The organism is Paenibacillus sp. FSL R5-0345, assembly GCF_000758585.1.
Classification (GTDB): domain Bacteria; phylum Bacillota; class Bacilli; order Paenibacillales; family Paenibacillaceae; genus Paenibacillus_AQ.
In genome coordinates, this window is sequence record NZ_CP009281.1 from 3052717 (window position 1) to 3109395 (window position 56679).

Below are 56679 nucleotides of genomic sequence, written 5' to 3' on the forward strand. Positions count from 1 at the left end.
CGTTTGAAGAAATAAATGAACTTCAGTCTCAATCCTTAAGGGATCAGCTTACACCTGAAGAGCTATTATTACTTGAGCAAAAGACAGAAGGCTGGGTAGCGGGTTTGATTCTAGCTTTTCTCTCCTTCTCAGAGAAACTAGATCGCACAGCGTATATGAATACTTTTTCAGGGAACTCACGCAATATTTTCGATTATTTATTGGATGAAGTCCTCTCTAGGCAGTCGACCGAAGTACAAAATTTCTTACTAGTAACGTCTATATTGAATTCCTTTAGTCCTTCTCTAGCAGCGGCTGTGATGGATCAATCGGGTGCGGAGAAGCAATTACAGGAAGTTGAAGAAGCACGTCTTTTCATCGTACCGCTTGACGACACTAGATCGTGGTTCCGTTATCATCATCTATTCGCGGAAATGTTAAAAACTAGACTATCCAAAAAAATGAGTTCAGCAGAGATTGTAAACTTACATAGAAGAGCAGCAATTTGGTACGACCAGGAAGGATTAGCATTAGAAGCTATACAACATGCGTTTGAAGCAAAGGAATATGTGCTTTCAGCATCCTGTATGGACAGACATTTCAATTCGATTATTAAAAATGGCGATGAATCTATATTGCTAGATTTATTGGATATGTTGCCTATCAAGAATATGATCGTGCATCCTGATCTTTTCTATTTTCAAGCAGGGTCGATGGCAGTCTCCGGACGAACAGATGATGCCAAACGCTTTTTACACAAGGTAGAGCGTTTCATGGAAGAGGAATTCTTTATTCCTGATAAAGAACAAGCTGTAGTTCAAATGCGATTGGATCTTTATCGTGCTTCCATTGCCTTTTATCAGGGGGACGTCGATACGTTTGTTGAACTGTTGGATCAGAACAGAGAAGGCATAGAGCGATTTTCTTCTATAGTAAAAGTAGTAAATATGGGGGAAGCTCTTTTATTTCGTGGCCCGATAGGATTCGGTGGAAGATTGAAGAAAATGGCGTATTTATCAGCTAAAGTCTCAACGTCTGAGGAAAGAAGAGCATTGATTCATTTTGCGTTACAAGGGCATGGATTTATATTTTTGTCGGATCTATTTTATGAATGGAACCGTCTTGATGATGCAAGCGTCCAAGTGGAAAAAGCGCTTGTTATGTGTAATTCCTCGGAACAAGTGAGCGTGTGGGTGCCTGGGGTTATTTTACAATCGAAAATATTAACAGCTTTGGGTCACATTGAAGAAGCAGCAGTGGTTTTACGAATGGCTATAAAAGATCTGAAACAACATCTTTCCCCTCGCTGGGAAAGATTGCTAGAGGCTGCACATATTCGAATTTTACTCTCGCAAGGACTTGTAAATAGTGGAGATGAATGGCTTGCGAAAAGTCATATTAGCACAACAGATAAGCCTAATGTCACTAGGGAATATGAACAAATCACACTCGCACGTATACTGATGGCGCGTCAAGCGTTCAACGAAGCGATCCCTTGGCTTAATAAGCTGTTAAGTGAGGCTAGGCGAACGGATCGAATGGGCAGTCAGATCGAGATTTTGTTGCTGCTTGCTGTGTCTTATGAAATTCTAAGTAAGAATAGTCAGGCATTTGAGGCGTTAGAACAGGCCCTTAAGCTTGCTGAGCCGGAGGGTTATATCCGTATTTTTCTTGACGAAGGTGTGCCACTTACCCGATTGCTGCAACGCTATTTATCGGAGCGGAGCACAACTTCTGATGTTGATTATGTTCATCAATTGCTACAGTCATATCAGCTCGAGCCGTTATATAATTTTACTTCTAAGGCTATGAGAACGTCGGATTCTTCTATAGCGTTTCATTTTACAAAAAGAGAGTTAGAGCTCATGTTTTTCATAGTCGAAGGTCTTTCTAATGATGAAATTGCAAGCCGGTTATTCCTTTCTCCAGGCACGGTCAAGAGATACATTCACAATATTTATCAGAAATTAGACGTTAAAAATCGTGTACAAGCCGTTTCTAAGATCAGAGAACATCAATTGCTATAGTTTAATAAATAATTACTATAAGTGTTTATTACCAATCATTTACTTTGAGTCGTGATACTATGGAAGATAGAAGGTGAAGAAGCAGCGAGGAGGAATCGTACATGCAATTAAAGGGATGGTCTGAGGACGAAATATCCTATGAGTTAAGTAATGATTATTCTATACGTAAGGCTGAAACTGATGAATGGGGAATTTACTGTTCCATTTATTATAATATCCAATATATTGGTTTTTTTAGAGAGGAAGGGTTTGATTCTACCCAAAGAAATGCTTTCTGGATCTTTAAAGGTGAGTCGAAAATAGGTGGTGTAAGGATGGATCCTAATCGGATTTATCATTTATTTGTTATTCCACCGTTTAACGATACATTTATGGTGCTGAAACTACTAAAAAAGCTTTTGATATATTGGTCAGATCGAACTAAGCCGATAAAAACCTTTGAGGTTCTACCGGATCAAGTGAATTTATTTGCGCGGGCAGGGTTTTGGCCTGATGAGTTCAGATGTCGCTGGATGCAGCGTCCTACAGATCATTTCGAGGTGGAATGGAACGAAGAATTTAGGATTGAAAGTCCACAGATCGAAGATGATGAGATGGGGGCTAAACGATTTGTTCTTGAAGAACAAATTGCCGAATGCAACTATGCTAGCTTTGCAGGAAGTTTAGAAGCAACCAGAAGAAAGAAATTCTCCTATGAAGATTTTGTACCTAGTGAAGAACCTAATTATACAAATGAAGCATTACTTACGGCGTCAACTCTTGTGTATGATCAGAGATCGGGACAGTTAATTGCAAATTGTCTCTTGGGATTACAAGGAGATTACGCTGCAGTTTACAGCATTGGGGTAATACCCGATTTTAGAGGTAAAGGGTTAGCGACACTCATGTTGAAAAGAGGACTTCATCTCCTTAAAGATAAGTATCCACTCCTAAGATTATATGTCATGGAAGGGAATGACGCAGAGTCTGTTTATACCAATCTAGGATTTGTTCCAGGTGTGCAAGAGATACAGAGTATGTATATTCCTGTGAATGATTAAAATATCCCAGTATTAGTGGATTTTTGCTTCGATGCGTACTTATGTACTTTGTGAGTATCCAAAATATATACTTTCTGCTACGTTAAAAAAAGGGCTGCCGAATGGCAGCCTTCTTCATCCTATCTAGGCATGTGAGGTTATGGGAAACATGAAATGTTTAGGTAGTTCTTTTAAAAGTGGACGCATAAATAACGTATCCTCACTCTGGGGAATTAATTCTGTCTCCAAGTGATCTATTGCACAATCTGGTGTGAAATAAAAATGGATAACCTCAGTTTCAGGAGATATAATGCTATGCAATATGGCGTTGATATCTATACTTGTAGTGCTTAAGATATCAAAAATATGAAGCTGCTGATCCTCATGTCTAAAGATCACTACAACGTCAGCCTCTTCGATATAATAAAAGGAATCATGGAAAGGGAGGATAAAATAAAACAGCAGCTGATGTTTATTCTCTATCACACTGAGTATAGAGGAAACAGGTATTCTTTCTTCTGCGAATTGTTTTAACAAGGTAAAATCATCGGAGTTATTCATAGATAAGCGACGCATAGAGTGGGTTTTAGACGTTTGATTTCTAAAATAAGCAGCCTTTATCGAAAAGCTACTTTCTTGCATACGTTCAAATCCGAATTTAGGATAAAAGTCCAAGGCGCTGTCATTTGCAAATAAGTAAATGAAGTCATATTCATGCTCGTATTTAGCAATAATATGATCTATTAATTTTCTGGATAGTCCTTGCATGCGATAGTCAGGGTGTGTCATTACGGTGCCGATTTGAATGGCTTGATATTCTGTTTGATTTAAAACAATTGTCATTATATTTATGGACGCATTTGCTATCACCTGATCCTGATCAATAAAGGAATAACAAATATATTTGTCATTCCAGCCCCTATGTTCAATCCAAGGTGTAAAATCGATTCCAAAGATCATTTTGGCTAGAGTATTGAAGCTTTCTCTATATTTTTGGTTATGTTTATAATCACTGATCAATGGGTAATCGCTCATAAGTTAACCTCTTTTACAATGTATTTTTTCATAGTTATGTTTATTGGTTATATTTTACTACACTGTTATAAAGTAATGTTTATTTAAAATAAACATTACCGATATTATTTGGAGGCTAGAGTATGAGAGAAATAGATTACAGTAATTATTATTGGAAAGACGAGAAAATTAGATTGCGATCTATTCAAGAAGGGGATTGGGAAGGTTATTACACGAATCGTTTCGACACTCCAGCGAGGCGACTCTTACAGTGTGCTGTTGAATTACCGCCCACAATTGCCGAAGCCAAAAATTTTGCAGAGACTTATGCTGAATTCTCATCTAATAGACTAATGTTTACGATCGAAGATTTGCATGGCGAGAATGTAGGAGGAGTAAATCTTAACAGCATTGACGAGAAAAATGGTACGTTCAGTATTGGCGTGCAAGTGGAAAAAGATCATCGAGGTAAAGGATATGGAACGAGAGCTATAACGATCCTCTTAAAGTATGCTTTTTTCGAACGACGACTAAATAAATTCAATGAATGTGCGCTGGAAGGCAATGAAGGTTCTATAGCGATGTTAAAGAAAGTCGGCTGCGTTCAAGAGGGCGTGCGGCGGAAGGTCATTTACACGAATGGACGATATTATGATTTGATTTTATTTGGATTAACGAAGGATGAGTTTATGGAGAGGAACGGCATGGAATAGAGAGTTTAGACTCTAGTATTGTCTATAGGTAAAGTTAACATATAGACAATGAACTTGGCCAGATGATGTCTGTCTCGATCAAATGCTTAAGCTTTCGGACTCAGACGGCGTTATTTCTGCATTATTAGCTATTTGAACGTTATTTCGGACTCCAGTACAGCTATTCTATAAGAATAGCTGTATTTTTTTTGTTTTTTATGCCAATAGCGTCTGTAGGGTCCGTTGACAATCCAAATGTGGGGAAATGGAGCGCATAGTTAAAAATTCTGTACTTTCATCATATGAAAAATTCACAATAGAAAATCAAAAATATCAGCTCTATCTAGTAACTTCCATAGCAACCATCATTCATCGCTACTAAAATTCTATACCAATCGGAAAAAGTGAACCCACTACCACATTTCAGGTTGTGAAAGTTGGAAAATAGTGCTTATACTAGAGTTATAGCAGGTAAGATTAGCCAATATCAATACAACATGAGGAGGGTTAATATGGCGTTTATGATTGCTCAACGGGCTTTTATCAAGGTGTATCTTATCACAATGGTAGAACAACACCGCGGTTATGGATATCAAATGCTTGAGGATTTACGTCGAGATTTCAAGGCACATGGATATTCCCCCCCACAAAGCGAAATCTATCGTGCCCTGCATGAGCTGGTACAGCAAGGAATTTTATATCGTACTAAACAGCTAAAAGGGAATGATCCGAAGGTGGATTTTCAAGAAATCGTCTTATATCATTTTACTTCTGATGGAGAAGAGAAAGCTAAGCTATATAAGAAGCAGGTGAAGACAGATCTTGATCGCTGTCTAGGTATTTTGAACAAGGCGGTTGCGGATAACTTCTAGAACTGGAACTATAGTTATATTTTCAGGATGCTCTTACCCTGTTATAATGGTTACTGCCGGATCATTGCAGTAAATACTTGGAGGTAACAAATGATGGATGAACATATGAAACGTCGATTGGACAAACAACGCAAGCTCTTCAGCCAACTTGGCATCACTCTTGATGCTCTAACCATACATGAAAAAGAATTCAGTATGAAGCTTCGTGGTTACGATGCGGAAGAAGTAGATACTTTTCTAGATAGCGTAATCAAAGATTATGAGCGTTTTTATGCGACAATCGCTGATCTGATGGATAAATGGCAAGAGCAACAACTGGAGATGCGCGAATTAAAGTCAGAAACCAAAGCTACTGAAGTCATTCAAGTTCCTGTACTTCGAGGCATCGATCCAAAGGAATTAGAAGAAGTCATTTTAAGATTGGAAACCAATGTCCGTCAGCTTAAAGATAAGCTTCCCCAAATCGAAAGCTATTTATAAGTCATGAATTTTGATCACAGGTGCTCCGCTTGACATTTATAAATTTATCATTGACGAGTTAGCAGTTCATGATTTATGATATGTTCATAAATGATCATTTATATTTCAGTGGCGTGTTACCGTTAAGGGCATGAGCCAAGAATTGTCTTCATCTTCACGAGACATTTCTTGGCTTTTTTTGTTCCTAATTGACGATAATATGGGAAAGGAGTGATGAGCTTGTCGCGGGAGATCGAGCAATTTCAAGTACAGCGTGTGATTGGGAACAACGTTGTAATGGTTCAGGGAAGCAAGAACGGCAAGGAATATGTCATCATTGGCAAAGGCATTGGTTTTGCTGTGAAAGGTTCAGGGGTGATTGAAGGGAACGATCCTCGTATTGAGAAATTGTTTCGTCTAGAAGACCGCGAAGCCTGGAGCCAGTATCAAATATTGCTGGAAGACATAGATCCCAAAGTGATGAGAATAACTGATGAAATAATTGCTGATATCCAAAGTCAATTTCCTGACAAATTAAACGACAAGATTTATCTGGCACTCCCGAGCCATATTCAGTTCACCATTTACCGTCTGCGCAACGGGATGGATATTATTAATCCTTTTTTACAAGAAACTAAGATGTCTTTTCCGAAGGAATTTGATATCGCTTACAAGGCATCAGAGAAAATCAATGCTGAATTTCAGGTGCAAATTCCCGAAGACGAGGTTGGATTCCTTACTTATCATGTGTACTCCGCGGTTAGTAATGTATCGGTGGGTCAGTTAGTAAAAGCATCCAATATTGTGAGTGAACTTTTAGACATGATTCAGCAAGAACGTAATATAACTTTTGAACATGGAAGTATGAACCATATTCGGTTAATGATCCATTTACGGTTTTCGCTGGAACGTATTTTGAAAGGATCACTAATAGATAATCCTTTTGTGAAACATATTAAGAAGGAATATAAAGAGGAATACAAGTTATCTCAAAAGCTCGGGAAAGTGATGCAAAGATCACTTGGAGTAGAAATTCCAGAAGAAGAGCTATGTTTCCTGGCGATGCATCTACATCGATTATTTCAAACCTTAGTGAAACAAAATTAACATCTTTAGAGGAGTGGAGCATATGTTTTCCAAATGGAAATCAAAAAAAGAAGAGAAACCTACTGGACATACAATTGAAATCATGGCACCAATCAGCGGAGAAGCCGTTTCATTATCAGAAGTTCCTGAAGAAACCTTTGCTGGTGGTCATATGGGGAGCGGTATTGCAATCAGACCTTCCGAAGGGATCTTAAAAGCTCCTTTTGATGGCACGGTTGCTCATATCGTGAAATCAAGTCATGCAGTTATTTTGGAACATTCCTCCGGTGTGCAATTGTTGTTACATATCGGAATCGATACTGTCAGCCTTAAGGGCAACGGATTTGTCAGTCATATTTCCTCTGGAGATCAAGTGAAGGCAGGTCAAACCCTAATCGAATTTGATCTGGATGTAATTCGCGCAGCAGGTTGTGACACAATTTCGCCTGTAATCGTGACTAGTACGGAAGAAACACCACCTAAAGTGAACGGACATTATGGTCAGGTTACAGCTGGACAGGATCTGGTTCTTACAGTGGCTTCAAAGTAATAAGCGAATAAAGCATTTCTACTATTGAATCGAAAGGATGATTTTGTTATGTTGGCTTTTCTACAAAAACTAGGTAAGTCGCTTATGCTTCCAGTTGCTACTATGCCCGCGGCAGCTATTCTTCAAGGGTTTGGTTTGCTTAACTATGAAAAAGATTTGCATCTAGGAGCCACGGTAGGGGGATTCTTGAACCAATATTTTGCTCCATTCCTAAATGCCGGTGCAAATGCAATCTTCGGAAATCTTGCTTTGATCTTTGCGGTAGGGGTCGCAATTGGATTCGCTAAGGATGCCGTTGCTGCCTTGTCAGCAGTAATTGCATACATGGTGTTAACTAAGATTCTGGCTGTTGTACCTCTTCAGTTCTCCTTCATCAATGATGATGTAGTATTGAATATGGGTGTGCTCGGAGGTATATTTGCCGGTGCATGGGCAGCATTCCTATATAAGAAATATCACAATATCAAGATGCCAGATTGGCTTGGGTTCTTTGCAGGTAAACGATTTGTTCCGATCATTACGGCAGCATCCACGATGGTCCTTGCAGTATTAATTGGGATGATCTGGAGCCCTATACAAGATGTAATTAGTGATTTCGGAAACTGGGTTGTGTCCTTGGGAGCAGTTGGAGCTTTCATCTTCGGTACAGCTAACCGCTTATTGATTCCGATCGGACTTCACCACGTACTGAATACGATTGCTTGGTTCCAAATTGGTGACTTTACAAATGCAGCAGGCGAATTGGTACACGGTGACTTATACCGCTTCTTCGCTGGAGATAAAACGGCTGGGATGTTTATGACTGGATTCTTCCCAATCATGATGTTTGCGCTTCCAGGTGCAGCTCTTGCATTTATTCATACCGCTAAACCAGAAAAACGTAAAATGGTTGCTTCCATCTTTATCGGTTCTGCCATTGCTTCTTTCTTAACAGGGATTACAGAACCACTTGAGTTCTCCTTTATGTTCTTGGCACCACTATTGTACTTGGTGCATGCTTTGTTAACAGGTTTCTCCATGGCTTTAATGTACATTCTAGATGTTAAGCTTGGTTTCGGTTTCTCTGCAGGTTTGATCGATTACCTAGTGAACATGAAGCTATCCACCAATGCATGGGTTCTTATCCCTGTAGGTCTTGCCTTCTTCGTTCTGTACTATGTGTTGTTCCGTTTTATCATCACGAAGTTCAAGCTTAAGACGCCTGGTCGAGAAGATGATGATGATGCGCTTGCACCAACTGGCGGTAACGCAACAGGTTCAGCTGTTTCTTCCAAGGCTGCTCAAATTCTTGAGCACATTGGTGGACCTTCAAATATCGAGAATATCGATGCTTGTATTACACGCCTTCGTCTGATCGTTAAAGACGAGAAAGCAGTTAAAGATTCCGCGCTGAAGCAACTCGGTGCTTCTGGGGTCATGAGACTTGGTCAAGGTGCTGTACAAATTGTATTTGGTCCGAAATCGGAGCAATACAAAGAGGAAATCGAGAAGTTACTATAACTTAACGTACTCCGTTTAAAATTATTAGCAAGGGCTAGTCCGCATACTAGCCCTTGTTTTTTTGTGTATAGAGGGATAAAATGTTGCAATATACACAATACCTAGTATAATACTTGGTATAAACATACAAAGGAGTCGGTACATATGTCAGTCGACGATTATCTGGACCTTTTAAATTATGCCAAAGCAATTAACGATGGACAGTGGCAGGCTGACATCATAGAGAGTTTAAAGAATCTAAACACTGTATCGGAAGAACCCCAGGTTCAAGAAGAAAGTGTGATAGAATTATGGTCGCAGTTTGATTCCGTTAACATATTGATCATGAAGTTGTTTGAGAAGCTGCGCAAGAATGAAGATTCAGATGAAGTGTTACATTGGAATGAGCAGCTGCTGGAGCTTAAGCTGGAGCGGAGTATTTTGTCTAAGAAAATCCTTAACCGGTATATTCGAATTCGATAATTGAGATCACAATAAATAGGTAAGACTAATAATGAAGACAGTAACCTTGTTAATTAGGGGCTGTCTTTTTGCTTGTCTTGAGATAGGTTATGATAATTATGAAGAATTCTGATACAAAAATGCACTGACAGTCGTCTTACTTATAGCTGCAGCTGATAAGGAGGATTTACACGATGGAAATTCCGGAATCTGAAATTTTTAAAGCAATATTTTACGAACATTATCCTGTTGTCCGACGTAAGCTTGCCGCTTTGGTACGCGATGAATCGGCAGCGGATGATTTGGCTCAAGAAGTTTTTCTAAGATTGTACCGTAATCCACCAGATGATCCAGCAGCGCTGGGTGCCTGGCTTCATAGAGTCCTTACCCGTATTGGATATGATTATCTGGACAAAAAAGCGAGGGAACGGCGACTGCAGAATAAACAAGAGCAGCTATATGATGCTAGTGAATCTCCGCCTTCAGGTGAAGAAATCATTCTAAGTAAGCTAGATCAGGAGGATGTACATGTCTGGCTGAATGAATTGCCTGAAAGAGACAGACAGGCGCTTCTCCTACGCTACTCAGGGTACAGCTACGTGGAAATCGCGGGAGAGCTTGGAGTAAGGCCTCCAGTAGTAGGAACCTTGCTCCACCGAGCGACAGAGAAATTAAGACAGAATGCAACGAAGGCGATACCCCAGACAAAGTAGACATTACTCAAAGTGCAGCTACGAAGTAATCTTTTTAATTCAGGAGGTACACTAATGAATAACTATTCAGGAAAGCAAGATAAAGATAAGCAAAGTACAGATGAAGCCTGGGCGAAGCTGCAGAGCAAGTTAGAGAAAGAGCCTTATAATCCTCAATGGGCAAAATGGAGTCAAAATACAGAGACTAATACTGAGGATCCTATTTACTTTAGTCAGCCAGCAAATGTAGAGAGTGTTAACTCAGAGCCAGCACCAACAGTAGAGCAGGACTTACTTGTAGCTACCCATGATAAGCAAGTAAAACGCCCGCGTCGACTGCGTATGAACCGTCGTCGGAAGTTGGGAGCAGTTTTAGCAAGTGTGGCTGTTTTTGCTGTAATACTCGCGACTCCGATAGGAAATACAGCAATGGCATCCATTCTGAATCAGTTCCGTATGGAACAGGTTACGGTTGTACACGAGAATGATCTTCGAAATATTTTCACACAAGTAGCTGAAGACGGTGAGCTTAATCGATCAATTAATCAATTCGGTGAGTTTACCAACACTAACGGTGCTTATATTGGTGAGCTGCCTGCGGATCAACTGAAAGCTACCGTAGGCTATCCAGCGAAAATCGCTGCTTTAGGGGAAGGGCGTAATACAGTTACGGTGGGTGCTTCACAGGATATCACGCTTAATCTGAAAGTTGACGAAGTGAACAAAGCCTTGAAAAAAATCGGGGCAGAACATCTGCTGCCTGAATCGATTGACGGTAAACCAATTACACTTCATATTCCGGAAATTGTGAATTACAATCTCTCATCTGATGAAACGCATTGGGCAAGTCTGTCGCAGATGAATGCGCCTGTACTTAACGTTGATCCTTCTATTAAAGTGGAAGAAGCTTTGGAAGCTGTAGTGAATTTCCCACTGTTGCCGGATTACTTGAAGACTAGCTTAATGCAGAGCAGGGTCTTATCCGGGGAAATCCCAATGCCGTTAATCGCTGGAGAAAATACGGAGCAAATAACTGTGGGTGATACTTTAGTTATTGTTGATAATTATGAATACAGCCGCGGTCCTGTATATCAAGCTACATGGATTCAGGATGGGCAGCTATTCAATTTGTCAGGTGAGATCTATTCGAGTAAAGAGAAGCTTATGACCAAGGTTCAGGAGTTGATTGAATCATGAGTACTGCAGCAATTGAAGCTAAGTCCCTAACCAAGGAATTTGATAACGGGCGCGGTTGTCGAGATGTAAGTATTAGTGTAGGGAAAGGGGAAGCCTTTGGCTTCCTCGGCCCTAATGGTGCAGGTAAAAGCACCTTTGTGAAAATGCTAGTAGGACTTATTCATCCATCAAGCGGTAGTGGGAGCCTATTCGGGCATAAGATTGGTTCCTTGGGAGCAAAAGCACTTATCGGCTATTTGCCAGAATTGTATCGTTATCAGGAATGGCTGACGGGTGAGGAGGTTGTGAGGCTGCATGCAAGATTATGCGGAATGCAACGGTCTGTAGCAGATAAGAGGATTCCACAACTACTGGATGAGGTTGGAATTGGTAAGCGTGGACGAGATCGAGTAAAGCATTATTCTAAGGGAATGCAGCAAAGATTGGGGTTGGCTTGTGCACTTATAAATGAACCGGCTATTGTTTTTTTGGATGAGCCCTCATCGGCACTAGATCCAATTGGACGTCAGGAAGTCCGGCGTATATTACAGAACCTAAAAGAAAAAGGAGTTACGATATTTCTAAACTCTCATTTGTTAGAGGATGTTGAAGTACTTTGTGACCGAATGGCGTTACTGAATAATGGGGTTATTCTCCGGCATGGCAAAGTGTCCGAGATGCTGAACAAGCGTATGAGCTGGCATTTTAAAGTAGGCGGCTATGCGCCTATTTTATTGTCATGGCTAAATGAGAACACAGGCTTGCAGATTCGGGTGTCTTCCCATACCGAAGAAAAGTTGATAAACGGGTTAGAAAATCTGCAATCTCTGCAATCGATAGACAGAAGTACGGTTTGGTTGGAGGCAGAGCTGGAAAGTGAAGAGCAGGTGGGGTGGTTAAATACATTAATTGTAGAACAAGGGATGACCTTATATGAAGTTTCACGCAAGAAAGAACGTCTGGAAGAGTGGTTTATGGATGCTGTATCCGGACTAAGCCACAGAGGTGAACAGGAATGAGAATTATAATGGGGATGACCTGGAAGGAATTGCTGCGTAAAAGAGTAATGGTGCTGACATTACTAATGACCGTGGTCTTTCTTATTGGGTTTTGGTTTATTGCGGGTACAATCGGACAAAGTACTATGTCTCAAGGATCGAGTATTCCTACTGGAGAAGAACTCCTTATGCGTTTTACTAATGGTTTATTTATTTTATCGTTTGGATTTTTTTTCGGGGCCTTTGTAATTGCTTTTTTAGCAATATTTAGTTCATTCTCCGCCATTTCAGGTGAGGCAGAGCAGGGTGTGATGCAAGCCTTGCTTCCAAGACCCATTCCACGCTGGAAATGGTATGCCGGTCGCTGGCTTGGTTATGTAACATTGGGGATAGGGTATGCGCTTATTTTATTTATTTCTATATTGCTAATTACTCAAGTCCATGCCGCAATTCCGAGAGATGGATTAGCGCTATTCAAATCTTTCCTGCTCTTTGCCTCTATCGTACCGTTGCTGATAACTATTTCTATGCTGGGTTCAGGATTCTTTTCGGCACTTGGGAATGGGGTATTTATGACTATGCTTTATGGTGCTGGATGGCTAGGAGGAATGATTGACAAGGTAAGCAGTTCTTTACTATCTGAGCCTGCAGCGCTTAGCACTTTAAATAATATGACAGGTATAATGTCGTTACTAATGCCTGTAGATGGATTACAGCGTAGAATGACTGCTGAATTATTTAGCATTAACGAAATGAGCGGGATGTTTAATGGTTCCAGTAGTTCATTTGGGTTAGTAAATTTCGCCTCAGTCCCATCCAATACATTTATCGTATATGCGATCTTCTATACGCTACTGGCATTCTTAATCGGATTGTATCGTTTTCAACGGAAGGATTTATAGCAGTTCAATAATACATTGAAGAACTTAAAATGCCCTTTTTGTTGCCGAATTTACGGAACAAAAAGGGCTCTTCAAGTTAGTGGAGACCGATTAATTTGTAACACCAAGCTCAATCCAGTCTGTAGACCAATTTCCAATTTCACCAAGTATAGGAGCCAACGCGGTACCTTTTGGAGTAAGGGAGTACTCAATGCGTACGGGCATTTCTGGATATACGGTTCGCTCAATAATACCTTCGATTTCCATTTCTTTTAATCGGTCAGATAACACTTTACCACTTAGATTAGACAGACAGCTTTCAATTTCGCCAAAACGACGTGGACCTGGCATAAGCACGAAAACGATCAGCGCGACCCAACGTTTACTTAGCAAGTCTACCGCTTTTTCAAAGCGAGGACACATGTTGAAATCATTCATAATATCACCTCAACATTCATTATATCATAAACTTACATAAAGTAATTATAAATATTTAAAGATATATTATAACTTGACGAAGTTATATTACAATGATAAACTTACTTACAAATAGTTACTTATATTTTAACTAATATTCGATCCTTATGTATAGCTACAGCTATACTAGATGAACATTGAGGAAGGTGTTACACATGACAAAACCAGATATTATTTCAATCCTACAAAATAAAATTACTCGTATTCCTTTAGCAAACAGTACAAATATATTGGTTGGACCGATTACTTTACCTGTGAATTTAGACGGAGAGACTGTTACTTTTAAATGGTACAACTGGTTGAACACTACAGATGCAGAGCTTCTTAAAGGGGACAGCAATGAAGCAACCGCCGCTTTGATTTCCAAGTTACCATCCATGAGCCTTGCAGATGGACAACAATCCAGTGTGTTAGTATATGGTGATTTCGAGGATTCCGATGAAGCATTAATTCGGATGCACAGCATTTGCCATACCGGAGATATTTTTGGAAGTAAACGTTGTGATTGTGGCTTTCAGTTACATCAGTCCATGAAAATGATCGTAGAGCATGGCTCAGGTGCGTTATTTTATCTGGCTAACCATGAAGGCAGAGGCATTGGACTGTTCAGTAAATCTTTAGCGTATCTTTTACAAGAAGAAGGATACGATACAGTTGAGGCTAATTTGGAGTTGGGTTTTGTTGATGATTCTAGAAATTATGAAGAAGCGATTAGTGTTCTACAACATCTACGTCATAAACCAGTCACACTAATTACGAACAATCCGAAGAAACTGGAAGCTCTTAAGGCAGCTGGAATGAACGCTGTGAAAAGAGTAGCGCTATGGGGAGATGTATCTTCGTTTAATGAGAAATACTTGCGTACCAAAGTGGCTCGTTCAGGACATTTAGAGGCAGTAAAAGATACAAATCCAATCGCAGGAAGACTGGCTAAGTAAAAATCGAGGTAGTGCTTTTGGACTTCTTCTATTATAATGGGTTACTGGAACCCAACTTTAAGCTTAGTGAGGTACAATATGACTGCTATTCAAGTACAAGACTTACGTAAAACATTTAAAGTGCAAAAAAACCGCGAAGGTCTCAAAGGGGCCTTCGCTGATTTGTTTAAAAGGGAGTATACGGAAGTAACTGCGGTGAAGGATATATCCTTTTCCATTCCCGAAGGTGAGATTTGTGGTTATATCGGTGAGAACGGTGCTGGAAAATCAACTACGATCAAGATGCTCACGGGTATTCTCGTACCCACTTCAGGAAATCTTTCGGTGGGTGGTTATGTTCCTTATTTGGAGCGCGAGAAATTCGTGAAGAATATCGGTGTGGTGTTTGGGCAACGCAGCCAGCTATGGTGGGACATTGGGGTCATTGAATCCTTCCAGCTGCTGCGCAAGGTATACCGGGTATCTGAACAAGACTTCAAGAAACGGCTTGATGAATTGGTCGAACGCTTGCAGCTGCAAGAACTACTGAATCGTCCCGTTCGTAAGCTTAGTCTCGGTCAGCGGATGCGTTGTGAATTAGTAGCAGCATTGCTTCATAATCCGTCGATTGTATTTCTGGATGAACCGACCATTGGCTTAGATATTGTGGTGAAATCAGAGATCCGTGAATTTCTTAAAGATATGAACCGTGAGCATGGGACAACCATCCTGCTGACTACACATGATTTGCAAGACATTGAAGCCCTTTGTTCCCGGGTGATTATGCTTGATGATGGCCGTATCATTTATGACGGAGGACTGGAAGACCTGAAGCAACGTTGGGGAACCGGACGTGAAGTTCAATTTCAATTCGGGAATGCAACGAAACGGCAACTGCTTGAGCTTTGGACTGAAGGGATGCCGGTTACTTGGTCTGCAGAGAACGATCTTGGAGCATCGGTTTGGATACCGCTGGATATAAATGTTTCCGATGTTTTGGGACGGGTAGTAGGGAAAGCTGACATTACTGATATCAAAATTATTGAGACGAATACGGACGATATTGTTCGCAGTATTTATCAATCCGGGTCTGCGGATAAACCAGAGAAACAAGCTGCCGCTCTGAAGGATGAAAGAGAGGCTTTACATGTCTGATAAGCTTAATGCTGCAACAGCTATGTCTTCTTCCTCAGGAGGTTCGTCTTCAGGTGGTCCTCCAGAGAATAGTCGGAGATTACTATTTGGGGCGTACATGGATTTTATACGCATCCGGTTCCTTACCATGCTTGCTTATCGGATTAACTACTACTCAGGTATTCTTATCTATTCCTTGAATATCGGGGTTAACTATTTCACATGGATGGCCATCTATGGGAATGGGGATTCACTTGGTGGCTTTACCGCAACGCAAATGACGTCTTATGTTGCTGTTTCTTGGATGGCACGTGCGTTTTATTTTAATAATCTAGATCGTGAGATTTCTACGGATATACGAGACGGAAGCATCGCTATTCAGTTTATAAGGCCTTATAACTATGTCTTAGTCAAAATGATGCAAGGACTCGGAGAGGGCATGTTCCGCTTCCTCTTGTTTATGATTCCCGGTATGGCTATAGCGATGTTGTTGTTCCCGGTTCAATTACCGACAGCACCATCTGCTTGGGCGGGTTTTCTTGTAATGCTCTTTTTCAGCTTTTTGATTAATTCACAGATCAATATTATTACGGGGCTCTCGGCCTTCTTTGTTGAGAATAATGAGGGCATGATGCGAATGAAGCGGGTAATTGTTGATCTGTTCTCCGGTCTGATCGTGCCGATCAGTCTGTTTCCTGACTGGCTATCTTCTATACTTAAGGTGCTGCCGTTTCAGGCGATTACTTACTTGCCGGGCTCAGTGTTTACGGGACGAGTGCAAGGGGTTGGGATTTGGAATGTACTGGGGATCCAGATCGTTTGGTTCCTGGCCTTACTGATTCCAATTGTCTGGTTATATCATGCGGCGCGGCAGCGTCTCTTCGTGCAGGGAGGTTGAGGAAACGTGTATTACCTTGGATTATTAATTGAATACATCAAGAACTATATGAAGTCCCGGCTCACCTATCGTGCAGACTTTTGGGTAGAGGTCATATCAGATTTACTTTTCCAGGCCACCAACTTTATCTTTATTCTGGTGATTTTCATGCATACGGATAGCCTAGGCGGTTGGAATCAGAACGAAGTAGTGTTCGTGTATGGATTCTTTATGGTGCCTTTTGGGGTGTTTAGTTGTTTTGTGAATCTATGGGGATTTAGTGAGCGTTACATCGTTAAAGGTGAGATGGACCGTATTCTGACACGCCCAGCGCATAATTTATTCCAGATCTTTTTGGAAAATGTTGATCCACCAGCACTAATGGGCTCTTTCATAGGTATTATTATTATGGCTATTAGTGGCAGTAATCTGGGTCTTCCCTTTGAATGGTGGACGATACCAGCTCTGATCATTCTTACGTTAAGTGCCGTCGCCATCTATACTGGGATTTATACAACATTGACTTCATTGTCTTTCTATTCGGATGCTCCTACGGGCATTCTTCCGTTAATGTATAACATTCAGACTTATGGCCGTTATCCGGTAACGATCTACAATCGGGCTATTCAGGTACTACTCACGTGGATCATACCGTTTGCATTCGTCGGAGTCTATCCGGCAGCGCTCTTCCTACAGCGAGAAGAGATGACAAACCTTGCTCTCTTGACGCCAGTTGTAGGTGCGATATTCCTTGGAATTGGTCTGTTAGCTTGGAGTTATGGCGTTAGAAGATATAAGGGAGCCGGATCTTAAGTTAAGCTAGTGTCTTGTTATGTTGGAAAGGCTACCTTCGGGTAGTCTTTTTTTCACTCCTAATTCATCAATATGCTAAAATCATTAATGAATACAATAGGGAGGAATCATTAATGAATGTGATAGATACTTTACCAGAACCCGAAAAATTAAAAAAACTTTTGAAAATTCTTTCTTCTCTAAATATTGTCCTATGCACAGAGGAATGGCTTCGCTATCATAGGTTTGTTTCTGAATTCGATAAGAATGTTTCCTTAGCATCGATTGATAATGGATCAGGTGATGATTTGTTTATTATTTTTGCACCTCAAGGAACGATAATTAAAGGATTTGATCATGAGTCAGAAATAAGTCCATATGCGCGCGACGAACATGAAGTTTGGCCAGGAATCTATGAAGAAGTCCCAACCTCACTATTGTCATTTCTTGAAGATGAGGCGATAAATAAGGATGATGTTACTTTTTGCATTTGGCGTGAAAATAATGACTTGACGTGGCAGAAGGGGAAGGTAGAGATTCAAGCGGGGGCAGAAGATGGCTCGGACTTTTTGCTAGGGACTATTTTCGTCACAGCTGAAGATTTTGTGGAATTTGCTGAAGGTTATTTTGAAATCACGCTCCCCTTAGAGATTATTGCAAAGGTTTATGAGGGGGCAGCCATTACGAAAGAGATGATCGAAGCGTTAAATCCTGATGGTGACGTAGAGAAAATCCTTCGGGAGTTAGCGGAGATAGACTCATAGGTGCCTATTGATTTTGAGCATAAGGTGGTGCGAAATGAAACTTTACATGGAAAAGCTGAATGCTGATGCTGCTAGGAATATATTAAGCTGGCGATATGAACAACCTTATGATTTTTACAACAATGAACAAACGCCTGAAGCCATAAGTGAAATGCTTGCTGAATCATATTTTTCCATATTTGATGATAATAAAGAGTTAGTAGGGTTCTTCTGTACAGGAAGCTCAGCGCAGGTTCCAAATAAGTCATATACATATTCTCAGGGGTTTATAGACATTGGATTAGGGATGAGACCAGAATTTACAGGGCAGGGAAATGGGACTCTATTTTTCACAGCTGTTCTAAGTAAAATGGATTCAATGTTCGGGAAAAGCTCAAAACGTCTGACAGTGGCAAAGTTTAATGAAAGAGCGATACGTTTGTATGAGAAATTGGGATTTAGCCGGGAAACTGAATTTTTAAAAGGAAGTACTGTATTTATTGTTATGGTTAAGGTTAAAGCTTGATACCGGACCATTCTATTCTATTTGGGATAACAATTGTCGATTACTGGAAGGTGAAGAATGTTCAATAAATGAAGGGCTGCCGATAGGCAGTCCTTCATTTATTGAACGGAAGTATTTTTTAATGTGGAGCGAAAATAGGAAATAAAAACAGAATACTTTCTCTTTTTCAAAATTTTATTTACATATATCATTTTACTAAAGATACAAGTGAGAGGGATAAAACTTTACTTTACATAATTCAAGCGATCTTAATAACTCTCAAAACAATTTTGTGAGTGTGTGTTAGGTTCAAAAGTAGGGACACTTGGAGTGGAAATGTTAAAATGATACTTTTCAAAGAGGGGAGTTTGTTATATGTTTGGAATTATGGCTATTTCCGGCCTGTCTTTTTTTCTAGTGGCGATGTTTACGCCGCTGTTGATCAGGACGCTACACAGGCTGGGGCTAACGCAGCCGATTCGCTCCGAGCTACCAGCAGATCATCAGGCCAAACGTGGTACACCGCTTATGGCAGGGCTGGTCCTGCTTATCGGGATAGCGATCTCGTTACAGTTTCATCCCGGACCTCTAATGTTACTCTTATGCGTCACGTTTTTGTTGTTCAGCTCAGTCGGATTTCTGGATGATTTCAAAAAGGCTTTTTGGCAAAATCCGTCCGGCATCACCGGTCGCACAAAGCTAGTGTTGCAATTTATTTTTACTGGATCCATTTTGTACGTGTTGTTCCATTCGTTCGGCCTGACGAGCGATATTGGGTTATTTCAAGGGCACTATTTGCAATTGCCTTTGTATCTTTATGTCGGAATCATTTTGCTGTTTGTGGTGGGCTCCGCAAATGCCATCAATTTTACCGACGGTCTTGATGGGCTACTGATCAATGTGGCCATTCCGACGTATTTTTTCTTTTTTATGATTTCGGACAAACCTGAAGTGCAGACATTTTCCCTTGTCATGATCGGCTGTCTGCTTGGGCTTTTCCTTTATAATATTTATCCGGCAAGAGCTTTTATGGGCGATACAGGATCACTGGCGATCGGTGGCTCCCTTTCCATTTTAGCTGTCATTGAGAAGGTCGAGCTCTTGATTCCGATTTTGTTTTTCGTCTATTTTGCAGAGCAGTTGTCGGTCATATTACAAGTTTGGTACTATAAACGAACTAAGCTGCGGCTGTTCCGAATGGCTCCGATTCATTACCATTTCAGCTTAAAATACGGATGGAGCGAAAACAAAATCGTGATGATTTTCGGTTTTATTTCGTGGGTATCCGTACTGCTTTGCTGGTTAATTTGGAAATTTCTCATGCACTAAATAGCTTTTGTATTTACAAATCTATAAAAGTAGATATAATGAAACGCATGGAACCTTTAATGATATTTAAAGCTTTATCTAACGAGACACGTAGTCAAATTATGATGTGGTTAAAAACTCCAGAGGAATTCTTTGATGAAAAGCCTTATTTACAACAAGGCCTGAGTTTTCGAATTGGTATATGCGTGGGAGATATTCAAGCTAAAGCGGGACTTGCACAGTCTGTTATCTCGAGTTACTTGTTGACTATGCAAAAAGCTGGTTTGTTGGAATCTGAGCGAATTGGGAAGTGGACGTATTATCGTCGGAATGAGAAGACAATTCAAGAGTTTTCCGAGTATATTAAACAGAAACTATAAATGAGAGGAGGGAAGACTTTTTTTGATAATACATATCTACAAATCTGTATATGTGAATATAAATGGAGGATTGTTTTAAAAATGAAAAAGATTAACCCGTTGCTTATCATTATTCTGGCTTTAGGTGTATTTGGTATTATCACTACGGAAATGGGGATTATAGGTGTTCTACCACAGATAACTCATAAATTTAATATAACGACTTCACAGACTGGATGGCTTGTAAGTATATTTGCTTTGGTCGTTGCCATTTCTGGTCCATTTCTAACATTACTGGCTTCTGGTATTAATCGTAAAGTTATTCTATTAACGGCTGTACTTATTTTTGCGATTTCAAACATTGTGTATGCTTATACGACCATGTTTGAAGTAATGCTTATTTTCCGTATTATTCCTGCTATATTTCATCCCGTCTTTTTTTCAGTTGCTCTTGTGACCGCTGCTCAACTTGTCCCACCAGACAAGAGTACTAAGGCAGTTACAAAGGTTTTCGCCGGAATCACAGTCGGGTTTGCTTTCGGTGTGCCTTTGACTTCTTATCTCGCGGACAAAATATCGTTAGAAGTTGGTTTTCTGTTTGGTGCTGTTGTAAGTATAATTGCCTTTTTAGGGATACTCGCTTGGCTTCCTTCCATGCCTGTTAAAGAAAAAATGTCTTATGGCAAGCAGCTTGGTATATTACGTAAACCCCTATTATGGTTAAATATAGTGACAGTTATTTTTATATTTGCAGCGATGTTTTCTGTATATAGTTACTTTGCTGAGTATCTTGGTCAAGTAACACATATGAATGGGTCATGGATTAGTATCATGTTAATGACCTTTGGTATAGTCATGATTTTTGGGAATTTTTTATTTGGGGGCCTTTTACATAAAAGCATTCCAAAGACCGTCATCATGTTTCCTCTGCTATATGCGGTAACTTACTTCTACGTTTATTTTCTAGGATCTTATTTCATTCCAATGATTATTATCATAATTATTTGGGGGGTAGTGCATTCCGGCGGACTCATTATCAGTCAAGCATGGTTAACGAGCGAGACGAAAGAAGCTCCCGAATTTGGTAACAGCTTGTTTATTTCATTCTCCAATCTTGGAATTACAATAGGTACTTCTATCGGTGGTTGGTTTATTTCTCGCTCAGGTATACATGAACTCATTTGGATTGGGATTATTTTTTCCCTGCTTGCTTTCTTATCGATCATAATCAAAATAAAAATTTCCAACTTAAACGTAGCAGAAGCTAAGCTGGGTGATTAACGGAGATTATAATTTTAATAAAACAGCGACAGCCATGTATCTTATTTTTCTGGTACATAGTTGTCGTTGTTTTCTATATTAAGTAATACAAACTTGTGTTTTTCACGGTTTTGCTTTATTTTAATTAGACCCCATGAAGCTATTACATATGTTTAAGAAAGAGGTTTATTTATGAGTAAAATGTATCTTATGAAAATCTGCATGGCCATCATCCTCCTACTAGGAACCGTTACCGGTTGCACTATTGTAGAGCAGTCTGCTTCAGATCCTGTTCCAGCAATAACTACGAGTCCTGAGCTTAAATCTGATGCTACCGCAAAGAATACAGTAGAGGACAATAGACGTTTACTAGATGCTAAGGTAACACGGGTAGTTGATGGTGACACCATGAAGCTGACGATCGACGGTAAAAAAGAAACTATTCGATTGTTACTAGTTGATACTCCTGAATCCGTTAATCCGAATATTCCTGAGCCACAACCATTTTCGATAGAAGCCTCTGATTATGCCAAAAAGATGCTTACCAATAAAGATGTGCAAATTGAACTGGATGTAACAGAACGAGATAAATATGGTCGTCTACTCTGTTATCTCTATATCGATGGCAAAATGTTTAATGAGCTTCTGCTAGAGCAGGGTTATGCACGTGTGGCATATGTATTTGCACCTAATACGAAATACGTAGATCAATTTAGAGCTATTCAGGATAAAGCAAGAGAGCAGGGAATCGGCATCTGGAGTATTGAAAATTACGCGCAAAACAATGGTTTTCATGTTCCAAAAACGAAATAAACATCTAGTAATCAAGATTCATAGAGCTACCATGAGGTAGCTTTTTTTATATTAGGTAGAACATGCACGTAATGGATGTATTTGACAAGGTGATTCTTTAAATGTGATACTCTAGTAGTTGGTATTAGTATCAGGTTACAATTCGAGGAGGATTGCCCTTATGAAATACTTCATTATTACAGGAGCTTCAAGAGGAATTGGAGAGTCAATAGCAGAACAACTAGTCTCTCCTGATCACTATCTGTTTTGTATCTCACGTGAAAGAAATGAGAGTTTAGTAAGCAAAAGTAGTAATATAACCTATTATGAATTTGATTTGAATCACATTCATCTGATTGAATCTCTGATGGGGAGTATTTTCAATTCTATTAACGTGTCAAAAGCGGAGGGAATCTACCTTATTAATAACGCTTCAATGATTTCTCCTGTCTCATTTATTGATACAGCAAGGGTTGATGAAATAACGGGAAATATAAATGTGAATTTATTAGCTCCTATTATACTAACCTCAATGTTTATAAAGCATACGAATGGTCATCTAATCGACAAAAGGATCTTAAATATATCATCCTCTTCTGCTAAGAATCATCATCCTGGCATGAGTCTGTATTCAGCAGCAAAAGCTGGGTTAGATGTTTTTTCACAATGTGTGGGACTAGAACAAAATCACTCCAAAACACCAGTTGGAATTGTATCGATCTGGCCAGGAATGATTGATACCAATCTGCAAAGAGAGGCTAGAAGCCAGGATAAATCAACATTTCCATCAGCAGAGATATTTGAGGTAGTTAAGGAAACTGGGATGCTCACAACAGCACAGGAAACAGCACAACAAATCATTGAGTTTTTGTTTAAACCTAATTTTGAACACGGTGCAATTGTGGATATTTATGATTATTCAAAACTTCAACAGCATTTAAGTATATCAACAGACTAAAATAACTACTTTCCGGAGTGTATTATGCGAGATATAGATTACAGCAATTATTATTGGCAGGATGATGATCGGATCTGGACTTACTGAAGATGAATTTCTGGAAAAGAACAAAAAAATATAAGCATTAAGGAGAGGGTGCTGTTTAATGAGTAATTATATTATGGAGCTAAGAAAACATGTGGGTACCAGGCCGCTTATTATGGCAGGAGCCTGTGTTTTGTTGTGTAGCGAACAGCAATTACTCTTACAACGTAGAACGGACAACGGTTGCTGGGGATTGCCAGGTGGCTCAATGGAGCTTGGGGAGACTTTGGAAGAGGTTGCCAAAAGGGAACTTTTTGAGGAGACAGGTTTACAGGCCAGAGGACTTGAATTGTTTGACATGTTCTCTGGACAAGAACTTTATTACAAATATCCAAACGGTGATGAAGTATATAATGTAGTAGCCGCTTATCTAAGTACGGAATTTGACGGTGTGCTTAAAGAAGATGGAATTGAAGTACAAGAAGTCCGTTTTTTTAATTATGGAAAATTGCCTAGCGAGTTGTCACCTCCTGATGTTCCAGTCATTAAGAGATTTATGGATCATTTTATGAAGTAAGACCACATCTCACTTAAAGTGTCACCTTTCCCAGCGGTCAATAATACGATGAATTATGAACCATGACATTAGCCCGGAAAGGTGTGCGATTATGAACGGAACAATCCTCAATTTCTTTGCTGGCGGCAATACGGCTCACGGCTTTTACAATCTCTATGAGTCGTCATTGCAAAGTTTAACACGTCTGTTTGTATTAAAAGGAGGTCCCGGAACGGGGCAGACCAAACTAATTAGAGAAATCGGAGAGCAGTTGAATCAACAAGGCTATGAGATTTGGTTCATCCACACTGCATCAGATAACGATTCACTAGACGGTGTCGTTATTCCCAAATTAAATGTAGGAATCTTTGATGGAGCTGCTCCGCGTGTAATTAACCCTGATCTTCCTGAAGAGACTATCGTGTTCGTAGATTTAGAGCAAGCGGTTGATCTGTTTCAGTTAAGCCAGCACAAGTTGGAAATCGATAAATTAGTTGCTGCAATCAGCCAAGAGCATGATTTTGCTTACGCTGGTTTTGCTGAAGCCCTTCGCATTCATGACGAATGGGAAGCGATATATATCGCGACAATGAATTTTCAAGCAGCTGATGAGCTGACACAAGAGTATATTAAGCTTTTGTATGATGATCAGAAATCTGAACATTCCAGCCGGATAGATCATCGTTTTTTAGGGGCGGCGACGCCTAAGGGGGCAGTGGATTTTGTTCCTAATCTAACCGCAGGATTAAAAAGATATTTGGTTAAAGGACGTGCGGGCTCCGGAAAATCAACACTGTTGAAAAAAATAGCGGCTGAAGGCATCAAGCGTGGCTACGATGTTGAAATTTACCACTGTGGCTTCGATCCAAATAGCCTTGATATGATTATTGTGCGTGAGCTTGGATTTGCTATTTTTGATAGCACGGCTCCACATGAGTATTATCCAGATCGTGTCACTGATGAGATTGTCGATATGTATTCGCGTTGTATACAACCTGGTACAGATGAAGCATTCTCCGAAGCTATAGCCGGCATTAAAGAACGGTACTCCAGCACCATGAAACAGTCCACACAGCATCTGACAGACGCAAAGGTATTCCTTGATGCGTTAAAGCAAATTTATGCTTCTACCGTGAACATTAATCGATTAGATCAGATTAGATCGCAGATCGTACAGGAAATTAACGAGATTGTTGAAAGTCCACTGGAGGTATAAAGCTTCATTAAAGATCGTTCTCTTAGAGGGCGGTCTTTTTTATGAGAAAAGAAATTGGTATGGTACATACGCACCCATGCGGTCATTTCCACTGGATCGGTATCCAAGTATGCTCTCTCTAGGACAACGATAAGGGAGAGAGAAACTTATGAATGATCAGAAAGAACTGTTTAGAACAGGACTTAAAGATTCCGTCGCAATCGTTGCAGGATTTATTCCTGCGTGCTTTACGTTTGGATTGGTCGGTAAGGGGTTAGGTCTCGGTAGTCTGGAGGTATTCTTATTGTCAGCGCTAGTATTTGCGGGGGCTAGTCAATTTATAGGTGTAAAAATGCTTGCCGCAGGAGCAGCCGCTCCAGTAATTTTACTGCTTACGCTGATCATTAACCTAAGATATTTGTTTATCAGCTTATCCTTTGGAGGGCAGTTAAATCGTAATATTAGCTATCTTGCGCGAACCTGGATTGGCTTTAGTTTAACAGAAGAGGTATACGCAGTTAGTATGCTCACTCGAAAGAAAGCAAACCCTAAATCAGTGAATGAAAAATCTAACCAACCCCTAGAACTTCCTTATTTGCTGGGCTTACAAATCCCTCCCTATGTCGCTAACCTGCTAGCTACGGCTTCAGGGATAACCCTTGCTTCCTATATTCCAGCTTTTTATTTACCGGCGCTAAATACTTCATTATACGCCTTGCTGATTGCACTTGTTGTACCTCAATTGAAAGGCAGCTTACGGAATATGGCTATATGGATATCAGCTGCAGGATCATCATGGCTGCTGCACCCCTTGCTGGGAAACTCTTCGATCCTTGTAGCTATGATAATCGGCATGGCAGTGGGCTCCTTGTTTAGAGTGCGAGTTCAAGCGGAGAAAGGGGTATCCCTATGACTATCTTAATCATTGTGGGTATGGCTGTTATTACATTTTTATTTCGTTTTGTGCCTTTGCTACTTACAAATCATTCGAATGGACCCTCCAAAGTTCAAGCGATGCTAGAGTATTTGCCTATAGCGGTTCTTAGTGCGCTAACGGTACCTGGAATCATTCAGGTAGACCCAGATGTTAATCTTGTGGGTATCGCATCAGGGACTGTCGCTGTTATACTGGTATTAATTAGAAAAATTCCGCTGCTCCTCGTGATTCTAGGCTCTGTTTCCGCAGCACTACTCGTAAAAATGCTTACCCTTTATTTTTGAACAAAAGTCGGAACAGAAGGGGAGGACCTCTTATGAAGCATGATTTGCTGATCACAATCGATAAAGAACGACAGATTCCGTTTAGCCGTCAAATTTACGAGCAAGTTCGAAATGCTATCCATTCAGGAGCTTTAAGCGGGGGTGACCCCCTGCCTCCGTCTAGAACTTTAGCTAACCAGCTTGGCGTATCCAGAAGCGTGGTCCTTCAATCCTATGAGCTGCTACAGGCAGAAGGGTATCTGGAGATGAGAAAAGGAGCGGGAACGTTTATTGCGGAGTTGACGTTGGAGGAGAAAGTGACAAAGGTTTATGAGAGCCCTTACAATTTTGTAACGAAGGGACATGATTTCCTTGCACTTAACCCACCGTCTACTAGAGAAGTGGATCATTTGAATCCGGTGTTTTGCGATTTTCGACATGGTGTTCCTGCTTGGGACGCGTTTCCTATGGATCAATGGCAAAAGGCCCTAATGAATGCTTGCCGCCGTGCTTCTCCGGATACGTTAGGTTATGGCCCTGCGGAGGGTTCACTGGGATTGCGTCGAGAGATCGCACGTTTATTACGTTCCACACGGTCTATGCCCGTTGTTCCGGAACAAATCGTGATTACGTCTGGGGCTACGCAAGCGCTCGATATTTTATCGAGGATATTCTTGTTTAAAGGTGATCATGTCATTGTTGAAGATCCATCACATAGCGTTGTACGTGAAATTTTTTCTTTTGCTGGGGTAGAGGTCTTACCTGTTAAGGTAGATCAAGATGGCATCTGCGTAGAACAATTCCAAACAAACAGTGATAACGATCAAGATGGTAATCTTAAAAAAACGCCAAAGCTAGTCTATGTTACTCCTTCTCACCAGTTCCCTTCAGGGACAACGCTGTCTTTGAAGCGAAGAGTTCAGTTGTTGGATTGGGCGAAAGCGAATCATGCTTTTATTATTGAAGACGATTATGACAGTGAATATAGGTACGAGGGTCCGAAATTATCCGCGCTTGCTGGGCTAGATACTGAGGGGCGAGTTATTTATGTAGGCAGTTTTAGTAAAGTATTATTTCCTTCTCTGCGGATAGGTTATGTTGTGTTGCCTCCGGCTTTGCTTCAGCCTTTTTTAGCTGTTAAATGGATTACAGATCGAATGTCTTCTGCTCTGGACCAGGAAGCGTTAGCAGAATTTATTCAGAATGGTCACTATGCAAGGCATGTTACGCAGATGGGAAAGCTGTATGCCTCACGCAGAGCCTGTCTCGTAAACAGTTTGAATACGGAATTTGGAAGTCGTGTGCGATATTATGGCGAGGAAGCTGGACTACATTTATTGATTGAGTTGGAGTCGGATGCCGAGGAGAATCGCATTGCTGAAGTGGCGCTACGTTACGGTGTTCGCGTATATCCTGCATCTTCTTATTTTCTGGAGAGCAAACCTAAGGGTCCAGTGTTTCTACTAGGCTATTCCAATCTCACTGAGAATCAGATTAAGATGGGTGTGAACAGACTGATGTTAGCCGAAATAGAAGCGACAGTTAGTAGAAGTCATTTGTAATAGAAATGTTGGAACTTTATCATATAACTTGTATGTTTACTCTATAGTTTCAGCCTTCAGGCATTCATAATGAAAGGGTAAGTTATTTCTAATTCTGGAGGTTCTTATGAAACGATATATTATTGGGATTGATCTCGGTGGAACGAATATCAAAGCAGGAATGTACGATACCGATTTTATAGCTGTAAAAGAAATATCTACACCTACTGAGGCAGCTAAAGGGCCATCACATGTACTGGGACGGATTAGAGAAGCTGTACGTCTGATTACTGTTGAAGCAAATATTTCATTTGATTTAGTAGTAGGTATGGGAATCGGAGTGCCCGGATTATTAGATCCAGTTGCTGGAGTTTCTTTTTTCTCGCCGAATTTTCCGGATTGGGAGCATGTAAATGTTGTTGACGAGATGAGAGCGTTCTATGACTTTCCTGTTTTTATTGATAATGATGTGAGGGTTAATCTTTATGGAGAATGGCTGCAAGGCGCAGGTAGAGGTTACAACAATCTGGTTCTGATTACCTTGGGAACAGGATTAGGATCGGGTATCGTGAACGACGGAAAAGTAATCTACGGCACGGCCTACAGCGCTGGTGAAATCGGACATATGAATATGTACAGAAACGGACGTCCCTGCAAATGCGGGAGCTCGGGTTGCCTAGGTAGATATGTCTCCGCTATTGGCATGGTGAATACGTTTAAAGAGATGCTAAAGGAAGGCCGAACCAGTATGATTCAGACGTGGACGAATGATCAAGAAGAGCTAATTACCGCGTTAATGATATCTGAAGCTTACGAACTCGGAGACGCCCTCTCCATTGAGGTTATGCAGGAGACCGGCACTATCCTTGGATTTGGATTAGCAAATGTGGTGAATATTCTCAATCCTGATCTAATTATTGTAGGTGGAGGGATGGCTGCTGCGGGCGATAAATTGCTCCAACCTGTAAGAGAAACAGTAAGTCAGCATGCATTGAAGCTATCCAGCAGTAAGTGCAAAATTGTTCAAGCAGAGCTTGGGAATCGGGCGGGTACTATTGGTGCCGCCTCTTATGCCTATAGTAAGCTTCAGTTATTTTGAAATGAATTGGAACCAGACTGAGCCGCCCGGAATACAACAGTAATACAATCCGTGGAGGTGCTGTTATGTTTGCAGTCATGCAATTAATAGGTGGAGTGATCCTGTCTTTAGGTTGGATTCCTCAGATTGTTCAGATCTTGAAATCCAAATCCGTAGCTGATTTGAATTTAAAGTCGTATTTGCTAATGCTGCTTGGGATTAGTCTAATGGAAGCTTACGCGATCAGTTTGGCGGTTACGGGAGTAGGTTTAGCTTTTTTAATTACGAATACGATGTCCCTATGTGTTGTGCTGCTGGTTATTATTCTAGTGATTAAATATCGAACAAGAACATGAATGAAGTTAAGAAGGAAGGAAATGAAATGAATTACAGTTATCGAAAAGCAGTATCTGCAGACTATGCCGCAATATGTGCTTTTCCTAAAGATTCAACGGAAGTGTTCTTTATGTCGCCCAAGCTGGAATATCCACTTACCTCCGAACAATTAGAGCAGGCTGCACAAGGCCGGGATAAGCAAACAGTGATTCTAAATGAACACGACCAAGTCATCGGATACGCCAATTTATATTACCAACAACATCAAGAGTTGTACTGGCTGGGGAATGTTATTATTTCACCCGATTATAGAGGTAAAGGAGCCGCGGAGTATTTGATCCATACCATGCTGGCTGCTGCTAAAGAGGACCTACAGCTTCATGAGTTACATCTGGTTTGTCATAATGTAAATACCAAAGGGATGTTATTATATTCCAGGTTAGGATTTAAGCCATATGAGATTGTCAAAAGAACCGGTCCACAGGAAACAACCATCGCCGGAATCTTTATGAAAATAGAACTAACTTAAATTAGTAAATGCGGAGGTACAGTTGAGCGAAAAAAAATATACATATGAAATTGACGCGGTAAGTTTTCAATTGCAAGAGCCTTATGATTTTGCATGGTTAACAAAGCTAGGTGTGGTGTTTAAAGTGTTTGACCAGCAGGACTCTGGAAATCTTTCTTTTGGTGTGGAGAAGGAGGGGCAGAAGTTTTTTGTGAAATTTGCTGGGGCAAAGCCTTTGACCTTCGACGGGAATCCCTTGGATGCTGTTAGCCGTTTAATTGAAGCTATCCCGTTGTATAACGAACTTGAATCTAAATCGCTGATCAATTTGGTGTCACATTTTGAAGTTGGGACGGGGTATGCAGCGGTATTTGAATGGTTTGCAGGTGAATGTTTACATTCACATTGGCTTTTTGCGGGTGAAGCTAAGCTGAGCCATCCGGAGTCGCCTTTTTACCGCTATAAGCAGTTATCTGTTGAACAACGTTTAGCGTCCTTAGACGTGATCTTTTCGTTTCATGAGCTTGTTGAGTTGCAGGGTTATGTAGCAGTGGATTTTTATGATGGAAGTATTCTGTATGATTTTGCGAACGATGAAACAAGGATTTGTGATATTGATTTTTATAGACTTAAGCCTACTGTAAATGATCTGGGCGAGAACTTCTGGGGCTCATCAAGATTCAAGTCACCGGAAGAATTTATTTTAGATGCACCGATTGATGAAGTTACAAATGTATTCAATATGGGTGCCACTGCATTTGTTCTTTTAGGAGGAGCCTCCGATCGATCGTTTGCAAAATGGGAAGCGAGCAAAGCCCAATACGATGTTGCTTTAAGGGCAGTCAGCTTGGAGCGGGAGGAGCGGTTTCAGAGTGTAGCAGCATTTAAATTAGCTTGGGATGAGGCTGGGAGTATCTGAAGCAGTGGGAAAGTGAGGGATAGAATTGCTGATAAGCTTATTTAATCTTGAAAAGGAAAAAGAAGTTGATTTAGAATACGTTGTTATTATGGTTAAGCATGGTGAAGAATGGATCTTAGCAAGACATCAGGATCGTTCGACGTGGGAGTTTGCCGGAGGTCATATAGAAGTAGGCGAGACACCGGAGCAGGCAGCGGCTAGAGAGTTATTTGAGGAAACGGGAGCGGAGCAATTCTCTATTGTCCCGATAACCATTTATAAGGTAACCATGGATGATGCACCTGGGAGTTATGGAAAACTATTTTTTGCAAATGTGGAACAATTCGCAGAGCTCCCACCATATGAGATGGCGGAAATCAAAGGATTTACTGATATCCCAACGAATCTAACTTATCCATTGATTTATCCCACTCTAATTTTAAAAGTTCAGGATTTCATCAACAGTTCGTCTTCAGCTGCAAGATAAGAATGATAGCCCTGCCGTTGTCACATGATATGATTAATGAATAGAACAAGCAGGAGGGGTTTCATTGAAAAGAGACATTCAGCATGTTCCCTACGGCTATGAGCCACCCGTTGAACAACGTAAAGGGACGTTAGTGTTTTACGATTCTTTTGAGCATATCACCGATCAGGAACTTGAAATCGCAGCAAAGACTGCAGCAGATCGGCGTTTCACTAAGCTAGTGCTGTATCCGCTTCATGAAGAAACGGTGAGACGAATGACAAAAGAGCCGGTGAGCGCTTATTATAAGCGTGAAGACCGGCTGCATGAGTGGAAAAGGGAACAAGGACGTAGCTTCATCACGGTAGAGAGCTTGGAAGGGAAGCGAAAGAAGTATACTCCGCTCGATTCGGCGCTTCGGCATCTTGTTGAAATCTATCCTTCGCCGATTTTTTTGTATTTAACGCCTGAGGTGGCAAATCAGTTTGCGTCATATTCCTCATTTGAAGAGTGGATTGTAAAGATTCGGTTATTGCTGACATCAGCACCACCATCACTTCATCCACGATTGTTAAAGTTTCGTCATCGTTGGGATGTTGTTGGAGAAGAACGGGATTAGGGGTTTTGCGATTTAATTTGTGCTTTGTTTACGTCTGTAATTGTACATTCTCCACTGATAATGGATAAAACATCCGATGCAAAAACCAAAAATCGCAACCGTAGCCGCCACTGCAACGAGCGTTGTGAAAATATAAGCAGCAATCGTCCAGCCAGCGAAGAAGCTGATCAGACCACCTGCTAGGCAGAAGACAGCAATGGTTTGGTTAAACTGTTGTTGTGACCAGTCTTCGAGTACATAGTGCGAACGTTCTTTGGTCAGAAACTTACCAGCAAGCTTAATAATGGGATTGTAACCGAACGAGAGGCCAAGCAATCCGGCGAACAAGGGCAGCGCAAGGATCCAGTGCTGTCCTGTTAGCCATGTTAATATTACTGAAATGACGATAAACGCCTGATTAGTCTTTACTAATGGCCGTGGAATTCCTTTAGGCACGTCCTGCATAAATTCACACCTTTCTCATTGGAATAATTATAATATACGCTGAGGATGAGGGATTGGGAAGTAGATAATTTCGGGCGGATAAAGTGGGCGAGAGGCTAATTATTTTCCCGGTGAGGGTTAACTATCGGACTCCAATGCAGCTAGGTGCTCAAAAATAGATGGAAACTACTCCATTTTAGTGAAGTAGTGTCGCTCAGGTCCGATAATGTATCTTAAAGCCAGTTTTAGCGCAAATAGCTGCATCTGAGTCCGATGGGGTAACATGATGTACTGAGCAGATGGTGGTAACCTGACTACCGTACTTCCACCAAATTACTTTGAATTTAAGTAATTTATATGTTGACATATCTCTTAAAAATATGGTTTTATTATGTAGACCAATTGTTATAATGCAAAGGAAGTGTCAGCTTGTCGAACAAGCCGAATACGCGTGAGGCGATTCTGGACACCGCTTCGAAATTATTTTTTTCTCAGGGATATCATGCAACAGGATTAAATCAGATTATTAAAGACAGCGATTCACCGAAGGGATCTCTTTATTACTACTTCCCTCACGGTAAAGAAGAACTGGCTTTAACATGCATTAACCGGAATAGTCTAACAGTCGCTCAGAAGCTGAACTGTCATATGGAGAGCAGCAATAGTGCAGCTGAAGCAATGGAGGACTTTATTCTAGGAATGGCTATGAAAGCAGTAGAATCTTCATTTGAGGGGATCGTTCCGTTCAGTTTTTGGTTAGCGGCGGAGACCTCTTGTATTAGTGAGGAGCTGCGGGCTGCATGTAAATCTGTGTTTATGGACTTGCAGGATGTGATCAAGAAACGCCTTCTGGAAGAAGGTGTGGAGGGCAACACTGCAGCCGATAAGGCTTCAGTAGTAGTCTCATTATTTGAAGGAGCGCTTCTTCAGACGCTGACTTTACGGGATGAACAGCCGCTTCTCGCGGCGGCGAAGATTATCCCAGCAATACTTGGTTAGAGAGAGACAATAGATAAGAACATCAGGGGGATTAAGAGTGGAAGCAACTATGCAAGGAAAGCAACAAAAGGAAGTAAAGAAGTTTAAAACCATTCCGATTCTAGTCTCATTACTACTTGCAGGATTTATCGGAATGTTCAGTGAAACCGCACTAAATGTAGCTTTAAGTGATCTTATGAATGTCCTTCAAATCACTCCAGCAACAGCACAATGGTTAACGACAGCTTATCTGCTTACACTGGGAATTCTAGTACCGATTTCGGGTATGCTGCTTCAGTGGTTCTCGACTAGACAGTTGTTTGTTGCTGCATTATGTTTTTCAATACTAGGAACGTTTCTAGCTGCAGTATCACCTAGCTTTGAGTTCCTATTAACAGCGCGTGTGGTACAAGCAATGGGTACAGCGCTTCTATTACCGCTTATGTTCAATACGATCCTTATCATCATTGCTCCTGAAAAACGTGGTGCCGCGATGGGGATGATTGGTTTGGTTATCATGGTAGCGCCAGCGATCGGTCCTACTATTGCTGGACTTCTAATTGAAAGTCTTAGCTGGCACTGGATCTTCTGGCTGTCACTGCCCTTCCTGGTGATCGCATTGATATTCGGAATCCTCTTCATGCAGAACGTAACGAAGGTAACGAAGCCGAAGATCGACATCCTCTCCATAGCATTATCATCGATCGGGTTTGGTGGAATCGTGTTTGGTTTCAGCAGCGCCGGTGAAGAAGCCGGTTGGGGAAGTCCAAAAGTAATCATAGCTATCGTAGTAGGTGTGGTATCACTCTTATTGTTCGGCTTGCGCCAAATGAAGATGAAGCAGCCTATGATTAATCTGCGTGCTTTTAAATATCCAATGTTCTCCATTGGTGTGGCTATGGTATTTATTTGTATGATGGTTATCCTATCATCCATGTTGATTCTTCCAATGTATCTTCAACAGGGTCAGGGATATACAGCGTTCAAGGCAGGCTTGCTGCTACTTCCAGGGGGAATTATTAACGGACTGATGTCCCCAATCATGGGTCGTCTGTTCGACAAATACGGTCCTAAATGGCTTGTTATTCCAGGCCTGATTATTGCTGCTACAGCTTTATGGTTCTTCTCCAGTATTACTGTAGCTTCTACAGTCGTATTCGTAATCGTACTTCACAGTACGCTTATGATTGGTGTGTCGATGGTATTTATGCCTGCACAAACCAACGGAATTAACCAGCTGCCGCTAGAATTATATCCTGATGGTACAGCGATCATGAATACATTGCAGCAGGTTGCTGGTGCGATCGGTACTGCATTAGCTGTCAGCATTATGTCTGCAGGTTCTAAGAGTTATTTGAAGACTGTGGCTGATCCAGCCGATCCGGCTAATATGTTGCCTGCGTTCACGCAAGGTGTGCAAAATGCATTTATTTTCGGAATGAGTATGGCAATTGTAGGTCTAATTCTTGCGTTCTTCGTAAAAAGAGTAGTTGTTGATCATAAAATGAATACACCTATGCATTAATCCTTAAGCTTGTAAAATCCCCTTACGGTAGATAGTGGAGAAGGTTCATGTACGTATGAACATACCACTGTTAATCGGAGGGGATTTTTTTACTCATAACAAGAAAGAGGGACCTCTCCCCGGTAGAATACCGAGAAGCGTCCGCCACCTAACTTCTTTTTAAGAAAAATGCTGGGCTATATTAGTCAGATACTCTTGTTCATCTGTATTTTCTTTCATTTGAATGAGCATTTTTGCATCTTCTCCAACAATGTACCGGAATTGACTTGTCCCATCAGTGGCGGCTTGATATATTGTTTCCGCAACAATTTCTGGAGGTGAAGCATAGGAAGGTTGGTTTTCCATCTCACCTAATTTACCCAAGAATGCAGTAGTAAAGGGTTTATAATCCGTTAATGCATCATTAAAAAAGAACTCCATCGATCTTCCACCAAAGTCCGTTTGAATAGCACCTGGTTCAATTAACTTAACTCTAATGTTCTGTGATGCTAATTCATAAGATACGGATTCAGAAAAACCTTCTACGGCGAATTTAGTTGAATGATACAGAGACATCGTAGGAAAGGTTACTTTCCCTCCCATAGAAGAGATATTGATCAGTAAACCCTCTTGATTCGATCTAAAATGTGGCAATATGGCTTTAGTCATACTGATAAGACCAAACACGTTCACTTCAAACTGTCTTCTGATCTGCTCATCTGTAGCTACTTCTATAAGACCCATTGTTCCATAACCAGCATTATTGAGAAGAACGTCAATTTTACCGAACCGCTTAATCGCTTCCGCTAACGCAGGTTGAATTGTGTCTGATTTCTCAACATCAAGCTGTAAAACCAATACATTATCAAGTGTAATAAGTTCACTTTCTTGTTCAGGTGAACGCATCGTGGCTACGACGTTCCATCCTCTTTCAGCAAAATGTTTTGCTGTAGTTCTCCCAATGCCAGACGAAGCACCTGTTATAAAAATTGTTTTCATTAACAATTCCTCCTAAAGTTTTTTGAGCGTTACCTCTTCACTTGGTACGTACAAAACTTACTTTGTAAGCACTAACTGCTCCATGTTTGACAATCCTTCGGCAATGATTTTGAGCTTTGCTTTATATTCTTCTATGCCAATTTGGATACAGATGATCTGTGCTGGATGCATTGTATTTTTATAAAGTGAATACTGCTCAAGTAATTGATCTAACTTCTGTTGTGATTCTTCCTGTGCTTGCTTCAACCAAAGAATCACCTTGTCATACCCAACAAATTCACCAAAGTATAGCCTCATCATAAAATCAGATTTCTTAATACTGTCAGCCTCTAGTGGGGCTAGTAAATAGGCGTTAAAACTATCTCTTCCTTTATCCGTGATGTTTAAAAGATTCTTATTAGGCTTACCTTCCTGCTGCACATTTTCCTTAGTTATCAAACCCTCCTTTTCCATGCGGGCAAGTGTGGGATAAATCGTTCCATAACTAGAACTATAGAAATTAGAGAATACATCCTCCAATAACTGTTTTATTTCGTAACCAGTCTTCGATTCTTTCATAAGCATGCCTAAAATAACATCCTGACTGTTCAAAACAGAACCTCCTTGTTGTTTAGAAATATTTGTATATCACGCTTATAATATATCGGACCAATATATATTGTGTCAACATATATTGGATAAATATATTTTGATTACAAGTAGGAGGATTGATTATTATATAGAGGTATTTAGAAAAACGACGATCACCCATCGGCAGAACACCGTGGAGCGATCGTCGTTTAATTTTTTCTAATGTTGTTTTTTACGTAATATTATACATGTCAGAGTAACCAATAAGCCTGGATTTTACATACATAGATTTACGATGTATAGTTATTCTAGGTATTGAAGGATAATTAATATAACAGGATATTCAAATATTAATCATTGGACTTTAGTAATCAGGAGGCGCAGACCATTGAAAGTAAGTAAAGAAATGCTGAAGGGCAGTACAGGCACGTTGATTCTGACTCTTTTACTGGAGAAGCCGTTATATGGTTATGAACTGATCAAAGCGTTGGAGCAGAGATCACAGGGCATTTTTTCATTAAAAGAAGGAACCTTATATCCGATCCTGCATGCGATGGAAAGTGAACGCTGGGTTGAAGCCTATTGGATGGAGGTAGACGGAAGGAAGCGGAAGTACTATAGAATTCTGGATGAAGGTAAAGAGAAGCTCAAAGAGAAAAGGGCAGAATGGGTTATGTTCAAAGGTGCAGTTGATTCTGTTCTGGGAGAGGGGAATGTATGATGAAAGAAAGGCAGCAGCAATTTTTGGACGAAGTATGTGCAGAGATTAAAGCGAAAAAAACTCATCCAGAAATACGCCAAGAATTAGCCAGTCATTTAGAAGATTTGATCTGTGAAAAAGAAGCGACCGGCATGCTCCGAGATGAAGCAATAGCTTGGGCAATCGCACAAATGGGTAATCCGCAAACGTTAGGGAAGGAACTTCACCAAATACATAAACCACGAGTTCCTTGGGGATTGTTTGGAGCTATTGCTTTGTTGTCCGCGATTAGTTTGATCGGAATGGGCTCTGTGGATGCTGGCTATAGTGATATTGTTAAAGGTTCTTTTTTAGATAATGCGCTTAGACGGCAGTCCATAAATATACTCATAGGAACTGTACTGATGTTTGGATTGTACTTCATTGATTTCAGAAGATTAAAAGGACTTTCTTGGGTGTTATATGCTACTTCTATAATAGGGATATTAGTGAGTATTGGATGGGGAACGCAAGTGAACGGTGTGAATTATGGTCCTAGGATTTTTTTGATTTTACCTGACATGACATCCTATCGTCCTTTTATGCTGATTGTTGCGCTAACAGGTATTCTAGTAAATCGTAGGGAAGCAGCTATCAAGAAAACTTGGCGAAGCGGGCTGTTCGAAGTAGGCATTTTGTTACTCCCCGCGTTGTTGCTTATCTCTTTAAATGCTCTTCCAGAGTTAGTATTGTATCTTGTCTCCTCACTAGTACTGTATTTATGGATTATTCGCAATTGGTTAAAGAGCTTCGTGTTGTTAGGGTTCTTTTCAATAGCTGGACTACTTTTTATATTAAATAGTGAGTACTTGCTGGCTAGATTCATAAATGCTATAGATCCATCTTTAGATCCGGAAGGTTATGGATATATTTATCAAGTCATGCGTGAAGTAATTCGTTCAGCTGGGTGGTGGGGTCACGGATTCGGATCAGTAGAACAAAAGCTGCCGTATGTCTACTCCGATATGTTGCCAGTCTATCTTATTCATTGCTTTGGTTGGGCGGGTGGATTGCTTCTGGTAGCTGTTATAACCTGGCTTTTCATTAAGCTTCTTTTAACGATACGAGCTATTCGTGAACCTTACGGACAGGCACTTGTTGTTGGTTTAGCATTTTTTCTTGCTATAAGATTTGCCTATGGTCTTGCTGTTTTGAGCGGGGGAATGATGCTGACCTCAATTCCATTTCCGTTTCTCAGCTATGGGAGTCATGTGTGGTTTGAATATGCTGCTATTGGACTTTTGATGGGCATTTATCGTAGGAAGGATATTGAAGGCGTCCATAATAATACTGCGTTGGATTAGGTTCAGGATCTTCCCGTATGTCTAAATATTAAGTACAATTACATATATGGCATAAGGAGGTCATTAATTGAACTGGAAAAAAGCAAGCTTGTTAAGTATTGCTATAACCCTTGGTTCAGTGACAGGATTTAGTACTTTGGTTATAGAGCCAGTACTTGCCGCAACGGCAACGGAAACGCTAAAAGTCTATAATCAATTCCAGCAGTATGTACAGAAGCCGACATCTCTTGCTGCCGCACGTAATTATTTAATTAACCACATCAAAGTAGTGGATAACTGGACAGCGACACGGATGACTCTCCAGCTCGAGAATGCACAGAAGGCTCATTTATCTGTATACTCAGAAAAGGTTTTTCCGGATAAGATGCAGAAAGAGATAAATAATGCTTTTTCCAAAAACAAAAATCTCACCTATACCTCACTCCTTAATACGATCAAAGATGCCAACGTACGCAACGTGTTAATTGAAGGCCGGGATAAGGGATATAAGCTGGAGACCAGTGAGGGCATGTACTATCCGGTGATGCATTATGAGGGATTTAAGATTTTTAAGCCGTATGTTACAAAGGACATTGCAGCATATATTGATATTATGGCCACCGAATCTAATCAACCGAGTGTCTCTGATGCAGCGATTGTGATTAGTTGGACCGAGTTAACGAACAGGGCGCTTGCGCTAGAGGATTTTGTGACGAAATATCCTGCTTCTAACCGTTCAACCGCTCTTCAAAAAGAACTTCTCCTTGCAACGTCTCGCTTATTATATGGAACAAGTAATACACCTGCATATGACTATGATGAGCGAGTAATTAAACCAGAAGTAAAAAAGGCATATGAGGATGCACTAAAAGATAGCAAAGTCGATACTAGAATTCTTTCGATTTTAGAAAAGCTGCTGCAATTACTTAATTCTACGAATAATAAATTCACACCTGTAATCGAAAAATTTCTAGTTGAAACCGTAAACTCATAATTATTAGAATATGTGAAGACAACATCTGAGAAGAGGCTGGCTCAATTGAGAATGGGATTAAGAGGAACAAAAATCGCAGTTTTCACACTTGTGCTGTTATTGTGGACAAACACTATGTTTATGGGCAGTACTTATGCTGCTTATGTCGGCTCTTCAACAGACTCCGTGCTGCAGCAGATGCAAATGGAGAAGAAGAATCATTTACCGCAAGGTTTTGTCTATCTGGATGAAGTGATTCCTACCGCAGAATTTGAGATTCGTTATTACGGGGACAACAATTTTGTTGGGAAGCGGATCGATGGCTATAAGGCGCCCTTAGCGATATTTTCGCGGACAGCGGCAACGGCTTTGAAGGCTGTAAGTGATGATTTAGCAAACAAAGGGTATATCCTTAAAATTTATGATGCTTATCGTCCTCAGACGGCAGTGAATCATTTTGTAAGCTGGTCACAGAATGTCGTAGATACTAAAATGAAACAGCAATATTATCCGCGACTGGATAAACGTAATCTATTCAAACTCGGGTTTATAGCTAAAAAATCAGGCCATTCCAGAGGCAGCACCATCGATTTAACGATCGTAAATAAAGAAACGGGAGCTGAGGTAGATATGGGCAGCCCGTTTGATTTTTTCGGAGATATCTCCTATTACGATACGTCCTTAATTAACAAGACTCAGAAAGCAAATCGGGCAATTCTCAAAGAGGCGATGGTAAAACAAGGATTTAAACCTTACAGTAAGGAATGGTGGCATTTTACGTTGATCAAGGAACCTTATCCTAAACAATATTTTGACTTCAAAGTGGAATAACCTAGAACTTGAAAGTCCATGTAAGAAGCAATTCACTTTTTTTGTTAAGCTTGATTACCATTAGGATTAGCAGATGCTGGAAACGCACATAATACTAATAGTCAAAAAAAGGGAGGTTTCGAACGGATGAACAAAATCGCGGTTGTTGTGGTGTTAAGTGTACTATTATTGGTAAATGGATTTGGAGGAACTACCTATTCTACGGCTTGGGCAGATGCTAGTGAAGTGAAGGTGGTTTTAAATGGTCAGGTTCTGAAATCAGATCTGTATTCAGCCTATACAAACGGTTCTACGGTCCTGCTTCCTCTTAGAGAGACATCAAGCGTCTTAAAATATCAGACCACTTATCAAAAAAGCACAGACACCATTACATTAAGTGGAGTCAAACAAAAGATTGAATATAAAGTTGGAGACGACCACATTACCATTAATGATACAGCAAAAAGAGATTTTAAGGATGCAGTTGTGCTTAAGAAGGAACACTTATATGTTCCGCTCTCTTTTTTCACTAGTGCTGGACTGGTAACCTCTTATAATGCAGAAGCTAATCTAGTGGAAGTTTATGCGCCCGAGGTTACAGCTAGTGTGATAGCGGGACTGCTGAGCACTGGACAATTTCAAGAATTAGAGAATCGATTCTTTAGTGATGAAATGAAGCGTTCGCTTTCCGTTACGGGTTTACAGAAATATTGGGCTGATTTCACTGCACGAGCTGGTACTTACCATGGCATAAAGTCTACTGAAAGTAGTCAAAAAGAAGATCAAATGTCCATACAATGTGTACTTGGCTTTGCTGTAACGGAAGCATCCCTTGAGTTTGTTCTCAATAAGTCGGGTAAGATTGTTGAATTAAAGGGAAACCTTCCTTCCATATAATTTGGAGGAAATTATTGATACAGTTTTAGTACAACAGGCTATGCGTACGTTCCTTAAGAAGAAATTTCTAAGGGACTATGCATAGTCTTTTTTTTGTTTCAATAAACTTTCTGAGATGAAAGTAAAAGCAATGTATTTTTATTGTAAAAAAGGGTTTTATTTGTTGACTTTCACATTCATCGAAGGTAAATTAAAATTTGAAATAATCGTTAAAGCATTTAACTAAATTAGAGAAAAGAGTGGAGTACTGGATGACAAAATCAATTACTCAGAGTAGCCCGACAGAAGAACGGCCATTCTCACTAAGAGCTATCCTCCCCCCGCTTCTTGCTATTATCGTCGGAATGATTATGGTTATTCTGGATGGCACCGTCGTGAATGTGGCTATACCCAAACTGGTCGATTATTTTTCTTCAGATCTAAAAACGATTCAGTGGGCGATTACAGGCTACACGTTAGCTTTAGCTGCTGTAATACCGCTCGCAGGCTGGATGACTGATCGCTTCGGGTCTAAACAGGTGTTTCTGGTGACGCTCACGTTGTTCATTCTTGGCTCCATGTTATGTTCCATAGCTCAAACTTCTTCGCAGCTTGTTATTTTTCGAGTAATCCAAGGTCTTGGTGGGGGTATGGTAGCTCCTATTGGGATGGCTATGGTGTTTAAGTTAGCTCCAGCAGAACGAAGAGGGTCGATTATGGGGATGCTTGGGATTCCCATGCTGCTTGCACCTGCACTTGGCCCAATATTGTCCGGATGGCTTGTTGAATATGTTAGCTGGCATTGGATCTTCTTGATTAACGTGCCGATTGGGATTGTTGGTATTATTCTTGGTGTGAAGTATCTACCCAAGACGGAGAAGATCGGTAAAGGCAATCTCGATATACTAGGTATTATACTGGCTCCAATTGCGTTCTCTATGCTGGCATATGGAGTAAATGAAGGTGGAGCGAATAGCTGGTCATCGACTCCTGCAATCCTCGGGTTATCTGTTGGGGGTGTTGCACTGATTCTATTTATAATCGTTGAACTGCGGCATAAGCAGCCTCTGCTTGATCTTCGTGTGTTTCGTTCCTCAGATTTCACCCGCGGTATTATTTTAACTTGGGTCATGCAAGCCGCATTGTTTGGTTCCATGTTGTTTGTACCACTATACTTACAGCAGATCCGGGCTTATACACCATTAGAGACAGGGTTAATTCTGCTTCCACAAGCTTTAGCATGTGTAATCGGCATGCCGCTTGGTGGTAAATTGTTTGATAAGATAGGGGCACGCCCGCTGGCATTTGTGGGTCTGAGCATCATTACAGTTACCTTATTCCTTCTATCGGGGATTACGATAACTACAAGCTTAAATACCATTATGATGTATCTTGCTTTATTAGGATTTGGGATGGGGATAGCGATGATGCCACTCAATACACATGTTCTGAATGCAGCGCCGCGTGATTTGGTGAGCCGGGTCACATCGCTTACAGCGGCTGCACAGCAGGTAGTGGTGGCCTTTGCGGTTGCAGGTTTAACAGGTTATTTGACAAGTCAAATTACTGTACACATGGGAGCACTGAAAGCAGGAAGCAATCCTTTGACAGCTGCAGTACTGGGCTTCGATGATGTATTCTTCCTTTCTGGCTGTATAGCTGTAGTCGGTGTACTCATGAGTATTATCCTGCGCAAACCGAAGCTTTCCGCTAATGATTCCTCCTCCGAAGAGGGTCAAAAGGCGGATGCTGCCATGATGATGGGACATTAATTCATACGATAATCTAAGTTAATATAAAAAGGCGTCGTTCAGCTTGCATAGCTAACGACGCCTTTTGTATTAGATAATCATTTTATAGATGTTCTGGTTTCTTCTGAGTCCACTGAGGACTGACAGTAACTTTACCGAGTAGCTCTGATGCTACAATCCCCAGTAGAACAAGGGCTGCGCCAGCATACCCTTGCATCGATAGCTTTTCGGCGGCGAACCAATAACCAAACAGCGCAGCGAATACCGGCTCAAGGGAGAAAATCAGTCCGGTGCGGGTTGGTGTCGTATATTTTTGAGCTATTGGTTGTAAGATGAATCCGCAGGCACTACAGAGTATCCCAAGTGCGAGGATCGCTATCCATGCCGGTAAAGTTGAAGGCAGCGAAGGCGTCTCGAACAGTGCTGATAACACTATAGCAAACCCTCCGGCAAATCCCAACTGCAAGATCCCAATATTCAGTGAATCACATTCTTTGACTGCCTTTCCAGTAAATAAGATCTGGACCGCATAAAACACCGCTGAGAGAATACAAAGGAAGTCACCGGGTTGGATTTTTAAGGTAGCGTTTAATGTAAGGAGTCCGATTCCAGCTATAGCGAGTACGGAGCCAAAAACTTGCGGAGGTGCGACTCTTTTTTTGAAAAGTACTCGATCTAGTATCGGTACAAAAATGACCGTAAGGGCTACTAAAAATCCGGCATTGGAGGTTGTCGTAGTCTTAAGTCCGAACGTTATACATGTGAACACGCCTAGGAGTAAGAATCCGAGTAAAGCACCATATTTCAATGTTTTGATGTCAGCTTTTCTTAAGCGTTTATGAAAGATCACTGCGGCTAATATAAAAGCAAGTCCGAAGCGGAGTGCAATCAAATTGAATTCACCTAACGTACCTAACCCCATTTTCATAAATATGTAGGAAGAACCCCAAAATAATGTTACAACTAACAGCATCAGCTCAGCTTTGAGCGGTTTCATCTCGTCATCCATCCTTCTTCATTTTCAACTCAATTTAGTATAATACGGCTCTATACATAAGGTAACTGAATGTTTATCATAGGATACATGAGTAAAACTTATGTAATTAAAAAAGGTGAGGGATAGAGGTTGAGCATTAATAAATATGAGATTTTTCTAAAGGTTGTAGAGCTAGGGAGCTTAACAAAAGCAGCAGATGTGCTGGGCTTTACGCAATCTGGAATTAGCCACACGATTAGTAGCTTGGAGATGGAGTTTGGTTTCACGTTATTAATTAGAAATAGATCCGGCGTTAAATTGACGGTAAATGGGGAGCAGGTGCTGCAGCCTATCCGTGAAATTCTAAAGTGGAATGAAAAGTTGAAGCAGGAGGTGGCAGATATACATGGGCTAGAGGTAGGGACCATTACCATCGGTACATTCACCAGTGTATCTGTGCATTGGCTGCCAGGAATGATTAAGCAATTTCGCAGTGAGTACCCCTATATAGAAATCAGGTTGATGGAAGGTGGTTACTTAGAGGTTGAGCAATGGATCGAGGCTGGAGTCGTTGATTGTGGTTTTATTTCTCTGCCTACACGCGATAAGTTCGATGTCATTCCATTAAAAAAGGATAGGATGCTAGGCATCGTGTCCAAAGAAAATCCGCTTAGTGCTGAGCCGTTTCTATCCTTATCCCAAATTGCTAAAGAGGATTTCATCATACCAAAGGCAGGTTCGGATTATGATGTTAGACGTGTACTGGATAAGGCAGGCATCAAACCGAATATTAAGTTCTCAGCAGGTGATGATTATGCCATTATGGCCATGGTGGAGAAGGGGCTTGGAATTAGTATTTTGCCAGAGCTTGTATTAACTCGTCAGAATTATAATGTAACGATGCTTGAATTGGAGGAACGTAGTTTCAGATCACTGGGGATTGCTGTACATTCCATGAAATACGCTTCTCCTGCCACTAAAAAATTCCTAAAGCATGTACAAGCGTGGTTGACGGGCAATGATAAAATCCCCTGATTTATTTCAGGGGATTTATTATTTTTTAATATCCAAAATTAGGGTTGACGAAGGGCATGGTTCATGAGAAAATGTACGCGCGTACATTAATTGAATGCGCTTTCGTAGGAGGGATTTCTATCGCCAGCCGTAAAGAGGTTGCCGAGCTTGCCGGAGTCTCAGAAGCCACAGTCTCTCGTGTGCTAAACAATGTAGGTCCGCTCAAGGAAGAAACGAAGGAACGGGTGTTGGCCGCTGCTCTAAAGCTGGGATATACTCCTAGCTCACTCGCTCAGAGCTTTGCTCGAAGAAGGAGTGGGAATCTCGGTGTAGTCATGCCTTATTTGCCAAAAGCTCGCTTGTTCTCCACTTATTATTTTTCGGAAATATTAAGCGGCATTGGGAGTAAGGCGCGAGAAGAGGGCTATGATCTGTTAATGCTGTTTCGAAACGCTGAAGAACCAATGGACTATAGCGCATTGTTTAAGATGCGGAAGATTGATGCTTGCATTGTACTCGGTGCCAAAGAAGAACCAGGTGAGCTAGCCTCACTTCGCCGATTGAAGGTGGAAGGTCATCCGTTTTGCCTGATTAATCAGCATTTTGAAGGAGAGGCCTTTCATGAGGTGGATGCTGATCATGTCGAAGGAAGCCGGAAAGCGGTCAAACACTTCCTGGATCAGGGCCTGACGAGGATTGCCTTTCTAAACGGCCCGGTATCTTATTCGAACAGCCGAGATCGTTTAACTGGTTATTCGCGTGCGTTGGAGGAGTCGAACCTTCCTTTGGATGATTCACTTTTATTCGAAGGGAATTTCAGTCGTAAAAGCGGTGTTATGGCTGCCAAAGAGATGTTGCCTCTGCTGAATGTGATTGATGCCATTGTAGCCGCAAATGATCGAATGGCTATTGGTTTGCAACAAGGTTTGCAGGAGCTAGGTATCCCAAAGGATCGTATCCCAGCTATGGTGGGCTATGATGATTCGGATGCCGCTGAGCTTACCACCCCCGCCTTAAGCAGTGTGCATGTTCCCTTTTATGAGCTGGGTGAAATCGCTGTAACTAAGGTACTAGAATTGCTGGGGTGTAGCCTCTCAGAAACGGCAGCGTCCTCCCAAATCATCCAGATTAAACTACCGACAGAATTAGTAATACGAGCTTCATCAATAATTATGAATCCTAAGGAGGAATAAGATGAAACAGCTTCGCATTGGAATGATCGGTTATAAATTTATGGGTAAGGCTCATAGTAATGCTTACCGCAGTCTGCCAATGTTTTTCCCGAAAGCGCTTAAGCCAGAGATGTCTGTGATTTGTGGACGGAATGCTGAAGCGCTTGAAGAGGCTGCCACTCAGTTAGGATGGTCGGATTGTGTAACAGATTGGAAAGATCTAATCACTCGTGAGGATATTGATCTTATTGATATAAATGCCCCTAGTAATGCACATAAGGAGATAGCTTTGGCTGCAGCCAAAGCAGGTAAGCATATTTTTTGTGAGAAACCACTCGCGCTGACCTTGGCGGATTCCCGTGAAATGCTGCAAGCCGCTGAAGATGCAGGGGTTACACATATGGTTGGTTTTAATTATCGCTTTTCGCCAGCGGTTAGACTTGCTAAGAAGCTAGTTGAGAGCGGACGGCTTGGAGAAATCTATCATTTTCGGGCATGGTTTCTACAAGATTGGATTATTGATCCGGAGTTCCCGTTAGTGTGGAGATTGCAGAAGGAAATTGCGGGTTCAGGCTCACATGGTGATTTGGGTGCGCATCTCATTGATTTGGCACATTTCTTAGTAGGTGATGTGAAAGAAGTAATCGGCATGAGTGAGACCTTCATTAAAGAACGTCCGCTTGCTGCTGAAATGACCGGATTAAGCGCTAAAGGGGACAAGAATGCACCAAAGGGAAAGGTTACTGTTGATGATGCGACATTGTTTTTAGCCCGTTTTGCAAACGGTGCCTTGGGTAGTTTTGAAGCTACGCGGTTCGCAGCAGGCCATCGCTCTACCAATTCATTTGAGATAAACGGCAGTCTAGGTAGTGTGAAATTCGATTTTGAGCGGATGAATGAACTTGAAGTCTATTTAACCTCAGACGCAGAGGATGTACAGGGCTTTCGGCGTGTGCTGGCTACAGATCCTGCGCATGAATATGCGGAGGCTTGGTGGCCGCCGGGTCATACGATTGGCTTTGAACATACGTTTATCCACGAGATGTTGGAGTTATCCAATGCGATAGAAGAAGAACGTCAGCCTGAACCTAATTTCCATGACGGAGTGAAATGCCAAGCTGTGTTAGAAGCTGTAGAACGCTCTATTGAACAGCGCCGGTGGGTCAATATATCTGAGATGTAATCCACAAAAATGCGTGATCAAAAGCGGACTTTTTGAACAACCTCTAATAGAAGGAGTGCTGAGAATGAGAAAAGCATTGATTGTATGGGGCGGCTGGGATGGCCATGAGCCTGAACTGGTAGCTGATATATTCGCTAAGTTGTTACAAGAGGAACAGTTTGAAGTGGAGGTATCGAATACACTTGAGGCTTTTGGTGATGCGGAGAGGCTTCTTGGATTAGATTTGATCGTTCCGGTATGGACAATGGGGACAATCGATCAGAAGCTAGTGGATAATGTCTCGGCAGCTGTACAGAACGGTACGGGTCTTGCAGGATGTCATGGCGGGATGTGTGATTCTTTCCGAAATAATGTGGATTGGCAGTTTATGACGGGGGGACAATGGGTAGCTCATCCCGGCAATGATGGTGTGAACTACACCGTAGAGATTTGCCAAAGCTCAAGTCCTTTGGTAGAGGGATTAGAAGACTTCACCGTTTGTTCAGAGCAATATTATCTGCATGTTGATCCGGCTGTAGAAGTACTTGCAACGACTCGGTTTCCAGTTGTTGAAGGCCCGCATTCTTTCAACAAAGCCGTGGATATGCCAGTAGCTTGGACCAAACGATGGGGTCATGGCAGAGTGTATTATAATTCACTTGGACATCATGCCGATATTGTAGCTATGCCACAGGTAAAGAAAATGATGCGCAGAGGACTGCTATGGGCTGCCGAGGGAAAAACTCACGCACAATCCCATCTTTCAGCGGTTAGTAGTAGCTATAGCGGAATGGCAGACAGTCAATAATCTCTGGGAGCGATCAACAAATGGATAAAGTCAAAGTAGGAATTATCGGATGCGGTAAAATTAGTAGTATCTATATGGAGAACTGCCAGAAGTTCGAGATTCTAGATCTAGTTGCCTGTGCGGACTTGGACTTGGCGAGAGCACAGGAGCAAGCGGATAAATACAATATTCCGAACGTTTATACCACAGAGCAATTACTGAATGATCCGGGGATAGAGATCGTTATCAACCTGACGATTCCAGCGGTTCATGCGGAAGTATGCCTGAAAGCTATTGAAGCGGGTAAACATGTGTACGTTGAGAAACCACTAGCTGTGACAAGAGAAGAAGGACGCCAAGTTCTGTCTGCGGCACGTGAAAAGGGTGTATTAGTGGGCAGCGCCCCGGAAACATTCTTTGGATCGGGCATTCAAACCGTTTTGAAGCTGATCGAGGAGGGTGTAATTGGCGAACCCGTTGCAGCTACCTCATTTATGATGGGGCGTGGACATGAACATTGGCATCCAGATCCAGAATTCTACTATGCCGCTGGTGGAGGTCCAATGTTCGATATGGGACCATACTATTTGACAGCATTGGTGCAGTTATTGGGTCCAATTCGTACGGTTAGCGGGATGACTGGTAAAGCGCTAGAAGAACGCACGATTACAAGTGAGAAGAAATTGGGTAATAAAATTCCTGTTCAAATTCCAACTCACGTTGCCGGAACATTAAGATTTGAGAATGGAGCCATTGCAACGCTGATTACAAGCTTTGATATTTTTGGCGGCAGTAACCTGCCGCATATAGAAATTTACGGAACACTTGGAACAATTCAAGTGCCGGATCCTAATAACTTTGGCGGTCCGGTGAAATTCCGGCTCATGGGTGAGAATGAATGGACAGAGCAAACGCTGTTATCTGGATATGATCAAAATACGCGCGGAATTGGTCCAGCGGATATGGCTTATGCCATTCGGACGGGAAGAAAGCACCGCGCCAGTGGAGAATTGGCTTATCATGTACTAGAAGCGATGTGGGCATTCCATGATTCTTCAGACGCTCATTCATTCTACGAAATGGAGAGTACTTGCACCCGTCCTGAAGCTCTTCCGATTGGACTCGCTCCTTATACATTAGATTAGAGAATTCATTTTTGAATCTGCAACCTATCACTTCCAATCTCCGTTTGAGAAGGTAAAGAGTGAGGGAGTGACAAGTATGCTTAAGAGGACTGGCGGCTGGATAGTGATATCTGTTGTTATTCTATTCATAAGTGGTTGTTCAGAAGATCAACAATCGTATAAAGAGCCGGCTCCAGCTGCTGCAATTACTGCAAATCCAGATATCTTGGCTACTGCGAGCGCTGAAATAGAAGATCCTGAAGCTGAAAAAGTGCTTTACTCCAGTGATCCAGAGGCGGTTAAAGCTTTCCTGTCGGCTCAGAAGATTCCTAACGGAGATATCTATCTACAGGATAATAAGGTTCATATCAATATCGTGGGTTTGAGCAAGCAGATTGAGCAGCGGTTTGCTCAGACTTTCGCGGCAGGTACTTATGAGCTCCATGATGTAAAATATTCGATGCAAGAGTTATTAGCTGCACAAGAGCTTTTGTATAAACAAGAACTCTACCAGAAGCTTAATCTATACGGTTCCGGTGTGGACACGATTGGTAATAAAGTAACGATTACAATTCCATCTGATTATGCTGAACCTGCCATACTTGAGATAGAAAAGTGGATTGATCCGGATATGTTGACCTACGACATTTCAGAGCTAGGCGAACCACATGTAATAGGTCAAATCGTACAGATCGATACCAAACAGGCGAAGCGGATTCTCATTCTTGAACCTGGTATGGAAGATCCCTCTTACTGGTTCTCATTCAATCAGAAGTCAACAATGTTTAATGAAGCTGGAGAATCGATTAGCTTTAAGGATTTGAAAGTAGGGCAGCAGGTTGAGCTTTGGAGTACCGGTACGGTGAATGAATCTTTTCCCGCGCTTGCAAGTGTGCGGAGGCTAGAGCTTACAGCAATGGAATAATCCTATAACCAGCACCGTTTGCGAGAGGCGAACGGTGCTATTTTTGCGAACAGAGACAGAACCTCCTATTTCCGAACCGCTGAAGGGGTAATGCCTTTATACTGCTTGAATAGCTTGGTAAAGTAATTGGGATTGTCGCAGCCCACTCTCCCGGCAATCTCAGTCACTGTGAAATCTGTCTCGAGCAGCAATCGCTCCGCTTCGTTTACTCGGCAAAGATTAACATAATCGATGAAGGTTCGGCCTGTTAGCTTCTTAAAGGTTTTGCAGAAATGATAAGGATTTAGATTTACAGATCTTGCGGCGCTTTCTACGGTCATTTTGTCATCGAAATGGTTCTCCATGTACTCTAGTAGTGGCTTAAAACGTTCGCGATTAAAGGAATGACGCTCATTTGTTCTACCAGAAACCTGTTCAGGTAGAAAGGTGCGAGAGAGCAGCACAAAGAGTAAATGCAGTTGATTCTTGATGACCAGTTGAAAAGCAGGACCTTTCTGATGTACTTCATCAACGATGGTATCCAGAAGAGAAAAATATGTGGAGCAGGTCGGAACAAGCTCTGCAGGTTTGACCGGCAGCTGATAACGATTCTCTAAATAAGGGACTACAAACTGCTCATGCTGAGGATCCTGCTTCCAATCCTTAAATAAAGAACTATGGAATACGACTGAGATAAAACGAACATGATCATCCCGTAGACTGTACCCAACATGCAATCCTCCAGAGGGAACAAACAGTACCTCTCCGGCATGCAGTTCATAGGGCTTGCTGTCTATGTGAAAAATGGCGCTGCCTTCCTGCATAATGATGATTTCGAAATGCTCATGCCAGTGCAAAAATAGGATATTCTGACCGATCTTTGCGTTCTTGCATTCATTAAAAAATAATCGGAAGGGATACGTTTTTTCTTCTAATTGAGGATATTCTTTAAGATCATTAGGGTAACTCATATTTCACACAACTCCCACAAGATACAACTATATAAACACAAGATAATAAGAGTTTTAAGCTCAGAAGCAGTATATACTCGGGTTATAGCACTTACTATAAACCAATATTGGAGTGGTCACAAGATGAAGGATACAATGCGAATTGGAACATTAGTAGGCGGCGGCGACGCTGTAAGAGTGATTCCGCAAATTGTAGGACATGGATTTGAATCTTTTAGCTTAACCTTCTGGCAAACTACAGGGGAAACAGATCTCGTAGAAACTGGAAAGCGTGTGCAAGAGCTTGCAGCAGAACATGACTTCGTGATCTCATCTGTTGGGATCTTCGGCAATCCTTTGACGAATACTGGTGATAATTCCGATGCAATTGCGAGCTGGGAGCGACTGATTGATCATGCTCATTTGTTCGGAACGGATATGGTATCAGGTTTTACAGGAAGGCTGCCAGGGGTATCCATTGATGAATCCATTCCGAAGTTTACCGAGGTGTTTGGAGAGTTGTCCAAAAGAGCAGCGGATCGCGGTTTGCGAATTGCCTTCGAGAACTGTTCCATGGGTGGAGACTGGGGATCAGGTGACTGGAATATTGCTCACAATCCATTAGCTTGGGAGAAGATGTTCAATGCTGTGCCTGCTGATAATATAGGGCTCGAATGGGAGCCATGTCATCAGATGGTCCAATTGATTGATCCGATTCCGCAGCTTCGTAAATGGACAGATAAGATTTTCCATGTGCATGGTAAGGATGCGACCATCGCTTGGGATATTGTAAAAGAATATGGTATCCACGGGCCAAATCCTTATGTATGGCACCGTACTCCGGGCTTTGGAGATACGAACTGGACCGATGTTATTTCTATTTTGCGTCAGGCAGGTTATAAAGGTACGATTGATATTGAAGGCTGGCATGATCCTGTTTATCGGGATGAGCTGGAAATGATGGGACAAGTACATGCTTTAAATTATTTGAAACAATGCCGGGGCGGTAGCTTTGTACCTAATCCGCTGTAACCGTAGAGGGGGAGAATTATGACAGCTCAGTACCGTGTAGCGGTTGCAGGTTGCGGAGGAATGGCTAACGCCTGGATTGAATACGCTTTATCACGTTCAGATATTCAGATTGTTGCTCTTGTAGATATACGATTGGAGTCAGCACAAGCGATGGCAGCAAAGCATGAGATTTCTTGTCTCACGTTTACTGACATTAAAGAAGCAATTCAGGCGACTGAAGCTAATCTTGTGTTTGACGTTACAGTTCCGGGAAGCCATTACAGCATTTCTAGCACTGCATTAGAACTTGGATGTAACGTGTTTAGTGAGAAACCACTGGCAGAGACTATGGAAGAGTGCACTAAGATTGTTGAGATCTCAGAAAGAACTGGAAATGCCCATGCTGTGATGCAGAATCGCCGTTATGACCCTCGTATTCGTTCTTTGCGCAACTTAATTGAGTCTGATACCATTGGGAGAGTAGGTTACATCAGTGCTAGCTTTTTCCTCGGCGCTCATTTCGGGGGGTTCCGTGATGTCATGGAAAGTCCTCTACTACTGGATATGGCGATTCACACCTTTGATCAGGCCCGATTTATAAGTGGAGCCAATCCGATATCTGTTTACTGCCAGGAGTTTAATCCACCCGGATCATGGTATAAGGGGAATGCGTCGGCAGTCTGTATCTTTGAGATGTCGGATGGGTCTGTATTTACTTATCAGGGGTCTTGGTGTGCAGAAGGTGCCTCTACCTCTTGGGAAGCAGCTTGGCGTCTGAATGGGGAAAAAGGAACTGCGATTTGGGATGGTCATGAAATGCCATATGCAGAAGTAGTCGAAGCAGGAGATCAGAGTGATAAATTTATTCGTGATGTTGAGCGTGTAAATGGAGAGATTGTTAATATGGACAAAACCTTCCATCAAGGATGTTTGGAGGAAATGTTCCTGTCCCTAGCAGAAGAGCGTCCAGCAGAGACGAATTGTAGGGATAATCGGTATAGTATGGCAATGGTATTTGGAGCGCTGGAAAGTGCTAAAACAGGTCAGAAAATTGATCTTATCCAGTTCATGAGTGCTTCAGAGCTGTAAATAGTACTTGTGAAATAGAAGCAATGCCAGCAAGGAGAAAGATGAATGGAAATTAGGGCTTATCAGGAATCGGATATTAGTCAGCTTATCTCATTGTTCTATGAGACGGTTCATGCTGTAAACAAACAAGACTATTCACAAGAACAGCTTGATGCTTGGGCACCTAATGAGGAAAAGGCCCTCAAACTTAATACATGGAGTACTTCTTTACGTCAAAATATTACTTATGTAGCCGAAATGAACGGATACATAGTTGGCTTTTCGGATATGACTATGGAAGGGCACTTGGATCGTCTTTATGTCCACAAAGATTTCCAAGGCCAAGGCGTAGCCTCTGCTCTCGTGAACAAGCTTGAATTGAAAGCGAGAGAGCTTGATCTTCATGAAATGGATACCGAAGCAAGTATTACAGCGAGACCCTTTTTCGAACGACATGGTTACGAGCTTGCTGCAGAACAAAGTGTTGAACGAAAAGGCGTTCTGTTAATTAATTATCGGATGCGTAAAAAGTTAATGTAATACAAAAAGCAGATTGCTCCAATGAGCAGTCTGCTTTTTGTATCTAATGAACGAGGATCAATCAACAAGCTTTATTTGGATGAAGAAAAACGATTTATATAATTAGTGATTCCATTTGGAACGAATTTGTTAACTTCATTATTAAACAAGTCTATATAGTTTGCAGTGATAACTTTACTTGGTACTAATGTTAAATTTGAAAAATATTGCTTATACGCCTTATCATAGGTGGATTTATTCACTTCTTTTTGATTTACATAAAAGCTTGGCGTATCATCCGTTTTATCTTGGTCTGGTATGTCTGCCAAGAAGATCTCTTTATCATTAAATTTGGTTCCTTGAAAATTAATCTCGAAAACCTGCAGATAAGAATTGTACGAGCCACTGCTATCTACAAAAGAAATATAATGTAATGTTCCATCCTTTTTGTTCTTATAGAGATTCAGGCCACGATTTTCATTGCGCGGTAGAAATCCACTCATACCTACATTAAATATGCCCTCTGAATTATCCTTCAGCTTTCCTTGGTAATTGAATGGAATGATTTTTCCATTTTGGACGGTTAGAGCAATGTTGATGGGCTGGATGAAACGAAAAGAATACCCCTGTATAAGTTCGGGAGTACCATCAAAGTTTAAATCTACTAAAGTGAAATAATTGAAGCTATCGTCATAAGACCTGTCTCTAGTAGCATCCATTAATGTTTTCTTGATATACTCAGAGTAAAGTGTCTTCCATGATTTTGCAGTTGCTGCTTTTGCTGACGCAGTAATTGGAACACTCCCCAATAATAAAAGTAATGTTACTATGATCAATGCAGTTCGCTTCATGACTCATTAGCTCCTTATCATATTACTATGTACTGGAAATTAATATTACTATTGTTAGATAATATGTTCCAGTAATAATATGGTATATGAAGGGTGTTTAGTCATAAATCAGTTTCATTAAAGCCTCCGAGTCAAAACGATCTCCTTGCACTAACCATTGACCATCCACATCAAACATAGTCAGTATTCCCTCCAAAGGGACACGTTTACTTTCTTTGTCATCCTTATCCAACAAAACAAGATCACAAGTATATTTTAACTCAACAATATCTTTCTTTTGATCGGAGAGGGTGAACTTTAGGTTATCTGGTTCTAAAGAAAGCTTCTGTTTATTAGCGATTTGGTAAGGGATAGTTGTGATTCGGCTCCCTATAGCCTTTTCGGTATAGTATTCAGTAAAATACGGTTTCATTTCTTCATTCCGCGCTAGAATGGATTCAGTAGAAAACAACTCATCAGAAACCTTGACAGTATATTCAACGTTTTTGTACTTCTCAGCGGCCTTAGTGGCATCATCCACTTCTGAGCTACATCCCATAATTAACGATAGTGATAATAAAATTATACTCAATATCAATGATGATTTACGCATTCGAGCACCTCCATGTATTTGATTCTGTATTATTATACTTATATTACCATACATTGGTCTCATGAATTTAAGAAGGAAATGATTCAATTCCCTAAATATGGTATGGTGTAAATAGTATTATCAATAATCTAAAGGGATGGGATACACTTGAGTTTTTTTCCTATTACATACTCACTCTTGTCAACAGACGCGTTATTATTACATATTAAAGAACATTATGAGATTCCAGAACCAGTACAGCTGCAGTATTTTCTTAGAGGTATGAACGATACATATATCTTAGAAACAGCATTGGAAAAATACATCTTTCGTGTGTATCGCGCGGATAGACGAAATAAATCAGACATAAATTTTGAATTAGAATTATTGAACGATTTGCATGGAAAAGGTGTGAACGTCTCCATTCCTATTTCTCGGGTAGATGGGATGATGATTAATGAGTTTTTGGTGCCTGAGGGTGTGAAGTATGGCGTTATGTTTAGTTTTGCTGTAGGAAATGAAAAGCCTATTCATGCGGTAGAAGACAGCTACTTATTTGGCCAGTCAGTTGCACAAATCCACACAGCTACGGATAACTTTAAGAGTGCACATGTAAGAGGTAAACTTGATTTTGAACATTTAATTGAGAAACCGCTTCATACGATCAAACTGCATATGAAGCATCGACAAGAGGATTATCAATTCCTGTATGACCTTGCCAAACAATTAAAAGCGCAGATTGAAGTACATCTGGAAGCGGGGCTCGACTGGGGCATCTGCCATGGCGATTTGCATGGGAATACGAATGTGACTTTCACGGACGAAGGGAAATTAACTCATTATGATTTCGATATTTGTGGTTACGGATGGAGAGCCTATGATATCGCAGAGTATAGATTAGCAAGAGAGATTCATAGTGGCCATAATAAAGATGAAGTAGAGCGGTTATGGGCAGCATTTTTAAATGGATACAGAAGCTTAAGAAATCTCAGTGACAATGATATTAGTGCTGTTCCTATGTTCGTTGCGCTTAGACAGCTTTGGTTATTTGCTTTATGTTTCAGTGAGGGTGAACTTATTGGTGCCGCTGACTTTGACAATGGATTTATCGATAGTAAAATGGATTATTTCAGAAATTTAGAGGTGATCAAATGAAAAAAAAGCTGGGCAGTGAAGAGATTTTTAAAGAAGTTATAGACTCTGAAGAAGAATTAAGGTCAATGTATGGGTATCCCAGTGAATTGGTAAACAACAAGAGTATAACCCTTATCGATCACCATTGCCGAGATTATATTTCCAAATCACCGTTACTCTTTATAGCAACAAGTGATTCATCAGGTAATTGTGATGTATCTCCGCGTGGGGATGCCCCAGGTTTTGTATATGTGTTAGACGACAAGCATTTAGTAATTCCTGAACGGCCTGGTAATCGACGTTTTGATTCTTTGCGCAACATCCTTTTAAATTCAAAAGTGGGCTTGATATTTATTATTCCCGGATTGGAAGAAACCTTAAGGATCAATGGACAGGCAAGAATTATCAAAGATCAAGAAATAATGGTTCATATGGAGGCTCAAGGTAAACTACCGAAATTGGGCATTGCCGTTGAAGTAGAAGAGTGTTATATGCATTGTGCTAAAGCCTTTAAGAGATCACATCTATGGGATGATACGTACTGGCCCTTGAAAGAAGAGCTGCCTAAACCCTCGGTAATCATAGCCGATCACGCGAAAAA

General features: G+C 41.1%; 63 protein-coding genes (2 of these 63 cut by a window edge). 54 read left to right on the top strand and 9 right to left on the bottom strand.

Annotated features, from left to right (window positions below; all coding sequences use genetic code 11):
• Both R50345_RS13325 and R50345_RS13330 read left to right on the top strand, forming a co-directional pair.
• Positions 1 to 2006, top strand: partial view of a winged helix-turn-helix domain-containing protein gene (locus R50345_RS13325; RefSeq protein WP_231574184.1) — the 3' portion only. It extends 496 nt beyond the left edge of the window; only the last 2006 of its 2502 coding nucleotides appear in the window; the start codon falls outside the window, past its left edge; the stop codon is at positions 2004 to 2006.
• Positions 2007 to 2107: 101 nt separating this feature from the next.
• Positions 2108 to 3046 (top strand): GNAT family N-acetyltransferase, encoded by a 939-nt coding sequence (locus tag R50345_RS13330; RefSeq protein ID WP_042127252.1) that lies wholly within the window; start codon positions 2108 to 2110, stop codon positions 3044 to 3046.
• Between the two features lie 123 nt (positions 3047 to 3169).
• Here the strand turns inward: R50345_RS13330 and R50345_RS13335 are convergent, their stop codons facing one another.
• Positions 3170 to 4060, bottom strand: coding sequence for a GNAT family N-acetyltransferase (locus tag R50345_RS13335; RefSeq protein ID WP_042127254.1), 891 nt, complete (start codon positions 4058 to 4060; stop codon positions 3170 to 3172).
• Positions 4061 to 4182: 122 nt separating this feature from the next.
• Here R50345_RS13335 and R50345_RS13340 point away from each other — a divergent pair, with 122 nt between their 5' ends.
• The 11 genes from R50345_RS13340 (at position 4183) to R50345_RS13390 (ending at position 13407) form a co-directional block, all read left to right on the top strand.
• Positions 4183 to 4752: a GNAT family N-acetyltransferase gene (locus R50345_RS13340; RefSeq protein ID WP_042127256.1), complete on the top strand. Its 570-nt coding sequence runs from the start codon at positions 4183 to 4185 to the stop codon at positions 4750 to 4752.
• A 491-nt stretch (positions 4753 to 5243) separates the two neighbouring features.
• Positions 5244 to 5603 (top strand): replication termination protein, encoded by a 360-nt coding sequence (locus R50345_RS13345; RefSeq protein WP_042127258.1) that lies wholly within the window; start codon positions 5244 to 5246, stop codon positions 5601 to 5603.
• Between the two features lie 93 nt (positions 5604 to 5696).
• Complete coding sequence (locus R50345_RS13350) at positions 5697 to 6083, top strand: DivIVA domain-containing protein (RefSeq protein WP_042127259.1); 387 nt, start codon at positions 5697 to 5699, stop codon at positions 6081 to 6083.
• Between the two features lie 213 nt (positions 6084 to 6296).
• A complete protein-coding gene (locus R50345_RS13355; RefSeq protein WP_042127261.1) occupies positions 6297 to 7169 on the top strand; it encodes a PRD domain-containing protein in 873 nt (290 codons plus the stop codon).
• Positions 7170 to 7191: 22 nt separating this feature from the next.
• On the top strand, positions 7192 to 7698 hold the full coding sequence (locus R50345_RS13360) for a PTS sugar transporter subunit IIA (protein ID WP_042127263.1): 507 nt from the start codon (positions 7192 to 7194) through the stop codon (positions 7696 to 7698).
• A 48-nt stretch (positions 7699 to 7746) separates the two neighbouring features.
• The gene (gene nagE, locus R50345_RS13365; RefSeq protein WP_042127265.1) at positions 7747 to 9198 is read left to right on the top strand and encodes an N-acetylglucosamine-specific PTS transporter subunit IIBC; all 1452 of its coding nucleotides are present in this window, start codon (positions 7747 to 7749) and stop codon (positions 9196 to 9198) included.
• Positions 9199 to 9342: 144 nt separating this feature from the next.
• Positions 9343 to 9660, top strand: coding sequence for a hypothetical protein (locus R50345_RS13370; protein WP_042127267.1), 318 nt, complete (start codon positions 9343 to 9345; stop codon positions 9658 to 9660).
• A gap of 173 nt (positions 9661 to 9833) precedes the next feature.
• Complete coding sequence (locus R50345_RS13375) at positions 9834 to 10352, top strand: sigma-70 family RNA polymerase sigma factor (protein WP_042127269.1); 519 nt, start codon at positions 9834 to 9836, stop codon at positions 10350 to 10352.
• Between the two features lie 54 nt (positions 10353 to 10406).
• Complete coding sequence (locus R50345_RS13380) at positions 10407 to 11528, top strand: hypothetical protein (RefSeq protein WP_042127271.1); 1122 nt, start codon at positions 10407 to 10409, stop codon at positions 11526 to 11528.
• Entirely contained in the window at positions 11525 to 12526 is a 1002-nt protein-coding gene (locus tag R50345_RS13385) for an ABC transporter ATP-binding protein (protein ID WP_042127273.1), read from the top strand. The genes R50345_RS13380 and R50345_RS13385 overlap by 4 nt, the downstream gene beginning before the upstream one ends.
• The gene (locus tag R50345_RS13390) at positions 12523 to 13407 is read left to right on the top strand and encodes an ABC transporter permease subunit (protein WP_042127275.1); all 885 of its coding nucleotides are present in this window, start codon (positions 12523 to 12525) and stop codon (positions 13405 to 13407) included. The genes R50345_RS13385 and R50345_RS13390 overlap by 4 nt, the downstream gene beginning before the upstream one ends.
• A 90-nt stretch (positions 13408 to 13497) precedes the next feature.
• Here R50345_RS13390 and R50345_RS13395 read toward each other — a convergent pair whose 3' ends face one another.
• The gene (locus R50345_RS13395) at positions 13498 to 13824 is read right to left on the bottom strand and encodes a catDE operon transcriptional regulator CatR (protein ID WP_042127276.1); all 327 of its coding nucleotides are present in this window, start codon (positions 13822 to 13824) and stop codon (positions 13498 to 13500) included.
• Between the two features lie 194 nt (positions 13825 to 14018).
• Between R50345_RS13395 and R50345_RS13400 the strand changes: the two genes are divergently transcribed.
• The 22 genes from R50345_RS13400 (at position 14019) to R50345_RS13505 (ending at position 31929) form a co-directional block, all read left to right on the top strand.
• Positions 14019 to 14801 carry a GTP cyclohydrolase II gene (locus R50345_RS13400; RefSeq protein ID WP_042127277.1) on the top strand — a complete coding sequence of 261 codons (783 nt, stop codon included), beginning with the start codon at positions 14019 to 14021 and terminating at the stop codon, positions 14799 to 14801.
• 78 nt (positions 14802 to 14879) lie between these two features.
• Entirely contained in the window at positions 14880 to 15935 is a 1056-nt protein-coding gene (locus tag R50345_RS13405; RefSeq protein ID WP_042127279.1) for an ABC transporter ATP-binding protein, read from the top strand.
• Positions 15936 to 16032: 97 nt separating this feature from the next.
• Entirely contained in the window at positions 16033 to 16812 is a 780-nt protein-coding gene (locus R50345_RS13410) for an ABC transporter permease (protein WP_042132143.1), read from the top strand.
• A gap of 48 nt (positions 16813 to 16860) precedes the next feature.
• A complete protein-coding gene (locus R50345_RS13415) occupies positions 16861 to 17604 on the top strand; it encodes an ABC transporter permease (RefSeq protein ID WP_170880268.1) in 744 nt (247 codons plus the stop codon).
• Between the two features lie 113 nt (positions 17605 to 17717).
• Entirely contained in the window at positions 17718 to 18347 is a 630-nt protein-coding gene (locus tag R50345_RS13420) for a hypothetical protein (protein ID WP_042127283.1), read from the top strand.
• A gap of 34 nt (positions 18348 to 18381) precedes the next feature.
• The gene (locus R50345_RS13425) at positions 18382 to 18852 is read left to right on the top strand and encodes a GNAT family N-acetyltransferase (RefSeq protein ID WP_042127285.1); all 471 of its coding nucleotides are present in this window, start codon (positions 18382 to 18384) and stop codon (positions 18850 to 18852) included.
• 354 nt (positions 18853 to 19206) lie between these two features.
• A complete protein-coding gene (gene mraY / locus R50345_RS13430) occupies positions 19207 to 20160 on the top strand; it encodes a phospho-N-acetylmuramoyl-pentapeptide-transferase (RefSeq protein ID WP_042127287.1) in 954 nt (317 codons plus the stop codon).
• 47 nt (positions 20161 to 20207) lie between these two features.
• Positions 20208 to 20519, top strand: coding sequence for an ArsR/SmtB family transcription factor (locus R50345_RS13435; RefSeq protein ID WP_042132144.1), 312 nt, complete (start codon positions 20208 to 20210; stop codon positions 20517 to 20519).
• Between the two features lie 81 nt (positions 20520 to 20600).
• Complete coding sequence (locus R50345_RS13440) at positions 20601 to 21779, top strand: MFS transporter (RefSeq protein ID WP_042127289.1); 1179 nt, start codon at positions 20601 to 20603, stop codon at positions 21777 to 21779.
• A 171-nt stretch (positions 21780 to 21950) separates the two neighbouring features.
• On the top strand, positions 21951 to 22571 hold the full coding sequence (locus R50345_RS13445) for a thermonuclease family protein (protein ID WP_052414588.1): 621 nt from the start codon (positions 21951 to 21953) through the stop codon (positions 22569 to 22571).
• Positions 22572 to 22731: 160 nt separating this feature from the next.
• Positions 22732 to 23508, top strand: coding sequence for a (S)-benzoin forming benzil reductase (locus R50345_RS13450; RefSeq protein WP_042127291.1), 777 nt, complete (start codon positions 22732 to 22734; stop codon positions 23506 to 23508).
• 145 nt (positions 23509 to 23653) lie between these two features.
• The gene (locus R50345_RS13455) at positions 23654 to 24109 is read left to right on the top strand and encodes an NUDIX hydrolase (RefSeq protein ID WP_042127293.1); all 456 of its coding nucleotides are present in this window, start codon (positions 23654 to 23656) and stop codon (positions 24107 to 24109) included.
• Between the two features lie 91 nt (positions 24110 to 24200).
• Complete coding sequence (locus tag R50345_RS13460) at positions 24201 to 25304, top strand: PRK06851 family protein (RefSeq protein WP_042127295.1); 1104 nt, start codon at positions 24201 to 24203, stop codon at positions 25302 to 25304.
• A gap of 148 nt (positions 25305 to 25452) precedes the next feature.
• A complete protein-coding gene (locus R50345_RS30290; RefSeq protein WP_052414589.1) occupies positions 25453 to 26196 on the top strand; it encodes an AzlC family ABC transporter permease in 744 nt (247 codons plus the stop codon).
• A complete protein-coding gene (locus R50345_RS13470) occupies positions 26193 to 26504 on the top strand; it encodes an AzlD domain-containing protein (protein WP_052414590.1) in 312 nt (103 codons plus the stop codon). The genes R50345_RS30290 and R50345_RS13470 overlap by 4 nt, the downstream gene beginning before the upstream one ends.
• A gap of 32 nt (positions 26505 to 26536) precedes the next feature.
• Positions 26537 to 28045: a MocR-like pyridoxine biosynthesis transcription factor PdxR gene (pdxR, locus tag R50345_RS13475; protein WP_042127299.1), complete on the top strand. Its 1509-nt coding sequence runs from the start codon at positions 26537 to 26539 to the stop codon at positions 28043 to 28045.
• Between the two features lie 106 nt (positions 28046 to 28151).
• A complete protein-coding gene (locus R50345_RS13480) occupies positions 28152 to 29123 on the top strand; it encodes an ROK family protein (RefSeq protein WP_042127301.1) in 972 nt (323 codons plus the stop codon).
• A 65-nt stretch (positions 29124 to 29188) separates the two neighbouring features.
• Positions 29189 to 29458 carry a PQ-loop domain-containing transporter gene (locus R50345_RS13485; RefSeq protein WP_042127303.1) on the top strand — a complete coding sequence of 90 codons (270 nt, stop codon included), beginning with the start codon at positions 29189 to 29191 and terminating at the stop codon, positions 29456 to 29458.
• A complete protein-coding gene (locus R50345_RS13490; RefSeq protein WP_081954077.1) occupies positions 29455 to 29967 on the top strand; it encodes a GNAT family N-acetyltransferase in 513 nt (170 codons plus the stop codon). Before R50345_RS13485 ends, R50345_RS13490 begins: the two co-directional genes overlap by 4 nt.
• Before the next feature lie 22 nt (positions 29968 to 29989).
• Positions 29990 to 30865, top strand: a complete 876-nt coding sequence (locus R50345_RS13495) for a serine/threonine protein kinase (protein WP_042127307.1) — start codon at positions 29990 to 29992, stop codon at positions 30863 to 30865.
• A gap of 25 nt (positions 30866 to 30890) precedes the next feature.
• Positions 30891 to 31331 carry an NUDIX hydrolase gene (locus R50345_RS13500; RefSeq protein ID WP_042127309.1) on the top strand — a complete coding sequence of 147 codons (441 nt, stop codon included), beginning with the start codon at positions 30891 to 30893 and terminating at the stop codon, positions 31329 to 31331.
• Positions 31332 to 31395: 64 nt separating this feature from the next.
• Positions 31396 to 31929 (top strand): hypothetical protein, encoded by a 534-nt coding sequence (locus R50345_RS13505; protein ID WP_042127311.1) that lies wholly within the window; start codon positions 31396 to 31398, stop codon positions 31927 to 31929.
• Positions 31930 to 31941: 12 nt separating this feature from the next.
• On the opposite strand, the gene R50345_RS13510 is transcribed toward R50345_RS13505, so the two are convergent.
• The gene (locus tag R50345_RS13510; RefSeq protein WP_042127313.1) at positions 31942 to 32373 is read right to left on the bottom strand and encodes a DUF4395 domain-containing protein; all 432 of its coding nucleotides are present in this window, start codon (positions 32371 to 32373) and stop codon (positions 31942 to 31944) included.
• 408 nt (positions 32374 to 32781) lie between these two features.
• On the opposite strand from R50345_RS13510, the gene R50345_RS13515 reads away from it, so the two are divergent.
• Both R50345_RS13515 and R50345_RS13520 read left to right on the top strand, forming a co-directional pair.
• Positions 32782 to 33351, top strand: a complete 570-nt coding sequence (locus tag R50345_RS13515; RefSeq protein WP_042127315.1) for a TetR/AcrR family transcriptional regulator — start codon at positions 32782 to 32784, stop codon at positions 33349 to 33351.
• Positions 33352 to 33400: 49 nt separating this feature from the next.
• Positions 33401 to 34855, top strand: coding sequence for a DHA2 family efflux MFS transporter permease subunit (locus R50345_RS13520; protein ID WP_042132147.1), 1455 nt, complete (start codon positions 33401 to 33403; stop codon positions 34853 to 34855).
• Between the two features lie 159 nt (positions 34856 to 35014).
• On the opposite strand, the gene R50345_RS13525 is transcribed toward R50345_RS13520, so the two are convergent.
• Together R50345_RS13525 and R50345_RS13530 are read right to left on the bottom strand one after the other, a co-directional pair.
• Complete coding sequence (locus R50345_RS13525) at positions 35015 to 35833, bottom strand: SDR family oxidoreductase (RefSeq protein ID WP_042127317.1); 819 nt, start codon at positions 35831 to 35833, stop codon at positions 35015 to 35017.
• A gap of 57 nt (positions 35834 to 35890) precedes the next feature.
• Entirely contained in the window at positions 35891 to 36424 is a 534-nt protein-coding gene (locus R50345_RS13530; protein WP_052414591.1) for a PadR family transcriptional regulator, read from the bottom strand.
• Positions 36425 to 36791: 367 nt separating this feature from the next.
• On the opposite strand from R50345_RS13530, the gene R50345_RS13535 reads away from it, so the two are divergent.
• The 6 genes from R50345_RS13535 to R50345_RS13560 all read left to right on the top strand — a co-directional run bounded on the left by R50345_RS13535 (position 36792) and on the right by R50345_RS13560 (position 42856).
• A complete protein-coding gene (locus R50345_RS13535) occupies positions 36792 to 37124 on the top strand; it encodes a PadR family transcriptional regulator (RefSeq protein WP_042127319.1) in 333 nt (110 codons plus the stop codon).
• Positions 37121 to 38446: an FtsW/RodA/SpoVE family cell cycle protein gene (locus tag R50345_RS13540; RefSeq protein WP_042127321.1), complete on the top strand. Its 1326-nt coding sequence runs from the start codon at positions 37121 to 37123 to the stop codon at positions 38444 to 38446. Before R50345_RS13535 ends, R50345_RS13540 begins: the two co-directional genes overlap by 4 nt.
• 67 nt (positions 38447 to 38513) lie before the next feature.
• Entirely contained in the window at positions 38514 to 39419 is a 906-nt protein-coding gene (locus R50345_RS30295; protein WP_052414592.1) for a hypothetical protein, read from the top strand.
• Between the two features lie 51 nt (positions 39420 to 39470).
• Positions 39471 to 40229, top strand: a complete 759-nt coding sequence (locus R50345_RS13550) for a M15 family metallopeptidase (RefSeq protein WP_231574264.1) — start codon at positions 39471 to 39473, stop codon at positions 40227 to 40229.
• 126 nt (positions 40230 to 40355) lie between these two features.
• Entirely contained in the window at positions 40356 to 41105 is a 750-nt protein-coding gene (locus R50345_RS13555; protein ID WP_042127323.1) for a stalk domain-containing protein, read from the top strand.
• A 251-nt stretch (positions 41106 to 41356) separates the two neighbouring features.
• The gene (locus R50345_RS13560; RefSeq protein ID WP_042127325.1) at positions 41357 to 42856 is read left to right on the top strand and encodes a DHA2 family efflux MFS transporter permease subunit; all 1500 of its coding nucleotides are present in this window, start codon (positions 41357 to 41359) and stop codon (positions 42854 to 42856) included.
• 82 nt (positions 42857 to 42938) lie between these two features.
• Here R50345_RS13560 and R50345_RS13565 read toward each other — a convergent pair whose 3' ends face one another.
• Positions 42939 to 43832: a DMT family transporter gene (locus R50345_RS13565; RefSeq protein WP_042127327.1), complete on the bottom strand. Its 894-nt coding sequence runs from the start codon at positions 43830 to 43832 to the stop codon at positions 42939 to 42941.
• A 129-nt stretch (positions 43833 to 43961) separates the two neighbouring features.
• Between R50345_RS13565 and R50345_RS13570 the strand changes: the two genes are divergently transcribed.
• From R50345_RS13570 to R50345_RS13595, 6 genes are all read left to right on the top strand, one after another.
• The gene (locus R50345_RS13570; protein ID WP_042127329.1) at positions 43962 to 44846 is read left to right on the top strand and encodes a LysR family transcriptional regulator; all 885 of its coding nucleotides are present in this window, start codon (positions 43962 to 43964) and stop codon (positions 44844 to 44846) included.
• A gap of 56 nt (positions 44847 to 44902) precedes the next feature.
• Entirely contained in the window at positions 44903 to 46018 is a 1116-nt protein-coding gene (locus R50345_RS13575) for a LacI family DNA-binding transcriptional regulator (protein WP_231574186.1), read from the top strand.
• A 1-nt stretch (position 46019) separates the two neighbouring features.
• Positions 46020 to 47180 carry a Gfo/Idh/MocA family protein gene (locus R50345_RS13580; protein WP_042127331.1) on the top strand — a complete coding sequence of 387 codons (1161 nt, stop codon included), beginning with the start codon at positions 46020 to 46022 and terminating at the stop codon, positions 47178 to 47180.
• 64 nt (positions 47181 to 47244) lie between these two features.
• Entirely contained in the window at positions 47245 to 47967 is a 723-nt protein-coding gene (locus R50345_RS13585; protein ID WP_042127333.1) for a ThuA domain-containing protein, read from the top strand.
• 20 nt (positions 47968 to 47987) lie between these two features.
• Positions 47988 to 49091 (top strand): Gfo/Idh/MocA family protein, encoded by a 1104-nt coding sequence (locus R50345_RS13590; protein WP_042127335.1) that lies wholly within the window; start codon positions 47988 to 47990, stop codon positions 49089 to 49091.
• A 76-nt stretch (positions 49092 to 49167) separates the two neighbouring features.
• Complete coding sequence (locus tag R50345_RS13595; RefSeq protein ID WP_042127337.1) at positions 49168 to 49995, top strand: DUF3221 domain-containing protein; 828 nt, start codon at positions 49168 to 49170, stop codon at positions 49993 to 49995.
• A gap of 65 nt (positions 49996 to 50060) precedes the next feature.
• On the opposite strand, the gene R50345_RS13600 is transcribed toward R50345_RS13595, so the two are convergent.
• Positions 50061 to 50945 carry a helix-turn-helix domain-containing protein gene (locus R50345_RS13600; protein WP_042127339.1) on the bottom strand — a complete coding sequence of 295 codons (885 nt, stop codon included), beginning with the start codon at positions 50943 to 50945 and terminating at the stop codon, positions 50061 to 50063.
• A 123-nt stretch (positions 50946 to 51068) separates the two neighbouring features.
• On the opposite strand from R50345_RS13600, the gene R50345_RS13605 reads away from it, so the two are divergent.
• The 3 genes from R50345_RS13605 to R50345_RS13615 are packed head-to-tail and all read left to right on the top strand — an operon-like array spanning position 51069 to position 53543.
• Positions 51069 to 51956, top strand: coding sequence for a sugar phosphate isomerase/epimerase family protein (locus R50345_RS13605; protein WP_042127341.1), 888 nt, complete (start codon positions 51069 to 51071; stop codon positions 51954 to 51956).
• An 18-nt stretch (positions 51957 to 51974) separates the two neighbouring features.
• Entirely contained in the window at positions 51975 to 53024 is a 1050-nt protein-coding gene (locus tag R50345_RS13610; protein ID WP_042127343.1) for a Gfo/Idh/MocA family protein, read from the top strand.
• Between the two features lie 45 nt (positions 53025 to 53069).
• Positions 53070 to 53543, top strand: a complete 474-nt coding sequence (locus R50345_RS13615; protein WP_042127346.1) for a GNAT family N-acetyltransferase — start codon at positions 53070 to 53072, stop codon at positions 53541 to 53543.
• A gap of 71 nt (positions 53544 to 53614) precedes the next feature.
• Here the strand turns inward: R50345_RS13615 and R50345_RS13620 are convergent, their stop codons facing one another.
• Positions 53615 to 54373 carry a hypothetical protein gene (locus tag R50345_RS13620; protein WP_042127348.1) on the bottom strand — a complete coding sequence of 253 codons (759 nt, stop codon included), beginning with the start codon at positions 54371 to 54373 and terminating at the stop codon, positions 53615 to 53617.
• 97 nt (positions 54374 to 54470) lie between these two features.
• Complete coding sequence (locus R50345_RS13625) at positions 54471 to 54965, bottom strand: hypothetical protein (RefSeq protein ID WP_042127350.1); 495 nt, start codon at positions 54963 to 54965, stop codon at positions 54471 to 54473.
• 177 nt (positions 54966 to 55142) lie between these two features.
• Between R50345_RS13625 and R50345_RS13630 the strand changes: the two genes are divergently transcribed.
• The gene (locus R50345_RS13630) at positions 55143 to 56099 is read left to right on the top strand and encodes a phosphotransferase (protein ID WP_231574188.1); all 957 of its coding nucleotides are present in this window, start codon (positions 55143 to 55145) and stop codon (positions 56097 to 56099) included.
• Positions 56096 to 56679: the 5' portion of a pyridoxamine 5'-phosphate oxidase family protein gene (locus R50345_RS13635; RefSeq protein ID WP_042127354.1), read on the top strand. 67 nt of this gene lie beyond the right edge of the window; 584 of the gene's 651 nt are visible here — the first part of the coding sequence; its start codon is at positions 56096 to 56098; its stop codon lies off the right edge, out of view. Before R50345_RS13630 ends, R50345_RS13635 begins: the two co-directional genes overlap by 4 nt.

What these genes read in the sequence shown, in the direction of transcription:
- R50345_RS13330 (WP_042127252.1), top strand. Translation starts at nt 2,108, where the DNA reads ATGCAATTAAAGGGATGGTCTGAGGACGAAATATCCTATGAGTTAAGT.
- R50345_RS13335 (WP_042127254.1), bottom strand. Translation starts at nt 4,060, where the DNA reads ATGAGCGATTACCCATTGATCAGTGATTATAAACATAACCAAAAATAT.
- R50345_RS13340 (WP_042127256.1), top strand. Translation starts at nt 4,183, where the DNA reads ATGAGAGAAATAGATTACAGTAATTATTATTGGAAAGACGAGAAAATT.
- R50345_RS13345 (WP_042127258.1), top strand. Translation starts at nt 5,244, where the DNA reads ATGGCGTTTATGATTGCTCAACGGGCTTTTATCAAGGTGTATCTTATC.
- R50345_RS13350 (WP_042127259.1), top strand. Translation starts at nt 5,697, where the DNA reads ATGGATGAACATATGAAACGTCGATTGGACAAACAACGCAAGCTCTTC.
- R50345_RS13355 (WP_042127261.1), top strand. Translation starts at nt 6,297, where the DNA reads ATGAGCTTGTCGCGGGAGATCGAGCAATTTCAAGTACAGCGTGTGATT.
- R50345_RS13360 (WP_042127263.1), top strand. Translation starts at nt 7,192, where the DNA reads ATGTTTTCCAAATGGAAATCAAAAAAAGAAGAGAAACCTACTGGACAT.
- nagE (WP_042127265.1), top strand. Translation starts at nt 7,747, where the DNA reads ATGTTGGCTTTTCTACAAAAACTAGGTAAGTCGCTTATGCTTCCAGTT.
- R50345_RS13370 (WP_042127267.1), top strand. Translation starts at nt 9,343, where the DNA reads ATGTCAGTCGACGATTATCTGGACCTTTTAAATTATGCCAAAGCAATT.
- R50345_RS13375 (WP_042127269.1), top strand. Translation starts at nt 9,834, where the DNA reads ATGGAAATTCCGGAATCTGAAATTTTTAAAGCAATATTTTACGAACAT.
- R50345_RS13380 (WP_042127271.1), top strand. Translation starts at nt 10,407, where the DNA reads ATGAATAACTATTCAGGAAAGCAAGATAAAGATAAGCAAAGTACAGAT.
- R50345_RS13385 (WP_042127273.1), top strand. Translation starts at nt 11,525, where the DNA reads ATGAGTACTGCAGCAATTGAAGCTAAGTCCCTAACCAAGGAATTTGAT.
- R50345_RS13390 (WP_042127275.1), top strand. Translation starts at nt 12,523, where the DNA reads ATGAGAATTATAATGGGGATGACCTGGAAGGAATTGCTGCGTAAAAGA.
- R50345_RS13395 (WP_042127276.1), bottom strand. Translation starts at nt 13,824, where the DNA reads ATGAATGATTTCAACATGTGTCCTCGCTTTGAAAAAGCGGTAGACTTG.
- R50345_RS13400 (WP_042127277.1), top strand. Translation starts at nt 14,019, where the DNA reads ATGACAAAACCAGATATTATTTCAATCCTACAAAATAAAATTACTCGT.
- R50345_RS13405 (WP_042127279.1), top strand. Translation starts at nt 14,880, where the DNA reads ATGACTGCTATTCAAGTACAAGACTTACGTAAAACATTTAAAGTGCAA.
- R50345_RS13410 (WP_042132143.1), top strand. Translation starts at nt 16,033, where the DNA reads ATGGATTTTATACGCATCCGGTTCCTTACCATGCTTGCTTATCGGATT.
- R50345_RS13415 (WP_170880268.1), top strand. Translation starts at nt 16,861, where the DNA reads ATGAAGTCCCGGCTCACCTATCGTGCAGACTTTTGGGTAGAGGTCATA.
- R50345_RS13420 (WP_042127283.1), top strand. Translation starts at nt 17,718, where the DNA reads ATGAATGTGATAGATACTTTACCAGAACCCGAAAAATTAAAAAAACTT.
- R50345_RS13425 (WP_042127285.1), top strand. Translation starts at nt 18,382, where the DNA reads ATGAAACTTTACATGGAAAAGCTGAATGCTGATGCTGCTAGGAATATA.
- mraY (WP_042127287.1), top strand. Translation starts at nt 19,207, where the DNA reads ATGTTTGGAATTATGGCTATTTCCGGCCTGTCTTTTTTTCTAGTGGCG.
- R50345_RS13435 (WP_042132144.1), top strand. Translation starts at nt 20,208, where the DNA reads ATGGAACCTTTAATGATATTTAAAGCTTTATCTAACGAGACACGTAGT.
- R50345_RS13440 (WP_042127289.1), top strand. Translation starts at nt 20,601, where the DNA reads ATGAAAAAGATTAACCCGTTGCTTATCATTATTCTGGCTTTAGGTGTA.
- R50345_RS13445 (WP_052414588.1), top strand. Translation starts at nt 21,951, where the DNA reads ATGAGTAAAATGTATCTTATGAAAATCTGCATGGCCATCATCCTCCTA.
- R50345_RS13450 (WP_042127291.1), top strand. Translation starts at nt 22,732, where the DNA reads ATGAAATACTTCATTATTACAGGAGCTTCAAGAGGAATTGGAGAGTCA.
- R50345_RS13455 (WP_042127293.1), top strand. Translation starts at nt 23,654, where the DNA reads ATGAGTAATTATATTATGGAGCTAAGAAAACATGTGGGTACCAGGCCG.
- R50345_RS13460 (WP_042127295.1), top strand. Translation starts at nt 24,201, where the DNA reads ATGAACGGAACAATCCTCAATTTCTTTGCTGGCGGCAATACGGCTCAC.
- R50345_RS30290 (WP_052414589.1), top strand. Translation starts at nt 25,453, where the DNA reads ATGAATGATCAGAAAGAACTGTTTAGAACAGGACTTAAAGATTCCGTC.
- R50345_RS13470 (WP_052414590.1), top strand. Translation starts at nt 26,193, where the DNA reads ATGACTATCTTAATCATTGTGGGTATGGCTGTTATTACATTTTTATTT.
- pdxR (WP_042127299.1), top strand. Translation starts at nt 26,537, where the DNA reads ATGAAGCATGATTTGCTGATCACAATCGATAAAGAACGACAGATTCCG.
- R50345_RS13480 (WP_042127301.1), top strand. Translation starts at nt 28,152, where the DNA reads ATGAAACGATATATTATTGGGATTGATCTCGGTGGAACGAATATCAAA.
- R50345_RS13485 (WP_042127303.1), top strand. Translation starts at nt 29,189, where the DNA reads ATGTTTGCAGTCATGCAATTAATAGGTGGAGTGATCCTGTCTTTAGGT.
- R50345_RS13490 (WP_081954077.1), top strand. Translation starts at nt 29,455, where the DNA reads ATGAATGAAGTTAAGAAGGAAGGAAATGAAATGAATTACAGTTATCGA.
- R50345_RS13510 (WP_042127313.1), bottom strand. Translation starts at nt 32,373, where the DNA reads ATGCAGGACGTGCCTAAAGGAATTCCACGGCCATTAGTAAAGACTAAT.
- R50345_RS13520 (WP_042132147.1), top strand. Translation starts at nt 33,401, where the DNA reads ATGCAAGGAAAGCAACAAAAGGAAGTAAAGAAGTTTAAAACCATTCCG.
- R50345_RS13525 (WP_042127317.1), bottom strand. Translation starts at nt 35,833, where the DNA reads ATGAAAACAATTTTTATAACAGGTGCTTCGTCTGGCATTGGGAGAACT.
- R50345_RS13540 (WP_042127321.1), top strand. Translation starts at nt 37,121, where the DNA reads ATGATGAAAGAAAGGCAGCAGCAATTTTTGGACGAAGTATGTGCAGAG.
- R50345_RS13550 (WP_231574264.1), top strand. Translation starts at nt 39,471, where the DNA reads ATGGGATTAAGAGGAACAAAAATCGCAGTTTTCACACTTGTGCTGTTA.
- R50345_RS13555 (WP_042127323.1), top strand. Translation starts at nt 40,356, where the DNA reads ATGAACAAAATCGCGGTTGTTGTGGTGTTAAGTGTACTATTATTGGTA.
- R50345_RS13560 (WP_042127325.1), top strand. Translation starts at nt 41,357, where the DNA reads ATGACAAAATCAATTACTCAGAGTAGCCCGACAGAAGAACGGCCATTC.
- R50345_RS13565 (WP_042127327.1), bottom strand. Translation starts at nt 43,832, where the DNA reads ATGAAACCGCTCAAAGCTGAGCTGATGCTGTTAGTTGTAACATTATTT.
- R50345_RS13575 (WP_231574186.1), top strand. Translation starts at nt 44,903, where the DNA reads ATGGTTCATGAGAAAATGTACGCGCGTACATTAATTGAATGCGCTTTC.
- R50345_RS13580 (WP_042127331.1), top strand. Translation starts at nt 46,020, where the DNA reads ATGAAACAGCTTCGCATTGGAATGATCGGTTATAAATTTATGGGTAAG.
- R50345_RS13585 (WP_042127333.1), top strand. Translation starts at nt 47,245, where the DNA reads ATGAGAAAAGCATTGATTGTATGGGGCGGCTGGGATGGCCATGAGCCT.
- R50345_RS13590 (WP_042127335.1), top strand. Translation starts at nt 47,988, where the DNA reads ATGGATAAAGTCAAAGTAGGAATTATCGGATGCGGTAAAATTAGTAGT.
- R50345_RS13595 (WP_042127337.1), top strand. Translation starts at nt 49,168, where the DNA reads ATGCTTAAGAGGACTGGCGGCTGGATAGTGATATCTGTTGTTATTCTA.
- R50345_RS13600 (WP_042127339.1), bottom strand. Translation starts at nt 50,945, where the DNA reads ATGAGTTACCCTAATGATCTTAAAGAATATCCTCAATTAGAAGAAAAA.
- R50345_RS13605 (WP_042127341.1), top strand. Translation starts at nt 51,069, where the DNA reads ATGAAGGATACAATGCGAATTGGAACATTAGTAGGCGGCGGCGACGCT.
- R50345_RS13610 (WP_042127343.1), top strand. Translation starts at nt 51,975, where the DNA reads ATGACAGCTCAGTACCGTGTAGCGGTTGCAGGTTGCGGAGGAATGGCT.
- R50345_RS13615 (WP_042127346.1), top strand. Translation starts at nt 53,070, where the DNA reads ATGGAAATTAGGGCTTATCAGGAATCGGATATTAGTCAGCTTATCTCA.
- R50345_RS13620 (WP_042127348.1), bottom strand. Translation starts at nt 54,373, where the DNA reads ATGAAGCGAACTGCATTGATCATAGTAACATTACTTTTATTATTGGGG.
- R50345_RS13625 (WP_042127350.1), bottom strand. Translation starts at nt 54,965, where the DNA reads ATGCGTAAATCATCATTGATATTGAGTATAATTTTATTATCACTATCG.